The organism is Pedobacter jejuensis (genome assembly GCF_003725795.1).
Lineage (GTDB): Bacteria > Bacteroidota > Bacteroidia > Sphingobacteriales > Sphingobacteriaceae > Pedobacter > Pedobacter jejuensis.
Map to the genome: position 1 here is coordinate 1 of NZ_RBEE01000042.1, position 57,671 is coordinate 57,671.

Annotated in this window: 48 protein-coding genes (1 of these 48 running past the window's edge); 18 read left to right on the forward strand and 30 right to left on the reverse strand. The window is 34.9% G+C overall.

Annotated features, from left to right (window positions below; translation table 11 throughout):
- Positions 1-82: 82 nt before the first annotated feature.
- Positions 83-1,387 (reverse strand): DEAD/DEAH box helicase, encoded by a 1,305-nt coding sequence (locus D7004_RS14645; RefSeq protein WP_208646861.1) that lies wholly within the window; start codon positions 1,385-1,387, stop codon positions 83-85.
- Positions 1,388-1,435: 48 nt separating this feature from the next.
- Positions 1,436-1,654, reverse strand: a complete 219-nt coding sequence (locus D7004_RS14650; protein WP_123206593.1) for a hypothetical protein — start codon at positions 1,652-1,654, stop codon at positions 1,436-1,438.
- A 219-nt stretch (positions 1,655-1,873) separates the two neighbouring features.
- On the opposite strand from D7004_RS14650, the gene D7004_RS14655 reads away from it, so the two are divergent.
- Genes D7004_RS14655 through D7004_RS14665 form a run of 3 tightly spaced genes read left to right on the forward strand, consistent with a single transcriptional unit; the run spans position 1,874 to position 3,422 of the window.
- On the forward strand, positions 1,874-2,347 hold the full coding sequence (locus D7004_RS14655; protein ID WP_123206594.1) for a ribonuclease H-like YkuK family protein: 474 nt from the start codon (positions 1,874-1,876) through the stop codon (positions 2,345-2,347).
- A 48-nt stretch (positions 2,348-2,395) separates the two neighbouring features.
- Positions 2,396-2,923 carry a TlpA family protein disulfide reductase gene (locus tag D7004_RS14660; RefSeq protein ID WP_123206595.1) on the forward strand — a complete coding sequence of 176 codons (528 nt, stop codon included), beginning with the start codon at positions 2,396-2,398 and terminating at the stop codon, positions 2,921-2,923.
- 31 nt (positions 2,924-2,954) lie between these two features.
- The gene (locus D7004_RS14665; RefSeq protein WP_123206596.1) at positions 2,955-3,422 is read left to right on the forward strand and encodes an SRPBCC family protein; all 468 of its coding nucleotides are present in this window, start codon (positions 2,955-2,957) and stop codon (positions 3,420-3,422) included.
- Positions 3,423-3,428: 6 nt separating this feature from the next.
- On the opposite strand, the gene D7004_RS14670 is transcribed toward D7004_RS14665, so the two are convergent.
- The 5 genes from D7004_RS14670 to D7004_RS14690 form a co-directional block, all read right to left on the reverse strand.
- On the reverse strand, positions 3,429-4,004 hold the full coding sequence (locus D7004_RS14670; protein ID WP_123206597.1) for a DUF4468 domain-containing protein: 576 nt from the start codon (positions 4,002-4,004) through the stop codon (positions 3,429-3,431).
- 87 nt (positions 4,005-4,091) lie between these two features.
- The gene (locus D7004_RS14675) at positions 4,092-5,108 is read right to left on the reverse strand and encodes a porin (RefSeq protein WP_123206598.1); all 1,017 of its coding nucleotides are present in this window, start codon (positions 5,106-5,108) and stop codon (positions 4,092-4,094) included.
- A 40-nt stretch (positions 5,109-5,148) separates the two neighbouring features.
- Complete coding sequence (locus D7004_RS14680) at positions 5,149-6,552, reverse strand: ammonium transporter (protein WP_123206599.1); 1,404 nt, start codon at positions 6,550-6,552, stop codon at positions 5,149-5,151.
- A gap of 345 nt (positions 6,553-6,897) precedes the next feature.
- On the reverse strand, positions 6,898-7,845 hold the full coding sequence (locus tag D7004_RS14685) for a TIGR01212 family radical SAM protein (RefSeq protein WP_123206600.1): 948 nt from the start codon (positions 7,843-7,845) through the stop codon (positions 6,898-6,900).
- A 241-nt stretch (positions 7,846-8,086) separates the two neighbouring features.
- Positions 8,087-9,508 carry an APC family permease gene (locus tag D7004_RS14690; protein WP_123206601.1) on the reverse strand — a complete coding sequence of 474 codons (1,422 nt, stop codon included), beginning with the start codon at positions 9,506-9,508 and terminating at the stop codon, positions 8,087-8,089.
- Positions 9,509-9,771: 263 nt separating this feature from the next.
- Between D7004_RS14690 and D7004_RS14695 the strand changes: the two genes are divergently transcribed.
- The 4 genes from D7004_RS14695 (at position 9,772) to D7004_RS14710 (ending at position 15,662) form a co-directional block, all read left to right on the forward strand.
- Complete coding sequence (locus tag D7004_RS14695) at positions 9,772-12,018, forward strand: sodium-translocating pyrophosphatase (RefSeq protein WP_123206602.1); 2,247 nt, start codon at positions 9,772-9,774, stop codon at positions 12,016-12,018.
- A gap of 113 nt (positions 12,019-12,131) precedes the next feature.
- A complete protein-coding gene (locus tag D7004_RS14700) occupies positions 12,132-13,607 on the forward strand; it encodes an amino acid permease (protein ID WP_123206603.1) in 1,476 nt (491 codons plus the stop codon).
- An 84-nt stretch (positions 13,608-13,691) separates the two neighbouring features.
- A complete protein-coding gene (locus D7004_RS14705) occupies positions 13,692-15,023 on the forward strand; it encodes a porin (RefSeq protein WP_123206604.1) in 1,332 nt (443 codons plus the stop codon).
- A gap of 72 nt (positions 15,024-15,095) precedes the next feature.
- Positions 15,096-15,662 carry a MarC family protein gene (locus D7004_RS14710; RefSeq protein ID WP_123206942.1) on the forward strand — a complete coding sequence of 189 codons (567 nt, stop codon included), beginning with the start codon at positions 15,096-15,098 and terminating at the stop codon, positions 15,660-15,662.
- A 441-nt stretch (positions 15,663-16,103) separates the two neighbouring features.
- On the opposite strand, the gene D7004_RS14715 is transcribed toward D7004_RS14710, so the two are convergent.
- The 5 genes from D7004_RS14715 to D7004_RS14735 form a co-directional block, all read right to left on the reverse strand.
- Positions 16,104-17,270, reverse strand: coding sequence for an RsmB/NOP family class I SAM-dependent RNA methyltransferase (locus D7004_RS14715; RefSeq protein WP_123206605.1), 1,167 nt, complete (start codon positions 17,268-17,270; stop codon positions 16,104-16,106).
- Positions 17,271-17,288: 18 nt separating this feature from the next.
- Complete coding sequence (locus D7004_RS14720; RefSeq protein ID WP_244214350.1) at positions 17,289-18,548, reverse strand: ABC transporter substrate-binding protein; 1,260 nt, start codon at positions 18,546-18,548, stop codon at positions 17,289-17,291.
- A gap of 42 nt (positions 18,549-18,590) precedes the next feature.
- The gene (gene guaA, locus D7004_RS14725; protein WP_123206606.1) at positions 18,591-20,123 is read right to left on the reverse strand and encodes a glutamine-hydrolyzing GMP synthase; all 1,533 of its coding nucleotides are present in this window, start codon (positions 20,121-20,123) and stop codon (positions 18,591-18,593) included.
- Positions 20,124-20,185: 62 nt separating this feature from the next.
- Entirely contained in the window at positions 20,186-20,644 is a 459-nt protein-coding gene (locus tag D7004_RS14730) for a deoxycytidylate deaminase (protein WP_123206607.1), read from the reverse strand.
- 61 nt (positions 20,645-20,705) lie between these two features.
- Positions 20,706-22,313 (reverse strand): MFS transporter, encoded by a 1,608-nt coding sequence (locus D7004_RS14735; protein ID WP_123206608.1) that lies wholly within the window; start codon positions 22,311-22,313, stop codon positions 20,706-20,708.
- A gap of 151 nt (positions 22,314-22,464) precedes the next feature.
- Here D7004_RS14735 and D7004_RS14740 point away from each other — a divergent pair, with 151 nt between their 5' ends.
- The gene (locus D7004_RS14740) at positions 22,465-23,091 is read left to right on the forward strand and encodes a LysE family translocator (protein WP_123206609.1); all 627 of its coding nucleotides are present in this window, start codon (positions 22,465-22,467) and stop codon (positions 23,089-23,091) included.
- On the opposite strand, the gene D7004_RS14745 is transcribed toward D7004_RS14740, so the two are convergent.
- A complete protein-coding gene (locus D7004_RS14745) occupies positions 23,092-23,646 on the reverse strand; it encodes a hypothetical protein (protein WP_148042814.1) in 555 nt (184 codons plus the stop codon).
- 336 nt (positions 23,647-23,982) lie between these two features.
- A complete protein-coding gene (locus D7004_RS14750) occupies positions 23,983-25,884 on the reverse strand; it encodes a class II glutamine amidotransferase (protein ID WP_123206611.1) in 1,902 nt (633 codons plus the stop codon).
- 176 nt (positions 25,885-26,060) lie between these two features.
- Here D7004_RS14750 and D7004_RS14755 point away from each other — a divergent pair, with 176 nt between their 5' ends.
- Genes D7004_RS14755 through D7004_RS14770 form a run of 4 tightly spaced genes read left to right on the forward strand, consistent with a single transcriptional unit; the run spans position 26,061 to position 32,954 of the window.
- Positions 26,061-28,892 (forward strand): TonB-dependent receptor, encoded by a 2,832-nt coding sequence (locus D7004_RS14755; RefSeq protein ID WP_123206612.1) that lies wholly within the window; start codon positions 26,061-26,063, stop codon positions 28,890-28,892.
- 9 nt (positions 28,893-28,901) lie between these two features.
- Positions 28,902-30,218, forward strand: coding sequence for a DUF4876 domain-containing protein (locus tag D7004_RS14760; RefSeq protein ID WP_123206613.1), 1,317 nt, complete (start codon positions 28,902-28,904; stop codon positions 30,216-30,218).
- A gap of 41 nt (positions 30,219-30,259) precedes the next feature.
- Positions 30,260-31,810, forward strand: coding sequence for a DUF6850 family outer membrane beta-barrel protein (locus D7004_RS14765; protein ID WP_123206614.1), 1,551 nt, complete (start codon positions 30,260-30,262; stop codon positions 31,808-31,810).
- Between the two features lie 4 nt (positions 31,811-31,814).
- Positions 31,815-32,954 carry a cytochrome-c peroxidase gene (locus D7004_RS14770; RefSeq protein WP_123206615.1) on the forward strand — a complete coding sequence of 380 codons (1,140 nt, stop codon included), beginning with the start codon at positions 31,815-31,817 and terminating at the stop codon, positions 32,952-32,954.
- A 372-nt stretch (positions 32,955-33,326) separates the two neighbouring features.
- Here the strand turns inward: D7004_RS14770 and murI are convergent, their stop codons facing one another.
- The 14 genes from murI to ubiE form a co-directional block, all read right to left on the reverse strand.
- Positions 33,327-34,145, reverse strand: coding sequence for a glutamate racemase (gene murI / locus D7004_RS14775; protein ID WP_123206616.1), 819 nt, complete (start codon positions 34,143-34,145; stop codon positions 33,327-33,329).
- A 206-nt stretch (positions 34,146-34,351) separates the two neighbouring features.
- Positions 34,352-34,930, reverse strand: a complete 579-nt coding sequence (locus D7004_RS14780; RefSeq protein ID WP_123206617.1) for an OmpH family outer membrane protein — start codon at positions 34,928-34,930, stop codon at positions 34,352-34,354.
- A 57-nt stretch (positions 34,931-34,987) separates the two neighbouring features.
- The gene (locus D7004_RS14785; protein WP_123206618.1) at positions 34,988-35,518 is read right to left on the reverse strand and encodes an OmpH family outer membrane protein; all 531 of its coding nucleotides are present in this window, start codon (positions 35,516-35,518) and stop codon (positions 34,988-34,990) included.
- A gap of 163 nt (positions 35,519-35,681) precedes the next feature.
- Positions 35,682-38,228 (reverse strand): outer membrane protein assembly factor BamA, encoded by a 2,547-nt coding sequence (bamA, locus tag D7004_RS14790; protein WP_123206944.1) that lies wholly within the window; start codon positions 38,226-38,228, stop codon positions 35,682-35,684.
- A 152-nt stretch (positions 38,229-38,380) separates the two neighbouring features.
- The gene (locus tag D7004_RS14795) at positions 38,381-39,121 is read right to left on the reverse strand and encodes an isoprenyl transferase (protein ID WP_123206619.1); all 741 of its coding nucleotides are present in this window, start codon (positions 39,119-39,121) and stop codon (positions 38,381-38,383) included.
- A gap of 19 nt (positions 39,122-39,140) precedes the next feature.
- Positions 39,141-39,953 (reverse strand): type IX secretion system protein PorG, encoded by an 813-nt coding sequence (porG, locus tag D7004_RS14800; RefSeq protein ID WP_123206620.1) that lies wholly within the window; start codon positions 39,951-39,953, stop codon positions 39,141-39,143.
- Between the two features lie 2 nt (positions 39,954-39,955).
- Positions 39,956-40,837, reverse strand: a complete 882-nt coding sequence (locus tag D7004_RS14805; protein ID WP_123206621.1) for an NAD kinase — start codon at positions 40,835-40,837, stop codon at positions 39,956-39,958.
- Between the two features lie 7 nt (positions 40,838-40,844).
- Positions 40,845-41,507: a CBS domain-containing protein gene (locus D7004_RS14810; protein WP_123206622.1), complete on the reverse strand. Its 663-nt coding sequence runs from the start codon at positions 41,505-41,507 to the stop codon at positions 40,845-40,847.
- Positions 41,507-42,271, reverse strand: coding sequence for an alpha/beta fold hydrolase (locus D7004_RS14815; protein ID WP_123206623.1), 765 nt, complete (start codon positions 42,269-42,271; stop codon positions 41,507-41,509). Before D7004_RS14815 ends, D7004_RS14810 begins: the two co-directional genes overlap by 1 nt.
- 340 nt (positions 42,272-42,611) lie before the next feature.
- Positions 42,612-43,052, reverse strand: coding sequence for a GatB/YqeY domain-containing protein (locus tag D7004_RS14820; RefSeq protein ID WP_123206624.1), 441 nt, complete (start codon positions 43,050-43,052; stop codon positions 42,612-42,614).
- A 93-nt stretch (positions 43,053-43,145) separates the two neighbouring features.
- Entirely contained in the window at positions 43,146-43,904 is a 759-nt protein-coding gene (locus D7004_RS14825) for an SDR family NAD(P)-dependent oxidoreductase (protein ID WP_123206625.1), read from the reverse strand.
- Between the two features lie 78 nt (positions 43,905-43,982).
- Positions 43,983-44,729 carry a type IX secretion/gliding motility protein PorT/SprT gene (gene porT, locus D7004_RS14830; protein ID WP_123206626.1) on the reverse strand — a complete coding sequence of 249 codons (747 nt, stop codon included), beginning with the start codon at positions 44,727-44,729 and terminating at the stop codon, positions 43,983-43,985.
- 56 nt (positions 44,730-44,785) lie between these two features.
- A complete protein-coding gene (gene porT / locus D7004_RS14835) occupies positions 44,786-45,592 on the reverse strand; it encodes a type IX secretion/gliding motility protein PorT/SprT (protein ID WP_123206627.1) in 807 nt (268 codons plus the stop codon).
- On the reverse strand, positions 45,589-46,320 hold the full coding sequence (gene ubiE, locus D7004_RS14840) for a bifunctional demethylmenaquinone methyltransferase/2-methoxy-6-polyprenyl-1,4-benzoquinol methylase UbiE (RefSeq protein ID WP_208646862.1): 732 nt from the start codon (positions 46,318-46,320) through the stop codon (positions 45,589-45,591). Before ubiE ends, porT (D7004_RS14835) begins: the two co-directional genes overlap by 4 nt.
- 185 nt (positions 46,321-46,505) lie before the next feature.
- Between ubiE and yihA the strand changes: the two genes are divergently transcribed.
- The 4 genes from yihA to D7004_RS14860 all read left to right on the forward strand — a co-directional run bounded on the left by yihA (position 46,506) and on the right by D7004_RS14860 (position 52,739).
- Positions 46,506-47,126 (forward strand): ribosome biogenesis GTP-binding protein YihA/YsxC, encoded by a 621-nt coding sequence (yihA, locus tag D7004_RS14845; RefSeq protein ID WP_123206628.1) that lies wholly within the window; start codon positions 46,506-46,508, stop codon positions 47,124-47,126.
- Between the two features lie 35 nt (positions 47,127-47,161).
- Positions 47,162-48,019: a UbiA-like polyprenyltransferase gene (locus D7004_RS14850; protein WP_123206629.1), complete on the forward strand. Its 858-nt coding sequence runs from the start codon at positions 47,162-47,164 to the stop codon at positions 48,017-48,019.
- A 93-nt stretch (positions 48,020-48,112) separates the two neighbouring features.
- Positions 48,113-49,819, forward strand: coding sequence for a M3 family oligoendopeptidase (locus D7004_RS14855; RefSeq protein ID WP_123206630.1), 1,707 nt, complete (start codon positions 48,113-48,115; stop codon positions 49,817-49,819).
- A 493-nt stretch (positions 49,820-50,312) separates the two neighbouring features.
- Entirely contained in the window at positions 50,313-52,739 is a 2,427-nt protein-coding gene (locus D7004_RS14860) for an outer membrane beta-barrel protein (RefSeq protein ID WP_123206631.1), read from the forward strand.
- Between the two features lie 126 nt (positions 52,740-52,865).
- Here the strand turns inward: D7004_RS14860 and D7004_RS14865 are convergent, their stop codons facing one another.
- Positions 52,866-54,089, reverse strand: coding sequence for an MFS transporter (locus tag D7004_RS14865; RefSeq protein ID WP_123206632.1), 1,224 nt, complete (start codon positions 54,087-54,089; stop codon positions 52,866-52,868).
- 300 nt (positions 54,090-54,389) lie between these two features.
- Between D7004_RS14865 and D7004_RS14870 the strand changes: the two genes are divergently transcribed.
- Together D7004_RS14870 and D7004_RS14875 are read left to right on the forward strand one after the other, a co-directional pair.
- Positions 54,390-56,339, forward strand: a complete 1,950-nt coding sequence (locus tag D7004_RS14870) for an amino acid permease (RefSeq protein ID WP_123206633.1) — start codon at positions 54,390-54,392, stop codon at positions 56,337-56,339.
- Between the two features lie 6 nt (positions 56,340-56,345).
- Positions 56,346-56,927, forward strand: a complete 582-nt coding sequence (locus D7004_RS14875; RefSeq protein WP_123206634.1) for a transposase — start codon at positions 56,346-56,348, stop codon at positions 56,925-56,927.
- A 173-nt stretch (positions 56,928-57,100) separates the two neighbouring features.
- Here D7004_RS14875 and D7004_RS14880 read toward each other — a convergent pair whose 3' ends face one another.
- A protein-coding gene (locus D7004_RS14880) for a KUP/HAK/KT family potassium transporter (protein ID WP_123206635.1) crosses the window boundary here: on the reverse strand, positions 57,101-57,671 show its 3' portion. The gene runs 1,388 nt beyond the window's last position; only the last 571 of its 1,959 coding nucleotides appear in the window; the start codon falls outside the window, past its right edge; the stop codon is at positions 57,101-57,103.

Sequence of the window (57,671 nt, forward strand, 5' to 3'; positions counted from 1 at the left end):
CAATGAACCAATGAACCAATGAACCAATGAACCAATGAACCAATGAACCAATGAACCAATGAACCAATGAACCAATGAGTTCCTAACTAGCTACCTCAAGTTTCAATTTTTTCCCTTTTATTTTTTCTCCACTTAACGCTTTCAAAAGCTTTTCTACAACTTTTCTTTTAACAGCTACATAACTGGTTGTATCCTTAACTTCGATAAGCCCTAAATCTTCTTTTTGTAAACCACCTTTTTGCAAAAATAATCCAACAATATCAATTTTGTTAATTTTATCTTTTTTTCCATTTGCGATGTATAGAGTCACCCAATCACTTGCTTCAGGCAATTTATATTTATCGCCTAACTGCTCTAACTCAATATTTTCGGGAAGATATTTATAATGCTCTTCTTCTGTTAAAATCGCATACGCGGTACCTTTCGCGTTCATACGTGCGGTTCTTCCATTTCTATGAATGTACGCATCTTCGGTGTAAGGCAATTGATAATGTACGATATTTTCTACCTCCGGAATATCCAATCCACGGGCTGCTAAATCAGTAGTAATTAATATTTTATGACTACCATTTCTAAATTTCAAAAGTGCTTTTTCTCTATCGGCCTGCTCCATTCCCCCATGGAAAACATCATGTCCTAAACCATGCTCAAAAAGTAAATCGCTAATCCTATCTACAGTTTCTCGGTGATTACAAAAGACCAGGGTATTGGAGCCACCAATTTTACTCAACAATTTAAATAGTACTTCAAGTTTATCTGCTGCTGGAGCTATTACTTTCTTTAGCTTTAAATCTGGCTTTACCTGATTATCTTTTGAAAAATCTACTTCAGCAGGATTTTTTAGCTTTACAAAAGCAGGTATCTCCTCCATTTTCGTTGCCGAAGTTAAAATTCTTTGTTTGAGGGATAGAAGTGTACCGATAATATAGGACATATCCTGCTCAAAACCGAATTCAAGTGACTTATCGAACTCATCTAAAATCAAAGTTTCAATAAAGGATTCATCAAAATTGTGGCGTTCTAAATGATAGGCGATTCGACCAGGCGTACCGATTAAAACTGCTGGTGGATGCGCCAGGTTGTTTTTTTCAATTCGTACAGCATGACCACCGTAACAACAGTTTACTTTAAAAGGCGAACCCATTTGTTTAAAAACCTGCTCAATTTGTAATGCAAGTTCTCTAGACGGAACTAAAATTAGAGCCTGTACACCTTTAGAATCTGTTTTTAAACCAGATAATAAGGGAAGCAAGAATGCTAATGTTTTGCCTGAACCAGTTGGTGCAATTAATACAACATCTTTGCCTGCTTCAACAGCGTTTATAGATGCATTTTGCATCTCATTAAGTGCAGTTATATTTAATTTTTTAAGCGCATTTTCTTTCATCACGCTCAAAGGTAAGCATTTCTTGATGTAGCAAACTCAGTAAAATTATTAGCGTTTTAAAAATCGTTGTTTTAATCTTTTCAGTACCGAAAAATTAAGTTTCTTTTCTAATAACAATAACATTTTGCCTCTTTGCGATAAAGAATTCGTAACTTTCTCATTAACAGCATCCACTGAAGAAATAATTCGTTCTGTTAAATCATCAGCAAATTTGTTTGCTCTGCTTTGTTGCAACAACTGAAACTCTTGTATTAATTCTGCTTTCATAATTCAAGTGATTTGGTTAACTAATAAATAAATGTAACGCTTTAAAAACCCAATTTGTTGCAAAAAAAATGAAAAACAACTAACACTTTACACTTAACTTGTTGATAACTAAACTTTTGTTAGCAAATAAACAATTGCTTATTAACGTTAATTTAATTTGCAACACTTATTTTTATAAAAACCTGATTACCATTTGTTAAACTCAAAATACAACAATGTATGACATGGAAAAAATTTAGTGGCGAAGTTATCCAAACTTCCATCCTCGAAGAAATAGAACAAGCAATTATTAGAGAAACAGAAAAGGGTTATAAGCTAAAGGTCTGTATCGGTACAGACTCACAAGTTAAAGGCTTAATAACTGATTTTGCCACCGTAATTGTATTGCTCAGAGCGCATCATGGTGGTTTTATGTATATCCATCAAGAAAAATCATCACAACAAGTAAGCATTAAAGAACGCATGTTGATGGAAGTTCAAAAATCAATAGAAACTGCCTACTCCATTTGCGACCTATTGGATGTTTATGACGTTGCATTAGAAGTGCATGCAGATATTAATACCAATCCATCATTTAAATCTAACAAGGCACTAAATGATGCAATGGGTTATATTTTAAGCATGGGATTTATATTTAAAGCGAAACCAGAAGCCTTTGCAAGTTCTACCTGCGCAGATAAAATGGTTCATTAGGTTTGAATTCGGATTTTATTGGAGTATCTTTAAACATAATTTACCGAGATGAAAAAGATACTCCTCCCTATTTTTGCTTTGTTAATTACATTTTCTGCATTTGCCCAAACAGATGATAAAGACACTTATACAAAAATTGGAGATGATGCACCAAAATTTAGTTTTGAACTCGAAAAAGGAAAAACAGTAAAAATTGCAGATTATAAAGGCAAACTCATATTAATTAACTTATTTGCAACCTGGTGCCCGCCATGCAATATCGAGTTACCATTAGTTCAAAAAGATATTTGGGATAAGCATAAAGACAATAAAAACTTCGCATTTTTTGTATTTGGTCGTGAAGAAGGCTGGGATAAACTCATACTTTATAAAGCTAAAAAAGGGTTCACCTTCCCAATATTGCCCGATTTGAAAATGGAGGTCTTTAACAAATTCGCAAAACAATCCATCCCAAGAAATATTTTAATCGATGAAAGTGGCAAAATCATTTATCAATCTATGGGCTACGAGGAAAAGGAATTTCAATCGCTAGTGAAATTGATCAATGATAAATTAAATCAGAAAACAACAAAATAACATGTTTGGTGTTTGAATATAAAACTATAACTTGAAAACTTACAGATTAGAATTTTCGCAAAAAATCCCAGTTTCTTTAGATACCGCTTGGGATTTCTTTTCATCACCACTTAACCTTTCTGAAATCACACCAAAAGATATGACTTTTGATGTTACATCACCGATACAAAAAGACACAAAAATGTACACGGGGATGATTATTACTTACAAAGTTTCGCCTTTGCTGGGTATTAAATTAAACTGGATGACAGAAATAACGCATGTTAAAGATAAAGAGTATTTTATCGATGAGCAGCGATTTGGTCCTTTTGCATTTTGGCATCACAACCACCATTTCGAAGCTGTAGAAGGTGGAGTTTTAATGCATGATATCCTTCATTATGCAATTGGATGGGGCCCAATTGGCTCTATTGCTAATGCTGTTGTAGTAAACAATAAAATAAACAATATTTTTAATTTCAGATATAAAAAGGTAGAAGAGCTTTTTGGTAAACTATAACACTGATTACCACTTTTTAGTTGATACCGTATTTGCCTTAGTTTTTTGCTTATCAACTATATTTGTTGCTAATGCCTTTTTAAAGTTTTCAGCAAATTTCGCTGTTTTATTATAAGCGCTTTCTAAAATATCTTTCCATTCACCAGCATTAAGTTTGCCAGGAGTTTTTTCTAAAGCTGTTCCTACTTTGGTTGTAGCTACATAATTACCATAGCGATCTCTTTGGTAAGGAATATATTCAAAATCTGAAAGCCAATAACGGTATTTCTTGTCGCGGGCCTCAAAATTTAAAATGTAGTTAACTTCTCCGCTTGGATGACCAGCAACTAAAATGGTTTTATCGATTACCATTTTACCTTTTGCAGTAATTGAGCTATCCGTTGAGTTTTGCTTTACAATCGATTTTTTGTCAGCATTTAAAAAAGTATTTGCTCTCATCAATAAACTATCTTTTGGTGTAGTTTTAACATCTACAACCTCATAATAAATAAATTTACCGCTATCATCTAAAGGAAATTGCTTTTGCTGCGCTGAAACTTTAAAGGATATTATTGCTATAAATAAAATGAAGAGATATTTCATGGGTTAAATGCTTAAGCTAAAATTAAAGGTAACAAAAAGCCTCCGACTATAAGACGGAGGCTGATTAAATAATTTATATATCAATAGTTAAAAGGCGTAAACTGCTGCTAAAGAAAATTGCCCTGCATTTGGTGCAGCACCAGCGGTTTTATTAAAAAACGGTTTATCTCCATTGTGGTCTAACCTTACCTCAGGGATAAAGGTTAAACCTCCTGATTTAATGTTTGCTGTAAATGTAACGCCAGTATATGAAGTTCCCGGAGTTGCACCAACGTCTTTGTATTTGAAATACTCTCCCCTTAATCCTAAAGTTACTGCATCAGCAACAGCTATTTGAGGGTATAATGCAACACCAGCGTAACCACCAGCATCATCGGCCATATCGTAATTTGCAGCATTTAAACCCAGCTTAAATGCTTTTGAAATTTGGTACGAGGTTGTTAAATCTTCAATGGTTCCATAACCGTATGGGTCTGCACCAGATAAAACATTCAGATAAGCGGTCCAGCCTTCAACAGGTGAAACCATTAATTGGGCACCAATGCTTGAAACACCTCTTGTTGCGCTGTAAACGTTCCAATCATTAAACAAACCGGCCATTAAACTCACTTTATCTGAGAATTTATAGGTTGCTTTAATCCCCGCATTTTGGAAAGGCCCATTTGTAAATAAATAAGATGTAGAATAATTAAAATTTCCAACCGGAGATATTACTTCGTAACCAATAAATGTACCCATATAACCTGCAGTCATCGAAAACTTATCAGAGAAATCGTAGTTTACATATAAGTTTTGAATATGAAACGATGAGTTGTTATTAGCTGCATCAGGAATAGATTGTGTTTGACCGCGAGGACCAAAAGAAATCTCGCCAACAAATGATGCTTTTCCTGTTTTTTTCTTCAACACTAAATCTATCATACCTAATGAAACCGAATTATGGTCGGATGCGAAAGAAGTTGGAATATTAGGTCTTTTTGCAAAATCGTATTTGTAATAGGTATCAACCGACCCTGAAAATTCGAGCGGGGAGGTTGGCGCCTCTTGCGCCAGGGCACACGTAGTGCTTGCTATACTAAATATAGCAGATAAAAATTTCTTCATGTTTGAGCTTTGTTTGGGGTTTAGATATAAATATGCTTATTTAAAGTGCTTCTTGTACCGGACTATTCGATGCAACATAAGCTGCCTTTTCATTTACCAATAAAGTACCTTGAGAGTATTTTTCATTGTGTTGTGATGCATCCAATCCAATTTCTTCTTCTTCATCAGAAACTCTTATTGGGTTGATTAAATTTACCAATTTAAAGATGATAAATGATACAACAAAACTGAATATAATAACAATTACAGCACCCTTTAATTGAGTTACAAAAAACGCCGGATTGCCATAAAATAAACCATCAGCACCTGCTGCATTTACCGTTTTAGTAGCGAAAACACCTGTTAAAAGCATACCAACAATACCACCAACACCGTGACAAGGAAATACATCTAAAGTATCATCTAAGCTTGTTTTTTGTTTCCATGAAACAACTAAGTTAGATACAACAGCTGCTATTGCACCGATAAAGATACTAGAAGGAATACTCACAAAACCAGCACCTGGCGTAATGGCTACCAAGCCAACTACTGCACCAATACAAAAGCCTAAAACTGAAGGTTTTTTACCTCTGGCAACATCAAAAAACATCCACGATAAACCTGCCGCACCAGCTGCAGTATTGGTAGTTAAAAAGGCAGAAACTGCTAAACTATTTGCACCCAATGCAGAACCAGCGTTAAAGCCGAACCAGCCAAACCATAATAAACCTGTACCAATTAATACGTAAGGAATATTTGCAGGTGGAACTTCTTGATGTTCTAAGTGAGATTTTCTACGTTTTAAAACCAATGCGCCAGCCAATGCAGCCATACCAGCAGAAATGTGAACTACGGTACCACCAGCAAAATCTAACACACCCATTTTAAATAAGAAACCTTGTGGGTGCCATGTCCAATGTGCTAAAGGAGAATAAACGAATATTGCGAATAAAACAATAAATAGTATGTAAGATGTAAAACGAATACGTTCTGCAACTGCACCAACCACTAAGCCCGGGGTTATAATTGCAAACATTAGTTGAAACACAGCAAACAAAGATAGCGGAATAGTTAAGTCGGCTCCTCCTTGCAAATGCGGTGCGCCAGAATTTACACCTTTAAAAAACAAAAATGTTGATGGGTTACCAATAAATCCACCAATGGTATCACCAAAAGCTAAACTAAACCCTACAACAGTCCAAAGTACTGTTATAACTCCGGCTGCTACAACACTTTTAATCATTGTAGATAATACATTTTTACGATGAACCATTCCACCATAAAAAAATGCTAAACCTGGAGTCATTAAGAATACAAGTGCAGATGCGATTAATATAAAAGCGATGTCAGGACCACTATATTTACCTTCATCAAAATTTGGAAGCAGTGGAACAAATAGTGCCAGTATTGCAAATACCATTAGTATCACAAAAGGAGCATACTGTTTAACTAAAATTTTAGCCATAGTTTTAGAGATTATTTTGGTTTGGTTATTAAAATTGTTTGATTACCTGATTTATTTTGATAAAAATACAACATATTGTAACTTTTACACTATGAAATAGAATTATTTTAACGAAATCGACAGATTTTTATAAAACCAAGAAAATAAATTGGATTAAATTATAATTAATACAAAAAAAGACTAAAAAAAGTTGCTGTTTTTAAGAAAAACAAAATGATATATATTTATAGAATTATATAATTTTATCTAAAATTTGATTAAAATTATCCAAAAAATATATCAATAGATAAGAATTGCTAGAAATTTTAAGAAAATCAGCAGAATATTCAATGAAAATGTGTGTTTTTAGCTGAAATACATTGAACCCTGAATAACGCCACGTTTTTCAATTTCCTTATCAATATATGTTTGAATTGATGATTTATTTAAGCCCCAATTTGGTGCAATTAATAAATCCCAGTCTGAAATACCAAAAAGCCGCTGGATAACAATATCTGGACGAAGTAATGGGATTAATTCGCAAAGTAAATCTGTATATTCTTCTAATGTAAAGAGTTTAAAAGGTTCTTTTTTGTATTTAGCTCCCATAATAGAACCCTCTACAATGTGGAGGTGATGAAATTTAACGAACTTAATTTGTGGAAAACGATTAATTTCATGAATATATCCCAACATCATCTCTTTAGTTTCCCAAGGAAAACCAAAAATAGTGTGAACGCATAAGTCGAGTTTACTGTTTTCTAATAATTTTACGGCTTCAATAAATTCGCCATGACTACAGCCTCTATTAATTTGATTTAAAGTTTCATCATAGATAGATTCCATGCCCATTTCCAAATCCACATCATATCTATCGGTATAACTTTCAAGCAAAGCAACCTTTTCTGCGTCAATACAATCCGGTCTGGTTCCTACAGAAAAACCAACAACATCTTCAGGATTAACAGCAAGCGCCTCATCATACATCATTTTTAGATAATGCACCGGTGCATAGGTATTTGTGTTTGGCTGGAAGTAAACGATAAATTTATCAGCTTTATAGAAGTTTTTCCCACGTTCCATCCCTTTTTCCAACTGCTCGCGAATGGTAGGCATTTTACGGGAAATTTCTGGGGTGAAAGAATCTACGTTGCAATACGTACAACCTCCATAACCTTTACTACCATCGCGGTTTGGGCAGGTGAAACCTCCATCAACAATAGTTTTAAAAACCCTTTGCCCGTTGTATTTCTCACGCAAATGCGTTCCGTAATTTTTATATCCCTTAATACCTAAATCTACCTGTGTTCCCATTTGCTGCAAAAATACGAAAATAGCATCAAGTATTAAGTTTACGAACCTTTAAAAACATTTAGAATACAATTCAGCAAAATCATTTTTGATTTCTTATGTATACCTATTTTTATGACACCAAGCAAATTGATATCACTTCTGCACCTTTCTCCCAAAAAACGCAATCAATTAGCTACATAAAAAAAGGGATAGCAAGAACTTAATCTTACCATCCCCAAATCTTATTAATCCTTAAATCAACCTAATCCTGCTCTTCTTTGGGTTTTGTTAGATAATAAACTGGTATACCAACCAACATAATGGCCACACCCCATCCACAGGTATCGGGTTTTGTAATAAGTAATCCTATTGAAATTGCAGATGCAACTATGATATAAAATGCAGGTAGGATTGGATAACCGAAAGCTTTATACGGACGAACCGCATCCGGCATTTTTTTTCTCAAAATAAAAATCCCTAAAATGGTAAGGATGTAAAATATAAGTACAATGATAATCACAAAATCTAACAGCGCTCCATATTTACCAGTTAAGCAGAGTAAAGAAGCCCAAATGCCTTGCGCCCAAAGTGCCCATTCTGGCACATCGAATTTATTAAGGTAACTGGCCTTCTTAAAAAACAATCCGTCTTTAGCCATGGTATAGTAAACCCTTGCACCAGCCATAATCAATCCATTATTACAAGCAAATGTCGAAATCATAATCATTACCGCGATTATAATTGTTCCGGTATTACCAAATATATATTGAGCAGCTACTATTGCTACCCGATCTGACGGTGCATGTGCTATTTCGTCTAAAGGCACAACAGCTACGTACATTAAATTGGCTAATATGTAAATTATACTTACGATAAGTGTGCCCAAAAACAAACTTAAACCTACATTTCGTTCAGGATTTTTTATTTCGCCAGCGATGAATGTAACTCCATTCCAGGCATCACTACTAAATAATGAACCCACCATAGCAGCCACAATACCCGACATTAAAGCACCTCCACTAATGCCAACCCAAGAGTTGGTATCCATAACGAACATCTTCGAATCCCAGGCATTTGTCCAGTTGGCATTCCAAATTTCTGCTTTTGCAGCTAGAGCGAAACCAAATATAATAAGCCCAAAAAGTGATAATATTTTGATGATGGTTAGAAACGTTTGAAGCATTTTACCGTTTTTCACACCTTTACTATTAATGTATGTTAGCAATACAATGGTAAAAATAGAAACAAGTTGTGCTGCACTCAATTGAAACGAACCTGTTTGCCAAATAATATTTTTTTCGCTAAGTGGTTCATATAAATAAGCAGCGAATTTTGAAAAAGCCACTCCAACTGCTGCAATTGTACCTGTTTGAATTACAGCGAAGAAACTCCAACCATATAAAAAAGCAATTAATTTGTTATATGATTCTTTTAAATATACGTATTGACCGCCTGCTTTTGGATACATGGCACTTAGTTCGCCATAACTTACCGCAGCAATCATTGTAATAATTGATGTTAAAACCCATATTAAAATTAGCCAACCGGTAGAGCCAACGTAACGGGTCATTTCTGAGCTTACAATAAAAATACCTGAGCCAATCATCGATCCGACAACCAGCATTGTACCATCAAAAAGGCCAAGCGCTCGTTTGAACGTATGGTCTTGTGGTTCTTTCTCCATAATAAAGTTTAGTTTGGGCTAATTTATTTAAAAAAATCTATTTGAGGCCTATTGATAAGTATTATTTTAATTGTAAAACAAGATTTTATGCTCCATAACTATTTTTTTAAAAAGCTAATGAACAGTAGAATAATATTTTATTATATTGCTAAACTAATAACCAAAATTACAATTCAGTATTCTTAAACTTAAGTATTAACCACACTTAAAAAAGATATGAGCAAAGAATATTGAATCGAAACAAATCAAACCAAATATCAACTATGGATTTTTTACAAGACAATTTAATTTATTTTATTCCGGCTTTAGGCCTTGTTGGGATTATTGTGATGATGATTAAAAGCGCCTGGGTAAGCAAACAGGATGCTGGCGATAAAAACATGCAAGAACTTGCAGGTTACATCGCTGATGGTGCAATGGCATTTCTAAAGGCCGAATGGCGGGTTTTGAGCATTTTTGCTGTATTTACAGCCGCCTTATTGGCTTATTCAGGAACGATTACAGAAATTAGAGGCGTGCCCATGCACTCCAGCTGGATAATTTCGATATCATTTATTATTGGCGCCGTATTTTCTGCTACTGCAGGGTATATAGGTATGAGCGCCGCAACTAAAGCAAATGTTAGAACCACTCAAGCTGCTAGAACGAGCTTAAAACAGGCACTTAAAGTATCTTTTACTGGCGGTACGGTAATGGGTTTAGGTGTTGCCGGATTAGCAATTTTAGGTTTAGGTGGCTTATTTATTGTTTTTTTACAAATATTCCATGTCACAAATGTAGATAGCACCGAAATGAGAACCGCTATTGAAGTTTTAACAGGCTTTTCTTTAGGTGCAGAATCTATTGCTTTATTTGCTCGTGTTGGTGGTGGTATTTATACAAAGGCTGCAGATGTTGGTGCTGATTTAGTTGGAAAAGTGGAAGCCGGTATTCCTGAAGATGATGTTCGTAATCCGGCAACAATTGCTGATAATGTTGGCGACAACGTTGGTGATGTTGCAGGAATGGGTGCCGATTTATTCGGTTCGTACGTAGCAACCATATTAGCAACGATGGTTTTAGGACAAGAAATAACAGTTGTAGATAAATTCGGTGGAATGTCTCCTATCCTACTGCCAATGGTTATTTGTGGTTTAGGAATTATATTTTCTATCATCGGTACATGGTTTGTAACCATAAAAGATGAAAAATCAAGCGTACAAAATGCATTAAATTTAGGCAACTGGTCATCAATTATTATTACCGCTATAGCATCATATTTTATTGTAAAGTGGATGCTGCCTGAAACATTAAACCTTCGTGGTTACGAATTCTCCAGCATTAACGTATTTTATGCCATAATTGTCGGTTTAGTTGTAGGTACCATAATGAGTATTGTTACCGAATACTTTACAGCAATGGGCAAAGGTCCGGTTAATTCTATTATACAACAATCTTCTACCGGCCACGCTACAAATATTATTGCTGGCTTATCCGTAGGTATGAAATCTACAGTTATACCAATTTTAGTTTTGGCAGGAGGAATAATGGCTTCATATCATTTTGCCGGATTATATGGTGTAGCAATTGCTGCCGCCGGTATGATGGCGACAACAGCGATGCAATTGGCTATCGATGCTTTTGGTCCGATTGCTGATAATGCTGGAGGAATAGCTGAAATGAGCCAATTACCACCAGAAGTTCGTGAACGTACGGATAATTTGGATGCTGTAGGAAATACAACGGCTGCAACCGGAAAAGGCTTTGCTATTGGATCGGCGGCATTAACATCATTAGCTTTATTTGCAGCTTTTGTAGGTATCGCCGGAATCACAGCAATCGATATTTATAAAGCACCTGTTTTAGCAGGTTTATTTGTAGGCGGTATGATACCCTTTATTTTTTCAGCACTATGCATCCAAGCAGTTGGTAAAGCAGCAATGGATATGGTGCAGGAAGTTCGCAGGCAGTTTAGAGAGATTCCTGGTATTATGACTTACGAAGCAAAACCAGAATACGAAAAATGCGTTGCGATTTCTACAAAAGCATCTATAAGGGAAATGATGATGCCTGGAGCGATTGCATTAATTACACCCATCATCATTGGATTTACTTTTGGACCTGAAGTGTTAGGTGGATTACTAGCGGGAGTTACCGTAACTGGAGTGCTAATGGGAATTTTCCAAAGTAATGCAGGTGGTGCATGGGATAATGCAAAAAAATCTTTCGAACAAGGTGTAATGATTAATGGCGAAATGTTTTACAAAAAATCAGAACCACATAAAGCTTCGGTTACGGGCGATACTGTTGGAGATCCTTTTAAAGACACTTCCGGACCATCGATGAACATTTTAATTAAATTAATGTCGATTGTATCTTTAGTTATTGCTCCATATATAGCAGTTAAGGCTGTTGCTGGCGAACGTAAGCAAGAAGTTCGTAAGGAAATCAGAATTGAACAAAAAACGGATAGTTTAGGCAACGTTATTACTGATACTTTAATCAACAAGACAGATACATTAACACAATAGTTGTAAAAACACAGATATAATACATTAAAAGGGATTTTTAACCAAAATCCCTTTTAATTTTCCGTAATTTTTAATTACGTTTGGCACTGATTAATCTAAACAAAAACTATAATATGGGTTTATTTACTAAAAAACCAATGCATCTATTGCTCGAAGAAGCGGGCGATTCAGGCAAAGGCTTAAAGCGTACACTTAGTGCAGGAGCATTAGTTGCACTAGGTGTAGGAGCAATTATTGGAGCCGGACTATTTGTGCGAACTGCTGCTGCAGCAGCTCAAAACGCTGGACCATCAGTTACAATCGGATTTATAATAGCTGCAATAGGCTGCGCATTGGCCGGTTTGTGCTATGCAGAATTATCATCATCTATTCCAATTTCAGGTAGCGCATATACTTATACTTATGCAACCATGGGCGAATTAATGGCTTGGGTAATAGGTTGGGATTTAGTACTTGAATATGCAGTAGGTGCTGCGACTGTAGGTATAGCCTGGAGTGAATACCTAAACAAACTTTTAGTAGAAGTACTACATATTGCCCCCATACCCTATGAGTGGTGCCACTCTCCATTTCAATCTCATCCAGACGGAACTGTTAATGGAATAATGAACTTACCAGCATTATTTATTGTTGGGGTTTTAAGTTTACTGTTAATTAAAGGAACATCAGAATCTGCTTTCGTAAATGGCGTTATTGTAATTACGAAAGTTGCGATTGTAATATTAATTATTGTTTTAGGCTGGGGATTTATACACGAAGCAAATCATCATCCATATATTCCTGAAGCGACTACTTATGTAGACCACGCAGGCATAAGCCATAGTTTTGGTGGTTTCTGGGGCGTAATTGGCGCCGCCGGAACAGTATTCTTCGCATTTATTGGTTTTGATGCAGTAAGTACTGCAGCTCAGGAAACTAAAAACCCTAAAACTGCAATGCCTATTGGTATTTTGGGCTCATTAGCTGTTTGTACAATTCTTTACATTTTATTTGCACATGTACTTACAGGAATTGCTCCAGTAGAATTTTTTAGAACTAAAGGTGGTGAAGCATCAGTTGTTGCAGCAATTAGTGAATACATGACAGGTTATGGCTGGTTAGCTAAGTTAGTTACTGTTGCTATTTTGGCAGGTTTTTCTTCAGTAATTTTAGTAATGTTATTAGGTCAAAGCCGTGTTTTTTATTCGATGAGTAAAGATGGTTTATTGCCGAAAATGTTTAGCGATTTACATCCAAAATTTAAAACACCATACAAAGCAAACTTGGTAATTTTAGTTATTGTTGGTTTATTTGCTGCCTTTATACCAGGAGATGTTGTAGGTGATATGACCAGTATTGGTACCTTGTTTGCTTTTATGCTTGTATGTATTGCGGTAATTATTCTAAGAAAAACAGACCCAGATTTGCCTCGTCAATTTAGAACACCTTGGGTACCTTTAATTCCAATTTTAGGTGTTGCTGCCTGCGGACTAATGATTTTAGGTTTAGGATGGACCAATTGGTTAAGATTATTTGGTTGGTTAGCCTTAGGATTTATTATCTATTTTGGATACAGCAAAAAGAATTCTCATTTAAAAGATTCAAAATAATTTTCTTTATATTTTTAAAGCCCCGACAAAAAATCGGGGCTTTTTTATGCGTAATAAATTAACTTTGCGCAAATTCTATTATCAATGAACCTTTCTTTACCAACCATTAAACGAAGTTACATCGTAGCTATTTGTGGGTTATTGCTTATTTTTAATAATGCCTTAGCACAACGAACTATAAATGATGTGATGGATTCTACAACAGTAAATCACCTTTTAATCATTTCTAAAAAATATGGTTCACTATCATTTAGTGGATACTTACAACCACAATTTCAGGCTGCTCAAACCAATGGCACACAGGCAGAATATCAAGGCGGGAATTTTGGCGAGTTTACAAATAACCGCTTTAGATTGAGAAGAGGCCGATTAAGAGCTGATTATATGCTTTTAACTGATGATGGTGCACCTTCAACGTATTTTGTACTTCAATTTGATGGCACAGAACAAGGTGTTGCTGTTCGAGATTTTTGGGGCAGATATTATGAAAATGAATGGAAAATTTTAGCGGTCACTTTAGGTTTATCCGGCCGACCATTCGGAAACGAGTTACAACTTTCTTCATCCGTAAGGGAAGCTCCTGAACGTGGTAGAATGTCGCAAATTTTAATGAAAACGGAACGAGATTTAGGTGTAACATTCACTTTAAACCCCAGGTGGAAAGACGCGAAATTAAAGAACATCTCATTAGATTTTGGAATTTATAATGGGCAAGGATTAGCCGGTCCTGGAGAATTCGACAACAGCAAAGATTTTATTCTTAGATTAAGCCATAAAACTTATAAATTTTCAAAATTCTCGATTGCAGGAGGAATTAGCACTTTACAGGGAGGCTTAAACCATCGCTTACCAGTAAGTTATAAAATGGAAAAAGCCAACAACTTATGGTACATGGCTAAGGATTCATCTGCAAACACAATTAATAAAGTTGCACCAAGAAGATATTATGGAGCAGACATTCAACTGGCAACCAATACTGAAAGCTGGAGATCAGAATTAAGAGCAGAAGTAATTTCCGGATTGCAAACCGGAACATCCACAACATCTACAACGCCAGGTTCTTACCCGGTAGATAATAATTCGATAGCATTGCCATACTACACGAGACCTTTTAATGGAGCTTATTTCACATTCGTACAAACTTTAAACAGCACCAGCAATCAGCTAATTTTAAAGTACGATTGGTACGACCCAAATAACAAAGTTAAAGGAAAAAATATCTCAACAAATGCCGGCTTATCACCAGCTGATATTAGATTTGATACTTTCGGTTTTGGTTTTTTACATCACTTTAATATGCATTTTAAAGCAGTTTTGTACTATGATATAATTAGAAATGAGTCTACTCAAATTACGGATTACACAACGGATAGAAAAGATAATGTGCTAACGTTACGGACACAATTCTACTTTTAATATAGAGCTGATGAAGATTTAATTCAAATTGCACTACCTTTGTTAAAATTTACGCCTATGAAATTCGATTTTATGAAATTTAACCTGAGTGAGATTTTATCTACCACAATGGTTCTATTTGCGATTATTGATATTTTAGGCGCCATACCTGTTGTTATAGAATTGCGTAGAAAAGCAGGTCATATCGAATCAGGCAAGGCTTCTTTAGTAGCAGCAGGTTTAATGATTTTATTCCTGTTTTTAGGTGAATCACTTTTAAAAGTTATTGGTTTAGATGTAGAATCTTTCGCCATTGCCGGGTCTTTTGTAATATTTTTTATTGCTATGGAAATGGTTTTAGGTTTAACCATTTTTAAAGAAGAAGCACCTGAAACCGTATCTATTGTTCCTTTGGCATTTCCATTAATTGCAGGTGCCGGAACTATGACAACCTTACTTTCGTTAAAAACCGAATACCACACTCAGAACATTCTTGTTGGTATTTTATTAAATATACTGTTTGTGTACTTCGTTTTAAAAAACACAAACAGGCTCGAAAAACTTTTTGGAAAATCTGGCCTAAATATACTTCGTAAAGCTTTCGGCGTAATATTGTTGGCGATAGCCATCAAACTATTCAGAAACAATACCGGACTTTAAAAAACGTTTCTTTTGAAGTTTGAAATTAGCTATCCGTAACAATTTTCATTATATTTATCTAAACAATAAAGCGAATGAACAGCTTTGAACAATATACCCTGATAATTGGGGCAATTGCTGTTTTGATAGAAGCGGCAAAATATCTTAAGAAGAACTTGAAGCATTGGTTTGAGCATATTTAAACCACACTCACTCTACGCATACCTTTAGCGAGAAATACCTTAATCTTGTGTCTTTCACACTTTAATCTTGACATCCAAAAATTCTTTAATCCTGGGTCTCTTTTACACTTTAATCCTAAAATCAAACAATCCCTTAATCCTGGATCTCTTTTACACTTTAATCTTAAAATCAAACAATCCTTTAATCCTAGGTCTCTCTTACACTTTAATCCTAAAATCAAATAATTCCTTAATCCTGGGTCTTTAATCAAATAATCCTTTAATCCTGTGTCTTGATTAACCTTGCTACAAACATAGTATCTGCATTATTCTGGTAACCTTTTATAACCTCCATAGATTCTAAAGTTAAAGGTAATGTTTCTGTAATGTGCTTAATAACATCTTCATTTTCGGCAGAAAAAGCAGAGCAAGTAATGTATATCAATGGCTTGCCGGGTTTTAGATACTTCCCTACATTTTGTACAATAGCTTTTTGTATTGTTGCGAATTGACTAATCTTTCGTTCTTCAAAAAATGTTAACATTTCAGGCGTTCTGCCCCAAGTTCCTGAACCGGTGCAAGGTGCATCTAGAATAATTCCATCGAATGCGTAGTGGTGTAAAATTTGGTCGTTATTTTTTAATAAATCGAGTTCTTTTTTATGGTATTTTCTTATTCCTGCATGCTTAAAACGTTCATCTAAATTTAGCAATACGCTTTCACGTAAATCCGTTACTAATAATTCTACAACTGCCTCTAAACTATGCAACAACAAAGTTTTTCCACCTGATGCGGCACAACAATCCCACCATTTATCATACTTATTAGGCTTAAAATAACTTCCTGTATGTTGAGATGATAAATCCTGAACTTGGTAAGAACCATCTTCTAAAATCGTTTCAAGTTTTGTGCCGTTGGGTAGAGATAAAGCTGTTTCAGAAATTTGTTCGACAGCTATATTTTCATTTTGCAGCTTTGTTAGTATTGTAGAGATGTTTTCGGCAGGTACCCTGATAAATAAATTCGGTTGACTGAAGAAAGATTTATAGAATGCAGTTTTATCTACATCTGATGAAAGAAATGAATGAGGAGGATAAACATCTTCCAAATTAAAATCGGGATATTGTGATTTAACGAATTGCAATTTCTCCTCAAATGGGGCATGTATTTTAGCTACAAAATCGGGTAAATTCTTTTCTACAATTAAACTCAAAGTATCATGAGCAAGAAAATCAGCAATACTTAATCGTTGTTCATTACTAAGTTGCGGTAAAGCTTTTCCTAATCTAAAAAAACTGTATAAATGTCGAGTAACCCACCTCCTGTCGGATGAGCCCATTTGCTTATTTTGCTTGAAATATGTTGGCAGAAATCTGTGTAAAGGCAAATTTCCGTCGTAACTTTTTAGAGCCTGTTCAAATGCTCTAAGCTGATGTTCAACTCTCATTTGGTTAAATAATAAATTTTACTCAATAACATTTAAAGCAAAATTTCGATAGCGTAAAAGCATTAAACTTGTATTAACGTAACCATGTTGCTCATCAAACACAAATGTAAACGAATTATGAAGCCCTTTGTACTGCTCTTTGGTGAGATAACTTAAATAGTCCTCACCATAAGTGGCCAGAAGTTTACCAAAATAATAACCTTCATCAAATCCTTTAAATGCGTATTCACCTGGTTCAAAGCCGTATTTTTTTCTATATTTTTTAATAAAATTGATAACATTTATATTTTTGTAATCAACTTTGTAAGAAGAAGTTATAACTGTATTTAATGCTTGCAACTTATCTGTTGGATAATTTTGTTTAGACCAAATTGGATGTCCAAATAAATTTATAGCATAACCGCCTGTTGGCAAATTTTTGAGCTTGAATAACTTATCTATTGTCGGCGATACAAAAGCTCTGTCTGACGATGTTACAACAACAACATACTGCTTACCCTTTATCATTTTTGTTTCGAAAGTGAAAACCGATGCATACTCCTGAACAACAAATTTATTTGAACTTTGCGATTGGAAATAGTTTCTCAATGGCGAAGCGAATTGCTCGTCATCAGTCTTTTTTGGGTTAATAATTACGATGATAGTATTTGAAGGACTAAAATTCTTATCGATGTAGGAACCAATTTTTTTTGCATGTAAATCAATATTACTTACAATAGAAATTAGATTTGGGTTGTTAAAGTCTGATGGTCGAGAAGCAGCTAATGGTGAAACAACAGGCACATTATTCAGTTTTGAATAGTTGGTTATATATTTAATGCCGTTTGGAAACACAGGACCTACAACTAAATTGCTCTTTCTAAAACTATCATTATTATAAATATCGCCTATTCGCGAATTTTCATCCTGCGTATCAAAAACATTAAGTTTAAAGTTTAAACCAGAAGCAGCAACAGAATCTAAACCGAGTTTAAATCCCTGGTAAAAATCAATCGGCATGGCATATTTTTCAACATCTGCCTTGCTCATAAATTTTAAATTTGCTTCATTAAGTTTAAAAGGAACTAGAAGCGAAATATTTGCCTGAGAAAACCGCTTAATCGCCTTCTTTTCGATTGGCTTTTCTTTAACCTCTGGCTTTGGAGTTGATTTATTAGTTGTTACAATCTTAGGAGAACACGCTACCAAAACCAAACTAATATAAACTAAAATCCAATATTCCTTTTTTATAATCATCTTTTCGTTTCTAACCAAAAATGCTGGTAAATGTTTTTTCACCAGCATAAATCTATAGGATAAATTAATAAGCCAATGTGAATATTATTCCCACTCTATAGTTGCAGGTGGTTTCGAGCTAATATCGTAAACCACTCTGTTTATTCCTTTAACTTTATTTATTATTTCGTTTGATATTTTTGCTAAAACCGGATAAGGCAAATGGCACCAATCTGCAGTCATACCATCAACAGATTCTACTGCACGTAAGCAAATTACATTTTCGTAGGTACGTTCATCGCCCATAACTCCAACAGATTGAACTGGTAAAAATATTGCTCCGGCTTGCCAAACTTTATCATATAAGCCTGCGGCTTTTAATTCATTGATGTAAATAGAATCTGCATGTTGCAAAATTTCAACTTTCTCTGCTGTTACATCTCCTAGAATACGAATTGCCAAACCTGGTCCGGGGAACGGGTGGCGACCTAAAATAACATCATCAATGCCTAAAGCTTTACCTACTCTCCTCACCTCATCTTTAAATAAAGTTTTCAATGGTTCAACAACTTTCAATTTCATAAAATCTGGCAAACCGCCAACATTATGGTGAGATTTGATGGTTGCTGAAGGACCGTTAACCGAGATAGATTCGATAACATCTGGATAAATTGTACCCTGACCTAACCAGTTTACACCTGTAACTTCGTGGGCGGCATCATCAAATACTTCGATAAAAACACGACCAATAGCTTTTCTTTTCAATTCGGGATCTTTCAGGCCGGCAAGTTGACTTAAAAAGCGATCTTTTGCATCAATCCCTTTAATGTTTAAGCCCATGTGTTTGTATTGCTCCAATACTTGCTCGTATTCATCTTTACGTAAAAGCCCGTTATCAACAAAAATACAATGCAAATTTGTGCCAATAGCTTGGTGTAATAAAACAGCAGCTACGCTACTATCAACACCACCAGATAAACCTAAAACAACCTTATCATTGCCCAATGTTTCTTTCAATTCGGCAATTGTGGTATCAATAAATGCTGCAGAAGTCCAATCCTGATTGCAACCGCAGATATCTACCAAAAAGTTATGCAATAGCAATTTGCCATCGGTACTATGCGTTACTTCAGGGTGGAATTGAATGGCATAAGTATCAGAATTGCTAATATGGTATGCAGCAACCTTTACGCTTTCTGTGCTAGCAATTAATTCAGCACCTTCTGGCATTTGAGTTATGGTGTCGCCGTGGCTCATCCAAACCTGAGAATCAATATTTATACCCTTAAATAATTTATTTTCCTGATTTACGAAATTGAGATTTGCACGACCATATTCGCGAGTTGAAGAAGCCTGAACTTCGCCACCAGATTTTTGAGCAATGTATTGGGCACCGTAGCAAACGGCTAATAAAGGAAGTTTTAAGTGATAGTTGGATAAATCTACCTGAGGTGCATCATCCTGACGAACAGAATATGGACTACCAGAAAAGATAACTCCCTTTACATCATTGGTATTTATTTCAGGAAGATTATTGAATGGATATATTTCACAGTAAATATTTAGTTCGCGAACCCTACGGGCTATTAGTTGAGTAAATTGCGAACCAAAATCGACGATAATGATTTTTTCTTGCATCCGCAAAGATAGATAAAGAATGGGAATTGTTAAATTGTTTTATTGCTTAATTCTAATCATCCTTAAGATTCCATCAACTTCACTTCAACACCAAACTTTCTTAAAAAATCTACACCTTCATCGCTTGGTAAACCTTTGTAGGCAGCATAAGATTTTGAATAGTAAACGAGTTTAATTCCCGATGAGAGAATTAATCTTGCACATGCGATACAAGGAGATAACGTGGTGTACAAGGTGCATCCTTCTATCTTTGAACCATTTTTTGATGCATAAAGTATTGCGTTTTCTTCTGCATGCAGCGCTAAAGAGCAACTTCCTTTGCTATCGCGGGCGCAGCCTGTATCGGGCCACTCTTCATCACAATTGTGGGTTCCAGCTGGCGGACCATTGTAACCGATTGAAATGATTCGGGTATCTTTAGTTAAAACGGCACCAACATGAGCACGTACACAGTGAGAACGTGTGGCCAGTTCTGTAGCCAAATTCATGAAAATGCTATCGAAGCTTGGTTTATCAGTCATTTATTAATTAAAAAAGCCACAGAAAATAATTTCTGTGGCATTAAAATAAGTTTATTAAATTTTAGTGTCCGCCTTCAGCAGCAATACTTTCTACATCAATACCTTGCTTTTTCAATTCGCCACTTACTTTCCAAGCGAAAAATATTAAGTAAGCAAAACCAATCACAGGAATAATATATGAATTGTGAATTCCGGCACTATCAGCAAGTTCACCTTGAATTGGAGGAATAATTGAACCACCTAAAATCATCATAATTAAGAATGATGAGCCTTGGGCAGTGTATTTTCCTAAACCAGTAATGGCCAAAGAAAATATAGACGGCCACATAATTGAACAACATAAACCACCACTTACAAAAGCAAAAATAGCTACATGACCAGTTGTAAATAATCCAATTGTAATTGCTACTGCACCTAAAGTACCAAAAATTGCAAGCGTTTTAGCAGGCTTTTCTTGTCCGATGAAAACTGCAACAACCATTATAGCAATACAAACTGCATAAACATACAGGTTACCAACATCGGTACCGGTTGCATGGTTAACAATTAAAATTATACCAAAAGCAACGAAAGGAACAATAACCGTTAATACATTTTTAGTTATTTTAGTAAGGTTGAAGGCACTTACTGCTCCAGCCCAACGTCCAATCATCATACTACCCCAGTATAAAGATATGTATGGTTTAATTTCAGCATCTGCCAAACCACCAAAATCAGGAAGTTTTAATAATGCACCTAAATTACTTTGAATCGTAACCTCTGTACCTACGTACATGAAGATTGCCAGCATCCCTAATACCAATTGAGGATATTGCATTGCTCCCCAACTTGCTGAATTTTCCTTTTTAGCTAGATAGCCATAAAGCAAGGCACCTAAAATAATTGCGAACGATGAATAAACAAATATAGAACCGCTTATTCCGGTTAAATTAGCTAGCGGACCAGCAGCTGCAACCATTAAAAATCCGATTATCATTACAACTAATGGCCCAGTTGGTTTACTACTTGCTTCTATTTTTTCTGTGCTTGTTACATCTGGTAGTTTTGATACCGCAAAGAATATAGCAACCGCTACAAACAAGCCAGCAAGAATGTAATATAAATTATTGATGGATGAGATTTCTACCACTTTTGCTACGGCATCATTAGCGGTTCCAAAAAGTACAACACTAACAATTACTGGCCCCATTAAACCGCCAAAGTTATTAATACCACCAGCTAAGTTTAATCTATGTGCACCACTTTCGGGCTCACCCAATGCAACAACAAATGGATTTGCAGCGGTTTGTTGTAAGGAGAAACCCAATGCAATAACAAAAAATGCAAATAGAATAAATAGAAATGAACCTGAGTGAACTGCAGGAATCATTAACAATGCACCTGCGGCCGAAATGATTAATCCGACGATGATACCCTTTTTGTAACCGATTTTATTCAGAATATCAACCTTGGTAGCCTGAGAAGCAAAATACAAGATTAATGAACCGATGAAATAACCTCCATAAAAGGTAAAATCGATTAATTGAGATTCAAATTGTGTTAATTTGAAGTGCGTTTTACAAAAGGGAATGAAGATACCGTTTGAAGCGGCAACAAACCCCCAAAAAAAGAATACAGTTATAATCGTGTATAGCGCTGTACCATAATTTTTTGTTGTTTCTTTTGACATTTTATATGTGTTATGCTTTAAGTTTTTATGGGGTTAAACATAAATAAAATAAAATTAAAAACATCAATTTTATGCAACCCGTGCAACAAAAATAAAGTTGATATGTTTAGCTTTAAATCGCATATTCGCATATTCATAAATAACACAATGCATGTTTGAAGCCATATTGTTAGGTATAGGGGCAGGGATTATTTCATCGTTTTTAACAGGGCCGGTATTTTTTGCAATGATAAAAACCAGTATAGAGAAAGGCTTTAAAGCGGGTTTTTCTTTAGCGGTTGGTGTAATTATTAGTGATGTAATTTTAATCGCTTTAGTTCTTTTTGGCAGTCAGTTTTTCGACTATAAAGCAGATTTTGATAAATACGTAGGCGTAGTTGGCGGCATATTCTTACTCGCGGTTGGAATATATTATTTAGTATCTAAAATTACCGTTCATTATGATAGTTCAACCCTACAAAAGGTGAGTAAAAGAGGGTACGTAATCAAAGGATTTTTGATGTGCATCCTCACACCATCAACATTAATGTTTTGGATAATTGTAAGTGGAATAATTTCCGTTAAGCTTAATAATATGCTTAACGAAAAATTAGTCTGTTTTTTTATTGCTATGGCCACCCAATTAGCTATTGATGGGGGCAAAAGTTTCTATTCTAGTAAGTTACGATATAAAATTAAAGAAGATTCTTTAAGAAAATTAAACAAGATTGCAGGTGTTGTAATTATCATTTTTGCCATCTGGCTAATTGTAAAAACCTACTTTAAATTTTATGCCTAGTTACTTTACAACCTGATCTACATCGTAAATATCTACATAATCTAAAACCTTGCCACCAGAACAATTTTCCATATTCTGTAAGCGATAATAATTTCTGTCGCCCTTTTTAGCAAAAATTTGTGTTCCTGTTTTCTCACACGGTTTACCACCATTGTTATCTTTAATATAGGTAATAATTGTTCCCTCAAATGAAAGCTGATTGGCATCTAATCTTTTGATTTTTCCATCTAATCTTAAAAATTCGTTATTGGCATTGGTTTGTTCTCCTTTAATTGAAAACCAACCATCACTTTGTTTTTTAAGCTGAGCTGACCCTTGTTTTTCAAAACTTATCCACTGCAAGGAAATTGGGATAGTTTTAATTACATCAATTTTAAATTTAGGGATTTTGCTTTTGATATCATCCTTTACGCGTTTAAGGCTATCGCCAACTTGGTCAACCTTTGCTACTAAACTATCGCTCGTGTCATCAATTACAGAATCGACCTTCTTTTGGTTATTCTCTGAACATCCAAAACCTAAACAAATTACCAGTGCTATTAAAATCTTTTTCATATTCTTAAAATTTATGATTTCATTAACGTTTAGCGGCGCAAATGGTTTTTGCAACATATCGAAATCATTTCTGAAGTCTGCAAATTTATGGACAAAAAAATAGCCCGCATAAAATGCGAGCTACCTTCAAATACGGTATATGTTAAATCAATAACCAGATTTCTGTTAAACTTAATATTTTACTGTTTTATCGCCGTAATGCTTTTCCAACACGTCTTGCTGAATTTATTTCAGCATCTTTCCTGCAAAAAAGACCCTGAAATGAATTCAGGGTGACGTTAACTATTAAAAAAGCAGCTTTAATTGGGTGAAGGAAAATTAATAATCGAAATGGAATTAATATGCTCTTTGATTATTTCCTTCTTTCCAGTTAACAAAAGCTTTATTTACCACTTTGTTACCGCCTGGCGTAGGGTAATTTCCTGAGAAATACCAGTCGCCTTTATTTTTAGGACAAGCACTATGTAAATTTTCTAAACTTTGATAAATAACTTCAACCGCTGCAACTGTTCCTTTTGGAGTAATAATTTGAGCAATTTTAGCAGAAATTTCTTCGGGAGTAAATGGTTTGTAAATCTCTTTTACATGATTTACAATTTGCTCTTTAGGTAAAAACAATGAAGCCTTGCATTTAGAATAAACATCTTCAATTACCTGCCACATTCCTCTTTCGGTTAGGAGTTGTATCGCTGCATCAAATGCTACAAATTGCCCCATTCTACTCATATCAATACCATAACAATCCGGGTATCTGATTTGTGGTGCTGAAGAAACGATGATTATTTTTTTAGGATGTAAGCGATCTACAATCTTAATAATACTTTGTTTAAGTGTTGTACCACGAACAATAGAATCATCTAAAGCAACCAATGTATCCTGATGGTTTTTTATAATGCCATAGGTTGTATCATAAACATGAGCTACCATTTCGCCACGATCTGCATCCTGCGTAATAAAAGTACGAAGCTTTACATCCTTTACAGCTAGCTTTTCAACTCTAGGTGTCATCGATAGCAATTCATCGAGTTCTGTATCACTCAACTGTTCCTTCTTATTTACCAGTACATCTTTTTGATGGTTACGAACGTATTGATTTACGCCATCAACCATACCAAAAAAGGCTACTTCTGCCGTGTTCGGGATAAAAGAAAACACCGTATTTTTCAAATCGTAATCTACAGCTTTAAGCACCTGATTACAAAGTAAACGCCCCAATTGTTTACGTTCCTGATATATTTCTACATCACTTCCTTTAGAGAAATAAATTCTTTCGAAAGAACAAGAAAGCCTTTCAGTTGGTTCACGAAACTGTTCCATGCTAACTTCACCATTTTTCTTAATGATTAAAGCATGACCAGGATCTATTTCTTTAACGTCTTTATATTGAATGTTGAAAGCAGTTTGTAATGCAGGGCGTTCTGATGCAGCCACAACAATTTCATCATCATAATAGTAATATGCCGGGCGAATTCCTGCCGGATCTCTCATGATGAATGAATCACCGTTACCAACCATTCCACAAATAGAATATCCACCATCCCAGGTTTTGGCCGAGCGACGAAGAATATTTGCGATGTTTAAATTTTCAGCTATTTTTTGAGTTATGGCTACGTTGTCGTGTCCTTCTTTTTTATATTCATCAAAAAGCTCCTGATTTTCATCATCTAAGAAGTGACCAATTTTTTCAAGCACTGTAACAGTATCAGCTTTTTCTTTTGGATGCTGCCCCAATTCGTACAATTGTTCTAATAGCTCATCAACATTTGTCATGTTGAAGTTACCCGCAATAACAAAATTACGTGTCATCCAGTTATTTTGCCTTAAAAAAGGATGGCAATTTTCGATACTATTTTTACCATGTGTACCATAACGCAAATGGCCCATTAACACCTCGCCTATAAAGCTTACGTTGTTTTTGAGCCACTCTGTATCCTGCATTAATTCAGGTGTGTTTTCTTGTATATCTACAAATTTGTTTTGAACATATTCGAAGATATCTGCTACCGCATTGGATGCCATACTCCGATATCGGCTAATATACCTGCTACCAGGCTTCATATCCAACTTAATAGTTGCAATGCCGGCGCCATCCTGGCCTCGGTTATGCTGCTTTTCCATTAAAAGATATAGTTTATTAAGGCCGTAAAGTGCTGTTCCGTACTTTTGCTGGTAGTAAGATAGTGGTTTTAACAGGCGAATAAAAGCGATTCCGCATTCGTGTTTTATCTGATCACTCATTGTGTGGGTTTGAAGCCGCAAAGTTATCCTTTTAAACAATTACAACCTAAACAAAAATGTTTTCTTTTCTAATGATGAGGTTAAACTGACAGAGAAAATTTTTAGGTCTATCAATCTGATTCGACGTCGAAACAAATAGTAAAACTATTTATTATTTATAATTATTCTAAATAATTTTGAAAATTAAATTGAATTTTACACCTTTGGCGATTAATAAGAATCAATCTAAATTGAAGAAACTATACACATCAATATTTTTCGTTTTGTTGAGCTTGGCAAGCATTGCACAAGTAAAGAATGACATTACCGGTCGAGTTGTAGATCCCCAAAACAAACCTTTAGAGCTTGTAAATATTAAAGTTGTTGAGACCAATCAATATGCCATTACGGATAAGAATGGCGTATTTAGAATTAATGGCTCGGAAAGTAACAACAAACTTTCTTTTGAATTCTCATACATTGGTTTTCAAAAATTAAGTTTAACGGTTACCGTTAAGGCTGGTGAAAACAATTTAGGAAACATTAGCCTGAAAGTGCTCGACTTAAGTTTAGAAAACATTGAAATTAATGCCAAAAGAAACTACTCAGGTTCTACCAACTCATCGTTAATCATTACCAGAGATTTAATTGAACAGATACCGGCATTAAGTGTAAACGATTTACTGAACCAAATTCCTAATCGGAAAATTCAGCCGCCTTCTTTGCAAAGCGTTCAAAACTTAACCTTAAGATCAACCTTTGCGCCAACAACTAGTGGTAGAAGTAATTTTGAATTAAACAACTCCTTTGGCGTGGCAATTATTTTGGATGGCAATCCAATTAGCAATAATGCCAACATGCAAAGCCGAAATGTGGGCATTAGTGGAATGGGCGGTTCGGTAATTACTTCAGGAGCCAGTTATGGTTTAAGAGGAAGTGGAAATAAATCTTACAGCGGTGATTATGCTTTCGGTGGAACAGATTTGCGGCAAATACCAGCTGATAATATCGAAAGTATTGAAATCATCTCTGGCGTTGCTCCTGTAAAATATGGAGATTTAACTGATGGTGCCGTAATTATTGAACGCCAAGCGGGAGTTTCCGCTGCAAATATTCGGATGCAACTGAGGGATAATGCCACATCTTATAGCGCCAGTAAGGGATTAAAATTGAGCGATAAACTTGGTGCACTTAATTTGGGTGTAAACTATGTTAACTCGTTTGCAGATAATCGGGACAAATTAAAAGAATACCGACGGGTTAATGCAAATGCCATGTGGACCAACAGTTATGGCAAAAGCAAAGAGCTTAAAAACACATTCAGTTTCGATTATGGCAGAAACCTCGACGGAATTAAACAAGACCCCGATGACCCTAAAAGTACCAAAACAAGATTTGATAGTTGGAATTTAAGTGTAAGCAACCGAACTAGTTATCGATTTAGCAATAAGTTTTTTAAAAATATTGGTTTGAATTTAAATTATGCTGAGGGACATCAGGTAACTTATGATGAGCAGTTAGTAAACGAAGCTTACGTTTTATATTCTGATGCGGTACAGACCGGAATCACTAAAGGTAAATATGATTCGGGTGTGTACACGGCAATTTCCCAAATTGATGGTCGACCGATAAACTTTTCAGCCCGAATGGATTTAAATACAGAGTTTAATACGGGTAACCTGACTCACTATTTATCTTTTGGTGGCAACTATAATTACAGCGCAAACAAAGGTTTAGGACAAGTAGTAGATCCAAACGCACCTAGGAGTGGCGTTAGGGTAACATCAACAACATTTTCATCTAAAAATTCTGAAAGATATTATGATTTTAACCTAGCAAATGCAATTCAAGATGCTGGTTTTTATACCGAAGATATGTTTAAGGCAAAAGTGCTTAACCGGGATTTAAATGTCAGGGCGGGTTTGAGGCTTGATATTCAAAATGGATATGCCTCCTTTGCTCCAAGAACTAATATCAACTACGAATTAAACAAAAATGTTAAAATAGGATTAGCTTATGGATTGGCTTTCAAATCTCCGGGTTTGGCGCAGAGATATCCTGGCCCTACTTTTAGGGAAATCCCCTTACTAAATGCCTATAACGGAAATGTAAACGAAAGTGTTTATTTGCTCTACGTAAACAGGTATGAGCCTAATAATGAAAATCTCAAGGCATCAAAAAGTGAAACCATTGAATTTACTACTCAAATAAAATTAAAGGATTTTAACCTTTCACTTTCCGCGTATAACAAAACCAACAGCAATGGTATAAGTACAGTTCACGATTATCAGGCTTTAACCTTACCTACCTACGCAGCCACATTAACACCGGGGCAACCAGCTACATATACTCAAACAGGCTCAAGAATATATTCATTAGATTATTATAGGTTTGACAATGATTTAAGATCAGAGAACCAAGGTTTTGAAGTGGTTTTGAGCACTCCGGAAATTAAAGAAATTGCAACTTCATTTAACATTAGTGGCGGATTTTCAAGAACAGCGTACAAATCAACTTATCCAACTTTTAGAAATGCTGTTACTTCATTAACAACAAGTACCAACCCTAAATATGCAGTTACTGGCGTTTACGAGCCTAACAATAGAAAAGCATATTTCAGCACAAGTAGAATTACAGCATCTACCCACATCCCTAAAATAAGTTTAATTGTCCAATTTACTGCCGAATTTGATTTATTTAACAAGACAATTGAGGCAGCAAATCAAAACGTACCAATTGCTTACTACACGCTTGATAATAGTTATGTAGTGATAAATAATTTTGATAGAAATGATCCTTTAAATGGTCATTTATATCGTACGCCTGAAGAATTTAGCGTAAATAATTTGCCTAAGATTATATCAAACTACCATTTAAGTATTGCAAAAGAAATCAAAAAAAGATTTAGGTTTTCTTTCAATGTTTATAACGTATTTAATTATCAACCATATTACACCAGTTCTACCGGAACCTTAGTATTTCCTAATACCACTCCCACTTTCGGAGCAGAAATGTCATTAAAACTTTAATTATTTAAAATGAAAAAGTTTACACAATATGTGTTTTGCATCACAATACTTTTATCCTGCAAAAAAATTGGAACTCCAGAACTGCAGCCGATCAACCTGAAAATAAGCACCGTTTATGCATCAACCGAGTTGGGTAAGAAATTATCCTTAAGCAAAGTATTGATTAAAATACTTAATGTAAATACCAACGTAGAAAAGCAATTGATAACAGATGCTAATGGAAATGTTTCATTTCAAGGAATTTCTGCAGGTGTATATGATATTAGTGCAACCATTACCATTCCTGCAGCAACTTACAGCTCCGTAACGGGCGAAATTGTAGACAAAGATGTGATTTTTAATGCATCTGATAAAAACAAAACAATAGGCTTAACCAATAACGAACTTAATATTAAACTCGTTTCTGGAAACATTGGCAACTGGCTAATCAAACAAATTTATTATGCTGGCTCTAACACCACAACTGGTGCGGGCTATAGAGATCAGTTTATTGAAATTTATAACAATACTGATTCTGTTATGTATGCAGATAGCCTATACTTTGCAGAAATAATTGGTCGCCAAAGTTATACAAATACATCTTATTACACTTTACCAAATGGGCAAATGGACTGGAGTAAATCCTTAAATATGCCTTCGAATATAGATGCTAATAACAATTATGTTTACCCAAGGGCACTATTTATGTTGCCGGGAAAAGGTAAAGAACACCCTGTATTACCTGGAGCAAGTATTGTAATTGCACAAACTGCTATTAACCACAAATCACCTTTTACCGGAACGGACGGTAAAACTATAACAGTTCGAGATCCATCTCTAACTATTGACCTAAGTGGGGCTGATTTCGAAGCTTATTATGCTCCATTTTTACCGAGACCACTAACATCAGATATTGATAATCCATCGATACCAAACCTTAATGTTCTAGCTTACAATGGCACAGATATGTTATTTGATAATCCGGGTAGAACAGCTTTTATTATTTTTAAAAGAGATGGAACTGAAGTAAAAGACTATCCGAAATATAATTATCCTACAATTTCTACTCCATCCTCTACTTCAGATAAATTTTACCAAATACCGAATAGTGTAATTATTGATGCCGTAGAAATACAACCAAACACAGCATCGGATCGTGTTCCAAAAAAACTGGGCGCTTCTCTAGATGCCGGCTACACATTTGCTCCAAACGGACAATATAGTTCTCAATCTGTAATTAGAAAAACAGATAGAACTGAAAATGGAAGAAAAATTTTAAAAGATACCAATAACTCAACCGAAGACTTTGATTATTTCAGTCTTGCAAATCCAAGAGGATTTAAATAAAAATCAATAGTCAACTACTGCAATACTATTTAATCAATAAAATGAAGAAACTAAGTTTATTAATCATATTTCAATGCTTATGCCTTTTTTGCTATAGTCAAAGCAATAACGAAAATGCAAATCAAAGCTTATCAAACAAGGTTTTTAATGCAGATTCTGTTTCAAAAAACGCATTCGAATTTGCCAAGCTGAGCCCATTTAACATACGTAAACTTATACCCTTGCAGTACAGCAATATCAGCGTAGGCTTTAATTATGATAAAGGAGAATTAATGGAAGCACAAAACGCAGGAAAAATTAAAAACACTTACATAAAAACCGAAGGCAGCACACAATTGGGTTCAATTTTTTTATACGGACTCTTTAGTTATCACAAAACTTTTGAAGATAGCACCATGTACAATCATCAAACCAGAAATAATGTATCAACGCCATATTATTTTGGTTCGCCAATTAATGTAAGTTATGAACGGGCAGTATATAATCTATCTGCATTAGCAGAAAAAAATCTTCTTGATAAAAATCTCCCCATTGGTTTGGGTGCCGATTATCGAATTGGAAATCACTTCTCAACCAATGATCCAAGAGGTTCTGTATCAGATTTTCAATTTAATCTTATCGGAACATTAGGTTATACATTTTTTAACCGCTTAAAAATAGGCACCGCATATCGATATGGCTATGGTCAAGAGCGTTTCAGTGTAGATTATAAAAATAATAGCTATTCTCAAATTGTTTTGTTACCAGCTTATAATAATTACTTGATAAATGGTTATGGAGAAGCCTATATTAAAAATTTAGAACGAGATTACAACAATGATGAAATCAGAAATGGTTTCGATGCGTACATTAATTTTGAATCTGGAAATTTCGGAAATTTGTATTTTTTATATTCACACATCGCTGAAAACCAAAACTATTTGAGGTCGAATTCGTCTGGGCGATTTAATTTTAACCGATATCATCTGGATAAAAATTCATTCAATCTATTATGGTTAAAGAATTTCAGAAATAAAAAACTATCTATTAATCTTAATTATAACAATTCAAAAGGAAAGGATCTAAATTACATTTACCTGGCTAACAATTATCTATATAATACAGAACAAATTGGTTTACGAAATATTTTAACTATGCAAAAAAACGCAACTCGTTTTAACTATACGTTAGCTGTTAACAAAAGCGGAGAACAAAGAAAAGATGGATTAACGGGTAATGATGTAGAATACAATAAATTAGATCTCGTGGGGGGAATGGGATTTAATAAGACGTTTGCCAAAGAAAAAAACTGGGGTATAGATATAAATGCGATTTATTCACTACCTCTAAACAGCAGTATAAACGTTCCTGAAATAAATGTTGGCCAGTTTACACAGCGAGTAATTTATTATGATTACATGTTCAACACATCTACAAAAATTGGTGGCAATCTAAGTGCCGATTATAGCTTTCCTGCTTTTAATCAAATACAAGCTGGTATTAAAGTTGGATTAACCTATTTGGAACGCATAAAAATGCCAGATACCAATTATATTTATCTACCCGGCAAAGATCGCTTTTCTTCAAACATCAGCTTAAATCTATACTTTTAAATCAATGAATAAAGTTTTTGCCTCTCTTGTTTTAATCCTCGGCGGATTAATTTTCTTTTCCTTTCAATCAACAGAGTTTAGCAATGATGAAGAGTTAAGCATCGATAGCCTGCGTAAAGTTTACGCTAAACCCACAGCTGAGTGGCCTAAACCCAATGTGGATAAAGGAGCTGTTTTTACAGAACTTGGTGAACTGCCTCCATCACCATTAGACCTAAAAAATGATTCGATAAAAAAAGTTGTAGAGCTAGGCAAAATATTATTTTTCGATCCACGGTTGTCGGGTTCTAATCAAATTTCTTGTTCGAGTTGCCATGCGCCGGATTTACACTGGACAGACGGGCGACAAGTTTCTATCGGCCATGATCATTTAGCCAACATCCGCAATGCGCCAACTTTAGAAAATGTGTGGTTTTACAAAAAATTATTCTGGGATGGAAGAGCAAATAGTTTGGAAGAGCAAGGCGAAAGTCCGATTGCGGCACACAATGAAATGCATCAGGATATGAAAGTTTTAGGCAAGAAATTAAGTAAAATAAAAGGTTACAAACCTTATTTCATTGATGCATTTGGTTCGGCACAGGTTACAAATAAGAGAATTTTTGAAAGCTTGGCTACCTTTCAAAGAAGCATTGTAAGCAGAAGAACATCTTTCGATAGGTTTTTGGCAAAAGATAAGAAAGCACTTAGCGACCAGCAGCTAATGGGTTTGCATTTATTTAGAACAAAAGCCAGATGCATTAATTGCCACAACGGACCGCTATTTACAGATAATGAATTTCATAACGACGGATTAACCTATTATGGTAGGAAGTACGAAGATTTAGGTTTATACAACGTGACTAAAAAACCTGAAGATGTAGGTAAATTCAAAACCCCTGGCTTAAGAAATGTGATGAAAACTGCACCTTGGTTTCACAATGGTTTGTTTCCGGATATGGATGGCGTATTAAATATGTACAATGTTGGGATGCCAAATCAGCGTGTTAAACCTGAACAGGCAAACGACGCATTGCTTCCAAAAAATGATAAACTCTTGCGTGGTTTAAAATTAAGCAATGCTGAAAAAGATGCAGTTGTTTCTTTTCTTGATGCATTAAGTTCGCCTACTGTTTTAGTTCGTGTAGAGCAACTGCCAAAATAAATCAATGGAGGAATTTACTCTAAAAGGCCACTTTAATAACCTGAGTTCGATTCTTAAGCTTAATTTTTTGCTGTTTTATTGCTGTATTGCTTGTATAACACGTCTTGTTGAATTTATTTCAGCATCTTTCCTGCAAAAAAGGAGGCTATATCATAAATACGAAATGTCAATCCTGAGCCTGTCGAAGGAATCATAAAAACTACCTTTTGTGGCGTTTCGATGCTTCGACAAGCTCAGCACAGGCTTAGCTCAACGTAACAAGACTCAATGAAAATTGATTTATGATACATCCTCGACGCAAACTAAAAAAGCAGCATATTAATAATGTGAAGGAGAATTATTAATCGAACTCGAATTAATAACTATCGAAACCTACATTTTACTCGATTGCAATGCTTCTCCAAAAAATATTGATGCATGTTCATCAAAAGCTTCCGGGTCGCCGCTGGTGTAAAATGATTTAAGATTATTTTTACCCAATTGCTCCTCAATTTCTGGATGCCTTTGTAAGTAATCTACCAGGCTTGTTGCAACAATTTCGCCTTGCGTTAAAATATTGATATCACTTGGCAATACCGTTTTAAGCTTCGGTAATAATAATGGATAATGTGTGCAAGCCAATAAAACACAATCTATTTCTGCAGATTGAGCCAATAGTGCTTCGCAATATTCTTTCACAAAGAAATCGGCACCTGGCTGTAAATGTTCATTATTCTCGATAATCGGAACCCACATTGGGCAAGCTTGTTGATGAACTTCAATATCAGGAAAAAACTTGTTTATCTCTAAAAGGTATGATTTTGAATTAATGGTTCCTCTTGTGCCCATAACACCAACCTGTTTGCTTGAAGTGAAATTTCCAATCACCTCTGCCGTTGGTCTGATAACACCCAAAACCCTCCTATCAGGATATTTTAAAGGCAAATCCTTTTGTTGGATGGTTCTCAAGGCTTTTGCTGATGCTGTATTACAAGCCAAAATCACAAGTTTACAACCTTTGCTAAAAAGCCATTCAACGCATTCTAAAGTGTATCGATAAATGGTATCAAAAGAATGGTCGCCATAGGGCGAACGGGCATTATCGCCTAAATAAATATAATCGTAAGCTGGTAACTTTTCGGCGATAGAGCGAAACACGGTTAAACCGCCGTAACCAGAATCAAAAATACCTATTGGTGATTGTTGTTGCATTTTGGTAGAAATATTGAATTTATGAAGTCGATGATTAGCCGTCTTCCTGCACTTTTGTCATGAACTTAAAATAAAAAGAGCATGCATTAAAGATGCTGAAATAAATTCAGCATGACGAATTGAAAAACAAAAAAAAGCGGATTTAAGTTCAACTTAAATCCGCTTTCAAGAAAATCATTAAAGGTTAATTCCTTAAATAATTGAACTTATTTTTTAGGCGCTGGTGCTTTTGCTGCTGTTGCAGAAATACCCAATTTAGTTTTAACTGCTGCAGTGATATCATCTCCACCTTCCCAGAAAACTAAGTTATTACCACCTTGTCCGTTAGCGATATCAAAAACGTAAGCTAAACCTTTCTCTTTAGATATAGCAGAAATAGCTGTTGCTACTTTAGCTTGAATTGGTTGAAACAATTCACCTTGTTTAGTACCTAAATCTTGTTGTGCTTTAGTTCTTGCATCATTAATGCGTTTTTCTAAGTCCATCAATTCAGTTTCTGCTGTTTGTAATTCTTTATCAATGGTTTCTTTATTGGCTTCACTACGTGTTTTAGCTTTTGCTTGTGCAGTTGTAACTTTGGTTTGATATTCCTTCATCATTACATCTATTTCAGCTTGCTTAGATTTACTTAAGTTTTCTAAAGTAGTTTGTGCTGTTTTAGATTCTGGCAAGTTTGCAAATACATCTTCTGAATTTACATGACCAATCTTTTGCTGTGCATTTGCCATATTCGCTGTAAACAATAAGCCTGCTGCTACAACAAATACGTTAATTAACTTTCTCATTTTCTATTTAACTTTTATTTTTTTAATTGTTTTTCCTTATTTCGAGGGGCGAATATACTAATTTTTTACAGCACCCGGCTTGTATCCTAATTTTACGATCACATCATTACTAACATCGTAACTGCTGCTTGCATAAATCATCATTGTAGCTTCGCTGCTCTTATCAAAAATAAAATCTAGGAACTTTGATTTTGCTATTTGTTTAATTGCATCTGCAACTTTATCCTGAATGGGTTTAATAAGTTTTGCTCTGCTTTGAAAAAGATCGCCATCAGGGCCAAATTTTTGCCTTTGAAATTCCTTAGCCGCTTTTTCTTTTTCGATAATTTCATTTTCGCGACGTTTGCGCATATCATCCGTTAGCAAAACCTGGTCTGCCTGGTATGCTTTGTACATCCTGTCGATTTCGCTAAAATTTTGGTCAACTTGTTGTTGCCATTGTTTCGATGCTACTTCCAACTGGTTCAATGCCGATTTATACTCGGGCATTTGTTTAAGAATGTATTCTGTATCTACGTAAGCAAACTTTTGGGCAAAAGCGCCAAAAGTTGTGCAAAGTAAAAATGCAATAAAAAGATATTTTTTCATTTGTTTTCCTTTAAGATATTCAGTCTGCCTAAACCAATGTGTTTTTAGTTTAAGCAGATTTTCATTTGTGTGTTTTATGTGTAGTTGTAATAAGTTAAGCTTTCTTTAAACTCTGGTTATCAGATTTTATTGCATAATTAAATAATTTTTTAATCATAATCAATTAAAATCCACCTAATTGTTGTGCGATACTAAAGTGGAACTGTCCTTTATTAGCATCTGGTAGACTTGGAATAGAGTCAAACCCATATCCGTAATCAATACCTAACAAACCAAATATCGGTAAAAAGATTCTTGCACCTACACCAACTGAGCGGCGAATGTTAAATGGGTTAAAGTCACTAAATCTATCCCAAGTATTACCACCTTCAGCAAAAGCTAAAATAAACGCTGTAGCTTGCTGGCTTTTGATTACTGGGTAACGGGCCTCTAAAACATACTTCGTGTAGATTGGACTACCGGAAGTTTGTGCTTGAGATACATTCGCCCCAACAGGAATAACAGAATTGTTTGCATAACCACGCATTGCAATCAATTCAGAACCTTGTAAGAAATCAAATCCTTGCATACCATCACCACCAAGTTTAAACCTTTCGAAAGCTGATTGACCAACCGCAGCCGTGTATTGACCTAAGAAACCAAACTGTGCTTGTGCTTTAATTACAAACTGGCCAGCAACTCTTTGGTACCATTGCGAATCAAATTTCCACTTGTGGTATTCTGTAAATCTGTATTTTGTTTTATCAGATGCCGTTGCGTAATTAACGCCATTAAATAATGAATATGGTGGCGTAGCCTGAATTGTAAAACGAAGGAATGAACCTGATAGAGGGAAAATTGGTGAATCCCTTGAATCGCGACTAATCTCTTGTGATAAGTTGAAGTTATAGGATGTACCCGTCGTAAATTTAAAACCAGGGTAATTTTGAAGAATGTATTGCTGAAAACTTAATGAATGGGTTAATCGGAAATAATTATCCGGCCAGTTTAATACTCTACCCAAACTTACCGTTACACCATTCAAACGGATTTTGTAATAGTTAGGATTGCTTTCATCACCAATACCACTTGATTGTAATGAAGTGAATGCACTAACACCAAAGCTAACCGGTTTCTCGCCACCAAACCAAGGCTGAGAGAAAGAGAAACTGTATGATTGATAATATTTACCATTCGTTTGTCCACGCAAGCTTAATTTTTGCCCATCACCTTTTGGTAAAGGTTTGTACGCTTTAAGGTTAAATAGATTTCTTAAAGAAAAGTTATTAAAGGTTAGTCCTAATGTACCAATGATACGACCACCACCAAAACCACCCGATAGTTCAATCTGATCTGACGGTTTTTCTTCTACTGCATATTCAATATCTACTGTTCCATCTGCGGGATTAGGGCGAGGTGTTGGAACTGTTTTTTGTTCATCAAAATTACCTAAAGCACCAATTTCACGCACAGTACGAATTAAATCGCTTTTGTTAAATTTCTGTCCTGGTTTAGTACGAATCTCACGCAAAACAACTTTATCATTTGTAATGGTGTTACCTTTTAATGTAATACGATTGTTGGTGTACTGCGGTCCTTCATAAATGCGCATCTCTACATCAACCGTGTCATTGTAAATTTTCGTTTGAACCGGATCGATATTGAAAGTTAGATATCCGTTGTCAGTATATAAACTGTTGATGTCGCCACCGTTTTCGCCACCACCGTTAATTTTTTTATCTAATTTATCTTCACTAAAAATATCACCTTTTTGGATGGTCAAAACTTTGTTCAACACATCAGTGTTGTAAATCGCGTTACCAGCCCAGGTTATTTTACCGAAGTAATATTTTTTTCCTTCATAAATATCCATCTTGATATTTACTTTTTTACGGTTGTATTGAGAAATGCTGTCTTTTATAAGTTCTGCATCACGATAGCCTTTTTCGTGTAATTTGGCAATCATTTTAACTTTATTCTCTTCGTATTTTTCTTTACTGAATTTACCTGAACCCCAAAATCTCCACCATGCAAATTGCTTGGGGCTTTTTAAATACTTTCTAAGTTTTGCGGCTTTAAAATCTTTGTTCCCGGTAAAATCTATATGTTGAACTTTAACACGACTACCCTTATCTATATTGGCTTCTAGAACTACGCTGTTTTCAGAATTTGGATCTTTACGTGTTGTGTAGTTGATTTTAGTGAAGAAATATCCTTTATCTAATAAGTACTTTTTTACAATTGCCGAAGTGGTATTGTATAAGTTATCGTTTACGATTTTACCAGTCTTATCATTTAATTTTTCCTGAATAGCTGTTTTTTCTGATTTACGAACCCCTTTTAAATCGATTGAACTTAAGCGAGGACGCTCAACCACTTCAATTTCAAAGTAAACCGTATCCAAAACAAATTTTTCGATATTTAATTTAACATCATCAAACAAACCTTGTGCCCAGAGTGTTTTAATTGCATCAGAAGTAGCTTCACCAGGTAAAACAACTTTATCGCCTTTAGCTAATTTAGATAAGGTAATTAATACCTCTTTATCAAGGTATTCTGTTCCTGTAATTTTTGTACCACCAATAATAAATTCTTTTGGACTAAAATAATCGAGGTCTAAGCCACCAACCTTTAATGAAGGTGTTGCCGGTGCCTGACCTTGTGGACGAATTTGAGCAAAGGCCGGAGCGGCTAAAAGTAATAGGATTAAGACTTGAAATATTCTTTTCATTAAAATAATTTGTTCAGTAATGGCCACGAAGGTAACAATGTTTTACAAAGCAAATTTGCTTTATTTTACATACCAAAGAAGTGGTTACATTTATCGTATAAAAGTGCTGCTAAGTTAATTTAAACCCTTGTTAAAAAGTGTTAAAAGAAAAATTAGTTTAATTGTTCGCTAATTTTGCCAAAGCGGCGTTCGCGTTTTTGGTAATCAACAATGGCTTCAAAAAGGTTTTCTCTTCTGAAATCGGGCCACAAAACATCGGTGAAGTAAAATTCGGTATAAGCCATTTGCCAAAGCAAATAATTACTGATTCTATGCTCTCCACTGGTTCTAATCATCAACTCCGGATCGGGAATATTCACTGTTGTTAGCTCTGACGAAAAAAGATTTTCATCAATATCATTAATATCAATGGTATTGTTTTTTACTGCAACAGCGATTTTTTTTGCAGCATTAACAATTTCCCATTTCGAACTATAACTTAAAGCAAGTGTTAAGGTACATTTCTGGTTATGGGCGGTTTTATCCATCGCCTCTTTCAAATCGTTAATACATTCTTGCGGTAGCGATTCTATATTGCCAATGGCATTTAACTTAACATTATTTTTATTTAGTGTTTCAGTTTCTTTGTTGATGGTAGAAATAAGGATTTGCATTAAAGCATCCACTTCTTCTTTCGGGCGACTCCAGTTTTCAGTTGAAAAAGCATATAGCGTAAGGTATTCTATACCAACTTCTACACATCCCTCCACAATATCTTTCACAGAAAGTACACCATGTTCATGCCCGAAAACACGCATCTTACCCTGGCCTTTTGCCCAACGGCCATTCCCATCCATGATAACGGCAATGTGCTTTGGCAGGCGGCTATAGTCTATTTGTTCTTTAAATCCCATTAATTATGTCAAAATCAGCTTAAAACGAATAGCATTTTGAGGATACAAAGGTAAAAGATATGCCAACACTAACAAATAGATAAGTATCTCTTTTTCTAAAATCGCCTCTTTGGGTTCCTGCGATGCCAATATTACGTACCGATGGATCAGTTAAATTGATTTGATTTGGCGGATTGCCAACAATTACATAATTGTCCGGGTTGACTGGATAGACGCCACTAACATCATCAATATAATCTGTAAGTGCTGTTCTGTAGCCTATTTCAGTAAATATACTCCAAGTATCTTTATAATTATAGCGTAAACCACCACCGTAAGGTATCGTTAAAACTGTAGTTGGATATGGATTGTCTCGCTCTTCCGTTGCAAGCCTATCCAATCTGTATGCTGTTCCATTATATTTAGCGGTTGGTTTAAAATTTACGAAACCAACACCCGCAAATAAATAAGGTGTAAATCTTCGGTTGCCTCCATTAATTTGATAATCAAAAAAGTTAAAATCTAATAATGCGCTACCTTCATTTAAAGCAGTTTTAAAATTTATATTGCGATCTACAAATTGCTGATTACTGGAGTTGGCATCATTTGCCTGAATTTGCCCATAGGTATAATTTAACCGAACACCGATATGAGAAGTGAAATTTCTTTTTACAAAAACACCACCGTTAAATCCGCTGATTTGTAATGGATTATTTTGATTTAAATCGCCAATATAACCTGCTCCGCCTGCCGCAACGCCAATCTCCCAAGTTGCTGGAAAAGACTGTGCTTTACCGAGTTGAGCAATTGATAAGAAAAGGAGGATGATTAATGTTTGTTTGTTTAGCGCCATACTTAGTAGTTACGGGTATCTATGCCCCATAATAATTTATTCCTTAACGTGTTTAAATAAGTTTCATTGTTAAGACGAATAAGATTTACGCAAAAATCGGCTTTTTTGATGCTGATTTTTACCGAACGTTCTACGGTAACGGTTCTACTATCGCATGATACCAAAAATTTTGATTCTCTTGCTTCTACTTCGAAGGATAAAATATTATCATCGGGAATAATAACCGGACGAACATTCAGGTTGTGCGGTGCGATTGGTGTAATTACAACACTTTCAGAATCTGGGTAGATGATTGGTCCGCCGCAACTTAAAGAATACGCTGTTGAACCAGTCGGCGTTGCAATGATTAATCCATCAGCCCAATAAGAATTGATAAACTCTCCATTCATGGATGCGTGGATGATCATCATTGCAGAATTATCACGACGATGAATGGTAATATCGTTTAATGCAAAATTCTCTTCACCAAATAAATTGTTATCAGATTCTAATCTTAGAAGTGAACGTTCGTCCAAAGTATAATCACCATGAATTAAGGCTTTTAAAGCAGATTCTATTTCGCCCTTATTAATGCTGGCCAAAAATCCCAATCGGCCAAAGTTTATACCAATTACCGGAATGCCCGAATTTCTGATTAAAGATAGCGTATCTAATAATGTTCCATCGCCACCTAAGCTTAACAAAACATCTGCAGTTTGCTTTAATTCTTCGTGGTTATGAAAAATGATGGTGTGTGCCGGTATTTTTATTTTACCATGCAAAGAATTTTTAAATTTATGATGCAAGACTGGCTGTATGCCATGATTTTTTAGATGATCAAAAACTTCCTGAACGTAAGGTAAAACCGAATCGTTAAAGTCTCTACCATAAATTGCAATTCTCATAATAAAATTAAACGTTTAGATAGTTCATGAAAGAGTCGAATCGCTCCTGAGAACCATCATCAACCTGGGTGTTGTTATAAACTTCTTTAACCTGATAATCGTAGCGTTCGAAAGAAGCTACAAGCGAAGTAATTTCAGTTTTATTTACCTTCAGCGTAAGTTCTAAGCGGGTAGAATCTTCAAAAGAATTTACATACGATGAAAGAATTTGAGCGTTATCTGCTTCAACGATTTGCGCAATATGCGCCAATGAATTATCGCGGTTGCTGATTTCCAAGACAATAATTCCTCCCGGCTCACTAACGGCATACAATTCTGCTACACTATCGATTATATTATTGATGGAAATTAAACCAGCATAATTTTTTTGTTGATCCAAAACCGGAACAGCAGTTAGCTTTAAGGTGCTTAGTAACTTTACAACATCATAAGTATGTGCATTGTTAAAAACAAAAGCGTTAAGCAAATTAGCCGATACATCTTTTATTAAAACCTCATGATCGCGAATTTCTAATAAATCATCTTCTGCAAGTAAACCTAAAAACTGGGCATCATTTACCACAGGCATGTGCTTTAGCTTAAATTCGTTCATACGATCTAAAGCTTTTTGCACCGTGTCGTCCGTTTTTATTGGCGGTATTGCGTTTGATATGATTTCTTCGGCAAACATTATTTTAATAGTATCCTATCTAAAAATTTTTCTAAGTAAACATTAAATATTTGTGGATGCTCCATCATTGGTGCATGCCCACATTTATCAACCCAGTTTAATTCTGAGTTTGGTAATAACTGATGAAATTCTTCGGCAACTTCTGGTGGAGTTACTTTATCGTTTTTACCCCAAATTAAAGAAACCGGGATCGTGATTTTTGATACTTCTTTAGCCATGTTATGTCGGATTGCCGATTTCGCCATGGTTAATATTCTTATTACTCTTGATCTATCGTTAACGGTTTTAAAAACCTCATCAACAAGTTCGGGCGTTGCTGTTGCAGGATCGTAAAAGGTAAATTCTACTTTTTCTTTAATATAATCGTAACTTTCTCTACGAGGAAAAGAACCTCCAAAAGCATTTTCGTACAAACCTGAACTACCTGTAAGCACTAAAGCTTTAACAAATTCCTGGTGAGCCACAGTAAAAACTAAACCAACATGGCCGCCTAAAGAATTACCGATAAGCACTACCTGACCATAATTTTTATATTTTAAAAATCGATGAACGTAACGCGATAAAGCTTTTACACCCAAAGTTAATATAGGTAAATCATATATTGGCAAAATTGGTACGACAACACGATAACGATCTTTAAACTGCTCTATAACGAGTTCCCAATTACTCAATTCGCCCATTAAGCCGTGTAATAGTACCAGTGTTTCGCCCTGCCCGGTTTCGATGTATTTAAATCCGTCTTCTTCTATTACCTGGTATTTCATAAATTGTAAATGGTATATTGCTACTAAGTTAGTAGAGTAAAATTAATTTTTGGTATTTAAATGCCATTTTTATAAATAAAAACAGAAAAATGATGTCGGATTCGGGTAATGATTGTTAATCCTCCACGGTTTATAAGTCATTTTTTTATGTATCTATTTAAGTTGATAAAGCTATTTAATCATGTATTTACTTAGGTTAATGTTGAACATTAAGGCATTAAGAATGTTGAAAGTTGGATGAAAAATTAGTGTTTCAGCGCTGCTATTATTCCTAAGTCCTTCATCTTTGCTCCCTAGTCTTTGTTCTTTTATCTTTGCTCCTTAATCCTTATTCCCAATCCTATGCCAATTTCTCTTTAACTATTTCAGCAATTAATTTACCATCAGCTTTACCTGCAAGTGCTTTATTTGCCATGCCCATAACCTTTCCCATATCCTTAACTGATGTTGCGCCAGTTTGTTTGATTACATCGCTAACGATTTCTTCAACTTCTGCTCTGCCAAGTTGTTGTGGTAAAAACTTATTAATAACTTCAATCTCCTCTTCTTCAACTTTGTATAAATCTTCACGGTTTTGCTGTTTGTAAATATCAGCCGATTCGCGACGTTGTTTAATTAGTTTTTGAAGAATTTTTAATTCTGTTTCTTCATCAATTTCTTCTGTTGCACCTTTTTCTGTTTTAGCTAAAAGAATAGCAGCCTTGATAGCTCTCAATCCCCGCAATTGTGCATTGTTTTTTGCCAACATGGCTTTTTTAATTTCCTGATCTATTTGTATCATGGTTGTTTGGTTTGTTGGTTTTTTCGCTGTTTGGTTTGTTGGTTGTTTGTTAAGCTATTTACCTAAAAAACCAACCAACTAATATCTATACAACTAATTTCTATTTATAAGTGTTGCTGTTGCTTGAGCAGTTGGCATTATCAACATATCATTAATGTTAACATGGCTCGGTCTGCTAACCACATACCAAATTGCATCGGCAATATCATCAGCAATTAATGGTTCTAAACCGGCATATACATTTTTAGCCCGTTCAGCATCGCCTTTAAAACGCACAACAGAAAATTCTGTTTCTACCATACCCGGGTTAATTGCAGTTACTTTTATATTGTGTTGCAAAAGGTCTATACGCATGGATTTACTCAATGCATCAACGGCGTGTTTGGTAGCACAATATACGTTCCCGTTAGGGTAAACTTCCTGACCAGCAATCGACCCGATATTAATAATGTGACCTGCTTTATTTGAAATCATCCAATTGGATACAATTTTGGTAACATACAGCAAACCTTTAACATTTGTATCAATCATGGTATCCCAATCATCTGTATTGCCTTTATCAATTGGGTCTAATCCCTGACTTAAACCTGCATTGTTTATCAAAACATCTACATTTTTCCAGTCAGATGAAAGTGCTTCTAATACCTCACTTAAACTTTCCTTCTCCCGAACATCAGCAATTACCTGTTTAATTGTAATGGCGTATTTATCTTCTAAATGATGTGAAATTTTTGCCAACCGTTCCGTTCTTCGGGCTACCAAAACTAAGTTGTAACCATTTTGAGCAAAGATATGTGCACAAGCCTCACCAATACCAGAAGTTGCACCTGTAATTAAAGCAATTTTAGCCATTTTGATAAATCTTTTTCCAGACACGTTTTATACGTATCGATAATGGCAACAAAGGTAAGTTTTTTTGGATTTTTTATACTATTGAAGAATTAAACTTACTGTGAGATGTCGCAACTTCAATTTATCAATTGGAGTAGAAAACGGATTATTTTCGCGTATTAAAATATTATTTATTGTAGATGAATATTTAATTTCTGTTGATGCCTTGAAGTATTCAAAATAAAAATCAAACCCTATGGCAGATTCATAAGACAAATAACTCCTTTTATTCTTCAAAAATTTATTAATGGGCAATTCCCCTTCATCGAAGTTTTTCTTCTTTGATGCTAAATCTATTGAATACTTTGCTCCACCAAGCCAATATGCTCTAAAATTGTTTAACCTGTTAGATTTTATTTTTATCCCCAAAGGAAATTCAAACATACTAGCTTGAACTTTTTTTTCGATAATATTTGCAATATTATCATTTAATGTTTTGTCATATTCATATCTCAAAATCCTATCACTAAGTATAAATGTCGGGCTCAATCTTAAATCAAAATTATCCGTCAAGCGTTTGTTTACTAATCCTCCTATCCCAAAGCCAGTGGTCGGTATAGATGATATTGATTTTAAATTTGATGTTACTTGAGTGTTATTGTTTAATATGTCAAAAAATGGATCCTTCCAATTATCTCTTTTTAATATCTTATATTCTGAAGTAATAACTTGTAAAATGTAGCCACCAGAAAGATTAGTTTCATCTGTACCACCACCCCAATTTTGAGAAAATGAAGTTAAATTGCTAATCAAAACAAATAGAACAATAAATAAAATTTTTGACATAAAAATCCCTTATAAATAAATAAATTAGGGATGAGAAATAAAGAGGATGAAATTGATTACTCAAAAAACAAGCTGAATGTAAAATGACGCAACTTAGTTTTATCTATTGGATTTGCAAAAACGGTATTGTCATGCTGTAAAATATCGCTCATAGAGTAAGAGATTTTTATCTCGGGCGACATTTTAAAATATTCAAAATATAGGTCAAAACCAATTCCTGTTTCATAAGAGAGGTAATTCCGTTTGTTTTTCAGCAACTTATTAATTGGGGTTTCCCCTTCATCAAAAGTTTTCTTTTTGGATGCTATATCCATCGAATACTTTGCACCACCAAGCCAATACGCCCTGAAATTGTTTAATCTATTGGACTTTATTTTTAAACCCAATGGTATTTCGAACATAGTAGCCTGAACTTTTTTATCAATTGAGGTTTGATAAGTTGGTGGCGTAATTGATGTTCCCACATCTGGAGTGGGTTCTGGAGCTGCTGCGTATTCGTAGCGAATAATTCTATCACTAAAAATCAATGATGGCGTAGCACGGATATCAAAGTTTTCGGATATTCTTCTATTTACAACAAAACCCAAACCGAAACCAGCCGAGGGTGGGCTAGAAATTGCATTTAATTGTTGTGTTATTTGTCTTCCACCATCATTTATGTAAGTAATGCTGTTTCCATCAGCAGTTTCATAAGCAACGCGACGCCAATTTGCATTTTTTAAAATTTTGTATTCAGTAGAAATGTATTGAAAGCTGAAACCAAAGTGAAAGTCTTCATCATCTACACCGCCACCCCAGTTTTGAGAGAAAGCAGTTGTTGTTAGGGCAATTAAGGAGAAGATGATGCTTAACTTTTTTATCATTTAGAACCGGTGTATATCGAACTTATTCCAAACGTTAAAGTTTTTTGTTTGGTACTTTTGAATCCAACTTTTTCCATTAGTGTTGTAAAATCGTGTCCATCAGGAAAAGCAGCAACAGATTCTGGTAAATACGAATATGCTCTTGCATCTTTAGAAAACAACTTTCCAAAAAATGGAGTAATCTGTTTAAAGTAGAAATTATACAGTTGCTTAACCGGAAAAACTCTTGGCTTCGAAAATTCTAAAACGACCAGTTTACCACCTGGTTTCAAAACCCTAAACATATCACTTAAACCTTGCTCTAAATGCTCGAAATTACGAACACCATAAGCTACAGTTATGGCATCAAAAGTATCGTTTGCAAAATTTAATCCTTCCGAATCGCCCAATTGAACAGAAAATGTTTCAGTTAAACTACGATCTTTAATTTTCTTCTTGGCAACATCTAGCATACCTTCAGAAATATCTACCCCAACAACTTTTTCGGGATGCAATTTCTTAATCGCCTCAAAAGCGAAATCTCCAGTTCCTGTTGCAACATCGAGCATGATTCGTGGATGAAGCGAAACCAATTCTTTAATTGCCTTTTTACGCCATAAAACATCAATCCCTAAAGAGAGAAAATGATTTAAAAAATCGTAAGTGCCAGAAATGTTATTAAACATTGTCGCAACCTGCTCCTTTTTGGTTGCATCGTCAATTTTATATGGGGTGATGTTCTGATTCATGATATGAAGCAAAGATAAAGAAAAAGTCGGGAGTGTTTAGTTAGCGGTCCGATGAGTTTGTTGCAAATCCTCACCCTAAAGTAAAAATCTAAGTTTGATGTAATTTTCATGTAGATATATAAATGTACTTATACACTATTGACTTCGGTCTTCGGACTTCCGACTCAAAAACCTACCTTTGCATTATGATTATCAAAACGGCAACATTTGTTTGCAGCAACACCCAGATTTCGGCTTTACCAGCACCAACCATGCCCGAATACGCATTTATTGGTCGCTCTAACGTTGGCAAATCTTCGTTAATAAATATGTTGGTTAACCATCATGGCTTGGCCAAAACATCTCAGAGGCCTGGAAAAACGCAGTTAATAAACCACTTTTTAATTAATGAATCGTGGTATATTGTAGATTTACCTGGTTATGGCTATGCAAAAGTTTCTAAAACAAGCAGAGAAAAATGGGAAAAATTTATTCGTGCTTACATTACCAAAAGAGAAAGTTTACAATGCGTTTTTGTTTTAATAGATAGCCGTTTAACGCCACAACAAATTGATATAGAATTTTGTTATTGGCTTGGAGAAATCCAGATTCCTTTTGCGCTACTTTTTACCAAAGCTGATAAACAAGGCATGAACGAATCGCTCAAAAACGTTGCTGCTTTTAAGAAAAAGCTTAGTGATTTTTTTGAAGAAATTCCTACAACCATAGTAACCTCTGCCGAAAAATATACGGGTAAAGAAGAGGTTTTAGATTTTATTTACGAAGTGAATAAGGATTTTGTAAAGCCGATTATCAGCAAATCTTAACAGTCTGTAGATGATTAATTTTCGTACCTACTAATATGAAAAAATACTTTTCACTCGTATTATTCGCACACTCTATTTTTGCTTTGCCTTTCGCTATGATTGGTTTTTTTCTGGGTGTAACCACAACAGACAGCCCTTTTAGATGGGAAAAATTAATTTTGGTTTTACTCTGCATGGTTTTCGCCAGAAATTCGGCAATGGCTTTTAACCGTTATTTAGATAGAAATATAGATGCTAAAAATCCTCGTACCAAAATGCGTGATATTCCGGCTGGAAAAGTTTCTGCAAATGAAGCATTGATTTTCGTTATCGCAAATTGTGTTTTCTTTATCGCATCTACTTTTTTCATAAATAACCTTTGCTTCTACTTATCGCCAATTGCACTATTTGTTGTATTATTTTACAGTTACACTAAAAGATTTACAGCACTTTGCCACTTGGTTTTAGGCTTGGGTTTGTCGCTCGCTCCTATTGGTGCATACATCGCTGTAACCGGACATTTTGCATTGGTACCAGTCCTTTATTCTTTCGCGGTATTGTTTTGGGTTAGTGGTTTTGATATCATTTATGCGTTGCAAGATGAAGATTTCGACCGTGAAGAAAATTTACATTCCATTCCGTCGGCTTTGGGGATTAAAAATGCTTTAAACGTATCGGTGATTTTGCACATTCTTTCTGCAGCTTGCGTTATCATACCAGTATTTTTCACCGAATTTAGCTGGGTTTATTATGTTGGAATCGTATTTTTCTGTTCAATGCTGATTTACCAACACCTACTTGTAAAACCAAATGATATTAGTAAAGTAAACAGGGCATTTCAAACTTTAAATGGATACGCTTCGGTTGTATTTGCCGTTTGCTTTTTAATTGATGCTTACATCAGAAATAAATGATAGAATGAGTGAGTTTTGAATGAGAGAACGTTGGCATTATGTTTTAAAATATTTACTAAATCATTCATTATCTAATTCAATAATAATTAAACTATGATCATAAATAAAAAACCAAGAACATACATACCAAACGATTTAAGCATTACTTGGGAAAGCTTAGAACCGCTATTTACAGAATTACAAAATCGTGAAATTACTAGTGCTGACGAATTAGAAAAGTGGCTTAAAGATCGTTCGGAATTAGAAGCAGCTTTGGAAGAAGATTTTGCATGGCGATACATAAAAATGAGTTGTGATACGGCCAATGAAGAATTGGTTAAAAGCTTTCAATATTTTGCGACCGAAATCGATCCGAAAATATCTCCTTTATCTAACGAGCTGAATAAAAAATTTGTTGAAAGCCCTTTTATGGATGATTTAGACAAAGAAAAATATTTTGTTTACAGCCGATCAATTAAGAAAGCATTAGAGCTTTATCGCGAAGAGAATATTCAACTTTTTACCGAATTGCAGGTTAAGCAACAGAAATATCAAGGCATCACCGGTGCCATGAGTGCAGAAATAAATGGTCAGGAATATACATTAGAGCAAGCTTCTGTTTTTATTAAAGATTTAAACCGTGAAGTAAGAGAAAATGCCTGGAAAACCATTCAACAACGCCGATTGGTAGACAAAGATGATTTGAATATTTTATTTGATGAGTTGATAAAGTTGCGTAACCAGGTCGCATTAAATGCCGGCTTTGAAAATTACCGCGATTACATGTTCCAGGCTTTGGGTCGTTTTGATTATACCCCTCAAGATTGCTATGATTTTGCTAATGCGATTGAAAAAGAGATTGTACCCATATTAAGAGAACAAGCGGAAAAGCGAAAAGAATTATTAGCCTTACCAGAATTAAAACCTTGGGATTTAGAAGTAAGTGTAACTGGTAAACCTGCTTTAAAACCTTTTAATAGCGGCGAAGAATTAATTGATAAAAGCGTTGCTTGTTTTAATGCCATTGACGAGAAGTTAGGTGAGAAATTAGCAACCATGAAGGCTAACAATCTTTTCGATGTAGAAAGCAGAAAAGGTAAAGCACCAGGTGGTTATAATTATCCTTTAGCAGAAACAGGCGCACCTTTTATTTTTATGAATTCTGCCAATTCACTTCGTGATTTAACCACAATGGTTCACGAAGGAGGGCATGCCATCCATACTTTCTTAACGGCAAATTTAGAATTAAACGATTTTAAACATTGCCCATCTGAAGTTGCTGAACTGGCTTCCATGAGCATGGAATTAATTTCTATGGATGCTTGGGATGTTTATTTCGATAACGCCGAAGATTTAAACCGTGCTAAGAAAGAACAGCTTGCCGATGTTTTAAAAACATTGCCTTGGGTTGCAGTTATCGATCAGTTTCAACACTGGATTTACACCAACCCTAATCACACTGCAGCAGATAGAGAAGAAACATTTAAACAAATTTATACCCGTTTTGGTGCGGGTTTTGCCGATTGGACAGATTTAGAAAAAGAGTTTGGCAATGTATGGCAGAAACAGTTGCATTTATTCGAAGTTCCATTTTATTACATCGAATATGCTATTGCGCAATTGGGTGCCATTGCCGTGTGGAAAAATTACAAAGAAAATCCCGCAAAAGCATTAGACCAATACCTAGCCGCTCTTGCATTGGGATACACTAAACCAATGAATGAGATTTACGAAACTGCAGGAATCAAATTCGATTTCAGTGCAGAATATGTAAAAGAGTTAGCTGATTTTGTAAAAGAAGAGTTGGAGAAGTTGGGATAGATTAGGGTTTAGGGTTTAGGGTTTAGGGTTTAGGGTTTAGGGTTTAGGGTTTAGGGGCAATTCTATAAACACTAATTTGTTTTAAACTAAAAAAGTCGCAGCATAACGTTGCGACTTTTTTGCTTTTATCTGATAATCATTAAAAGATTTACTCAAAAAAATCTGCGGAGATCTGCGAAATCTGCATGAGAAAAATTTTACGTCACCCTGAATTTATTTCAATGTCCTTTTCAAGAAAGATGCTGAAATAAATTAGCAAGACGTGTTGGATAAGCAATACGGCAATAAAACAGCAAAATAATCTGCGGAGATCAGCGAAATCTATATCAAAGGCATTTATCATGGTGAATATTCTAATAACAGCATTTTGTAAAATTTTATTAATTAAGTTAAACATTGTTAAAAAGCTCCATTTGATACACCTAATCATTTAGTTTAGTACTGTTATTCTTTCAGATAAGGAAAACACTATTCATTAAGCTATTAAATTAACATGAAATTAAGCTCTACGTTTTTCATATTGCTATCTCTTTTTATTCTATCACAAGCGAAAGCTCAAATTACAAATGGTAAAATTTCAGGTCTATTGGTTGATGAAAAAGGGAAACCAATTTCAGCAACAATAGTGGTGAAGAATTTGGGCGATACGACATTTGTAAAAAAAATTTCAACAGATAACAAAGGAAAATTTAGCTTTAACGATTTAACACTCGGTAGCTATTCAATTGCTATAACCGCAGTTGGGTTTAAAACCATCGATGAAAAAGTAGAAATTACAACCAATCAATTTTCTATCAATAAAATTTATAAAATTGCACCTGAATCAAATGACTTAGGCAGTATAAATATCTCAGGGAAAAAACCTTTAATCGAAAGATATAGCGATAAAACGGTGATGAACGTTGAAAATAGTATCGTCGCTACAGGAAATACCGCCCTTGAAGTTCTAGCAAAAATGCCCGGAGTTTCAGTAAACCAGGATGGAATTATCACTGTAAGGGGGAAATCGGGTGTTAATGTTTTAATCGATGGAAAATCGACCTTTCTTTCCAGTGAACAATTGGCTACAAGGCTAAAATCTTTGAATAGTAATGAGCTGAAATCCATCGAATTGATTACTAATCCATCAGCCAAATATGATGCTGAGGGAAACGCCGGGATAATCAATATTAAACTGAAAAAGAACACTGGTTTTGGTACAAATGGAAATATTGATTTGGGGTTTGGCTATGGAAAAAATCCAAAAAGTGATGCAGGGATTTCTATCAATCATAGAGATAAAAGCTTTAATATTTTTGGAAATTTCGCCAACAATAACAATAAATATCAGGAGGATTTAAACATCAATAGAATTACTAATGATGGTGTCTCCGATACTTATTTCCACCAGTACAATACGCAAATCTGCTCATTACACAATAATAACTACAAATTCGGTTTGGATTATTTCCTAAACGAAAGAAACACTATCGGTTTTTTAACGACAGGCTATTTTAATAACGGACATGACAGTTCGAATGGCACAACGGATATCGGCACAAGCTTTACAAAAATTGATTCATCCATTTTAGCTGATAATCCAGCAACAAGCATATATCGAAATCAAGCTTATAACCTTAATTACAAATCTATTATTGATACGCTTGGTCAGGAATTTTCTGTTGATTTGGATTATGCAAAATACCGCAGTGAAGAATATACCGTTTACAATAATCATTTTTCTGATGCGAGCGGTTATCAATATAAATCGCCTTTAATTTTTAGGAATTTAACGCCTTCACTTATTAAAATAAATGCAGTTAAAATTGATTATTCTCTTCCCCTAAATACTAAAACTAAATTCGATTTTGGGTTAAAAAGTAGCTGGGTTAGTACCGATAATGATTTTAGGTTTGAAAATCTGGTTGCTTCGCAATGGCAAAAAGATTTAACAAGAAGCAATCGTTTCATATATGATGAAAACATTAATGCTGCTTATGCTAATTTTAAACACGAATTCAAATCAACGAGCATTGAAGTTGGCTTAAGAACAGAACAAACCAACTCAAAAGGTAATTCTGTAAACGAGCAAAAAGTTGTTAAAAGAAGCTACTTCGATTTCTTCCCTAGCCTTTCTGTTAATCAAACTTTATCAGAAAATAATCAGTTAGGGTTTTCGTACAGCAGGCGAATAGACCGACCAGATTACAAATCCCTCAATCCATTCGTTTATTTTGTTGATTTGTACACATTTCTTCAGGGAAATCCGTTCCTTAATCCACAATACACCAATGCTTTCCAACTTTCTTATAATTACAAAAAGGAACTCAACATTTCCCTGGGATACAGCATTACAAACAATCTGATTCTAGATGTGCTGCTACCTGATGATGCGAACAAAACCCTTTATCAAACTGTACAAAATCTGGATAAACAATTCTCTTACGATTTAACAATCGGCTACCCAACAACCATAACCAAATTCTGGAGTATGGACAATACGGTTACGAGCACGTATAATCAAATAAAATCGGCGAATTTAGGCGGAATAGATTATGACAGGAAAAAAGTAAATTTCACGTTGAACAGTAGTCATAACTTCACAATTACACCATCAACCACCGCCGAACTTTCTGGAGAGTTTGTATCTGCTCAAATTTATGGCACTTACGCCATCAAACCTTATTATGGAATTGATTTTGGTGTAAAAAAATCGTTCCTTGATAAAAAATTAAATCTGAAGTTTGCTATAAATGATATTTTAAACAGTAGAAAAGCCAGAATCAGCAGTGCTTTATCTACCTTAAATTACAACCTCACCCAAAAACAAGAAAGTAGAATTTTTAGGCTTAGCTTAAATTGCAGTTTCGGCAGCAACGCTATTAAAGCTACAAGGGAAAGAAAAACAAGTGTTACTGATGAAGAAGGAAGAATAAAATAAGGTAATAGATAACTGTTTACAAAATTCCACGAACATTCGCGAAATCTGTGGGAGAAAAGATTAGAGATGTCAAAATAAAATATTACTCAGACTTTGCGGATTGACGCAGATAACATAGGTAATTTTTTATGCACCAACCTCATCTTTCTTCCTCGTTTTCATAATCAAAAACATCACCAATACTGAAAGCATTATCATTACCAAATAGCTAAAACTTAAATTTCTTTCATCTTTTGCCGGAAACAAATTCACAATTCCATAACTTAAAAAAGAAACAATTACATACGTAATTCCACCAGTTAACCCTCCTGCAATCCCGGCATTATTTGGAAATTTACTTAGGCAATAGGTAAAGTAGTTGTTAAAGGTAAAGCCTGCTCCAATATGAATAATGAATGCAAAAAATATAAGCGACCAGATGTTTGAAATAAAATTAATGCTTATTATCATTAAGATTACAAACACCACCTGCAATAGTGAATTTATAAGCAACCGTTTAAAAAAAGGTTTATTTATTGTTGCCTTACCAATAAAACCACCAACCATCCATGCAAACCCTAAAATTAACGAACTATAACCTGCTATAACTGGTGAAAAATTTAATTCGTGTTCAATAATAAACGGACCAGTCATGTTGTAAACCATAACCATACAATAGGCTAAGCCCAACATAACTATACCTAGAGTAAAGCTTGTTGTTTTAATCATGTTGATGTACACTTTCAAAATGGTTTTAAGTTGAAAATTACTGAAGTTTTTGAGGGTTTCGCCACTATAAATAAACTCTAGAAGTGCAAAAATAAGCGCAAAACCTGCTAGAAAGTAAAAATTAGATTCCCATCCAAAAGCAGATTGAAGATAACCACCAATAAACGGGGCTATAATTGGTCCGGTTGACCAAATGATTGAAAATAAACTTAAATAATGCTTTAGCTTGTCGCCCGAAAATAAATCCACAAAATAAGCACGTTTGGCAACTACAATTGCCCCAACTGTTAGGCCATGAATTACCCTCATTACATAAATCAAATAAATATTATGGGTTATTGCTATCACGATGCTGGCTAAAGCAAAAATCACCAATGAAACTAATCCAATTTTATATCTGCCGAAGCTATCTAATATGCTGCCTATAAAAAGTTGAGAGATGCCATAACTTATTAAAAAGATACTTAATGTAAGCTGAACCTGAACGCTACTTACCTGCATTGCTCCGGCCATGGTTGGTAACGAGGGAATGTATATATCTGTAGCAAAGCCTGATAAAGGAATAAGGGCAAAGGCAAGTAAAGTAGAAATTCGTTGATTTTCTTCCTTTATATATTTAACATGGATTGCTTTGGTGAGCATTGTAATTAATTTTAAATGATTTATGATTTGGCGTAAATCGAGGGCGAAATTAACCAATCAAACATCCAAATTTGTTAATGGAATCACATAATACTAAATCCGAAATCAACTGTAATTTTAAAATTGACTAAAGCTTTAGCAGTATTCTTTAGATAAATAAATGTTACCGACCGCAATAAAAAATATAGATTTCTTCAAAATTCTCCGGATGAAATATTGATATAAAGAAATTTATACCTTGCTTTAAACGTTTTTAACTGATATTTTTTTAAGTTTGAGGAATACAACAAACCAAAACAGATGTTCGAAAAGCTATTCAGAAAGAAATCTATTTCCAAGATACTACAAGATGCAGCAAAAGGCTATGGCGACCACGAAAATTCTTTACATAAAACACTTGGCGTTCGCGATTTAACGGCTTTTGGCATCGCGGCAATTATTGGTGCCGGTATTTTTAGTACAATTGGTAAAGCCAGTGCAGATGGTGGTCCGGCAGTAATTTTTCTGTTTATTTTCACAGCCGTTGCATGTAGTTTTGCCGCTTTCGCCTATGCAGAATTTGCCTCGATGGTACCGGTTTCGGGAAGTGCTTATACCTATTCTTATGTAGCTTTTGGTGAATTAGTGGCCTGGATTATTGGCTGGTCGCTCATTATGGAGTATGCGATTGGTAATATTACAGTAGCCATTTCCTGGTCTGATTATTTTACAGGGTTACTCTCTTCTATTCGAATACCGGCGCTAGGAATTGATGGAATTAACATTCCTGCATGGGCTACAATGGATTACCTTACCGCCTTTAACGGACATAAAAATGCTGAAGCGCTTGTTGCTGCAGGTAAAAACATTGGCGGACTAGATGCCGCAACTACGATTGCAAATAATGCCTGGATTACAGCGCCTAAAATCGGAAATTTCCATCTCGTGGCAGACTTACCTGCTCTCGGAATTATCATTTTTATTACCGCTTTAGTTTACCGCGGCATGAAGGAAAGCCGAAATGCAAGTAATGCTATGGTTGTTGTAAAACTTGCTGTAATCCTTTTGGTTTTAGCAGTAGGTGTATTCTATATAGACACAAAAAACTGGAATCCTTTTGCACCTAATGGTGTTTCAGGTATTTTAAAAGGAGTTTCTGCAGTATTTTTCGCTTATATTGGTTTCGATGCAATTTCTACTACAGCCGAAGAATGTAAAGATCCTCAAAAAGATTTACCACGTGGAATGATGTGGGCAATTATAATTTGCACTATTTTGTATGTTGCAATTGCTCTGGTTTTAACCGGAATTGTAAAGTCAGATACTTTAGCCGTTGGCGACCCTTTGGCTTTTGTTTTCGACCAGATAGATTTAAAATTGATGAGTGGAATTATCGCTGTCAGCGCTGTATTTGCAATGGCGAGCGTACTTTTGGTTTTCCAAATGGGGCAGCCACGCATCTGGATGAGCATGAGTCGTGATGGCTTATTACCTAAGTCGTTTTCTAAAATTCATCCAAAGTATAAAACGCCATCTTTTGCTACAATAGTTGTTGGTTTTGTGGTAGCCGTACCATCTTTGTTTATGAATCTAACCATCGTAACTGATTTATGTTCCATTGGTACCTTATTTGCCTTTGTACTGGTTTGTGCAGGTGTTTTAGTTCTACAAAATAGACCAGATGTACAGCGTGGAAAATTTAAAATTCCTTACGCAAACAGTAAGTATATTATTCCGGTCTTATTTATAGCTGCTATTGCTTTTGCATTTTTGCAGTACAACTCAGAAACAAAAGCCTTCTTATTTAATACCCCAAAAACCATTCAAACGGTAACATTTGTAACTTCGTTAAACAACGATGAACTGAAAATAGTAAAGAAGGAAATCATTAAGAATGCTGCTCCTCAAATAAATTTAACTGATAAAGTTGACGCGGAATCTTTTCTAAGTAATTTACCAGCAGATAAATACGAGCAATTTATAACCAACTCGCAAATCCCTGTAGAGAAGAAATATGAAAGTGGTTGGGGCTTGTTTAAACATAAAATACCAATGTGGACTTTCCTGATAATATGTGTATTTATTACTTATTTCAGCATCACCAAAAATTTATCTCTTATTCCTATTTTAGGCTTAATCAGCTGTTTATACATGATGTGTGAATTAGGCATTTCCAACTGGATTGGTTTTAGCATTTGGCTGGTAATTGGTTTGGTTGTATATTTTGCATATGGGTTTAAACATAGTAAATTAGGATTAGCAGAGCATTAGCAAAATTTGGCCTACAATCCACTTATACATCATAGGCGTTCTATCCGATTAAAAGGTTATGACTACTCTAAAAGTGGAGCATATTTTATTACAATATGTTGTGAAGATAGAATCCACCGGTTTGGAAGAGTTGTTAATCATGAAATGGTTTTGAATCCATTTGGTGTTATAGCATACAAACAATGGATAAAATTATCAGAAAGATTTTCGAACTTCGAATTGGATGTGTTTCAAATCATGCCTAATCATTTTCATGGAATCATCGTATTGAAAGATGTTATTCAGCCTGTTGAGGAAACTGCGGTCGGGGCAACCCTTGCGGTTGCCCAAAATGATGAAGATGATAAAGAAAATCTTATGAGGGCAACCGCAAGGGTTGCCCCCACCATTGCTGACATAGTCGGCGCCTATAAATCTATTGTATCAAATGAATGCTTAAAAATATGTAAAGCACAAAACAAATCAATGGGGAAACTTTGGCAGCGAAATTATTATGAACACGTTATTAAAGATGAAAGGGCTTATAATAATATTTCAAACTATATTATCAACAATCCCATAAAATGGAATGAAGACAAGTTTTATTAAAAGCAGCCCTCAACTTAAACTTTCTTCTTAACGAAAGCCATTATAGTTATTAAAATTAATCCTAAACCTGAAGCAATAATATACTTATCTTCATTCGGCCAGTGCAAAACCTTCGCCGCAGGGCCAATTAAAAAAAGGCAAATCGCTAATACTAGTAGAACTTTTCTCATCGACTAAACAGGCAATCTGTGCAACTCAATATCATCAGGTGTTACAAAAATTAACGGAACTTTTTCTACATCAACATAACTGCTATCTAAGCCAAAACTTCGCTCTTCTGATAAACTTAGCTTTTTAAGAATGAAATAGTAATCCATTATCTGGCGTTCGTAAAAACTCAGTTTTGTGAATTTTGATAAGTGCTTTTCTAACAACACGAACCTAAAATCGCCGGCAATTTTATGCTTATTTAACGAAGTATATTGACTGGTAATATCAATCTCACCATTTTTAACCAGCTCTTCTACAACCTTACGATACAACAAGTTTACCCGCTGTTCTACCCTAAAACCTAACCTGAAATCTATACGTATCAATTTTCCAGGAATTAGAAATTCTACTTTGTAATCTAAGGTATATGGCTCATCCATAACATCAACGTGAACCAGCCAATAAACATCAGCACGTTTAGGTTCCTTTTGAATAATGGAATAAATAATTTTCGATTCTATTTCCGTTTTAAAATTGGCGCTTGTTAAATAAACCAATTGCGATGAATATTTTGGTACTGATTCATCACCACTT

What these genes read in the sequence shown, in the direction of transcription:
- D7004_RS14645 (WP_208646861.1), bottom strand. Translation starts at nt 1,387, where the DNA reads ATGAAAGAAAATGCGCTTAAAAAATTAAATATAACTGCACTTAATGAG.
- D7004_RS14650 (WP_123206593.1), bottom strand. Translation starts at nt 1,654, where the DNA reads ATGAAAGCAGAATTAATACAAGAGTTTCAGTTGTTGCAACAAAGCAGA.
- D7004_RS14655 (WP_123206594.1), top strand. Translation starts at nt 1,874, where the DNA reads ATGACATGGAAAAAATTTAGTGGCGAAGTTATCCAAACTTCCATCCTC.
- D7004_RS14660 (WP_123206595.1), top strand. Translation starts at nt 2,396, where the DNA reads ATGAAAAAGATACTCCTCCCTATTTTTGCTTTGTTAATTACATTTTCT.
- D7004_RS14670 (WP_123206597.1), bottom strand. Translation starts at nt 4,004, where the DNA reads ATGAAATATCTCTTCATTTTATTTATAGCAATAATATCCTTTAAAGTT.
- D7004_RS14675 (WP_123206598.1), bottom strand. Translation starts at nt 5,108, where the DNA reads ATGAAGAAATTTTTATCTGCTATATTTAGTATAGCAAGCACTACGTGT.
- D7004_RS14680 (WP_123206599.1), bottom strand. Translation starts at nt 6,552, where the DNA reads ATGGCTAAAATTTTAGTTAAACAGTATGCTCCTTTTGTGATACTAATG.
- D7004_RS14685 (WP_123206600.1), bottom strand. Translation starts at nt 7,845, where the DNA reads ATGGGAACACAGGTAGATTTAGGTATTAAGGGATATAAAAATTACGGA.
- D7004_RS14690 (WP_123206601.1), bottom strand. Translation starts at nt 9,508, where the DNA reads ATGGAGAAAGAACCACAAGACCATACGTTCAAACGAGCGCTTGGCCTT.
- D7004_RS14695 (WP_123206602.1), top strand. Translation starts at nt 9,772, where the DNA reads ATGGATTTTTTACAAGACAATTTAATTTATTTTATTCCGGCTTTAGGC.
- D7004_RS14700 (WP_123206603.1), top strand. Translation starts at nt 12,132, where the DNA reads ATGGGTTTATTTACTAAAAAACCAATGCATCTATTGCTCGAAGAAGCG.
- D7004_RS14705 (WP_123206604.1), top strand. Translation starts at nt 13,692, where the DNA reads ATGAACCTTTCTTTACCAACCATTAAACGAAGTTACATCGTAGCTATT.
- D7004_RS14710 (WP_123206942.1), top strand. Translation starts at nt 15,096, where the DNA reads ATGAAATTTAACCTGAGTGAGATTTTATCTACCACAATGGTTCTATTT.
- D7004_RS14715 (WP_123206605.1), bottom strand. Translation starts at nt 17,270, where the DNA reads ATGAGAGTTGAACATCAGCTTAGAGCATTTGAACAGGCTCTAAAAAGT.
- guaA (WP_123206606.1), bottom strand. Translation starts at nt 20,123, where the DNA reads ATGCAAGAAAAAATCATTATCGTCGATTTTGGTTCGCAATTTACTCAA.
- D7004_RS14730 (WP_123206607.1), bottom strand. Translation starts at nt 20,644, where the DNA reads ATGACTGATAAACCAAGCTTCGATAGCATTTTCATGAATTTGGCTACA.
- D7004_RS14735 (WP_123206608.1), bottom strand. Translation starts at nt 22,313, where the DNA reads ATGTCAAAAGAAACAACAAAAAATTATGGTACAGCGCTATACACGATT.
- D7004_RS14740 (WP_123206609.1), top strand. Translation starts at nt 22,465, where the DNA reads ATGTTTGAAGCCATATTGTTAGGTATAGGGGCAGGGATTATTTCATCG.
- D7004_RS14745 (WP_148042814.1), bottom strand. Translation starts at nt 23,646, where the DNA reads ATGAAAAAGATTTTAATAGCACTGGTAATTTGTTTAGGTTTTGGATGT.
- D7004_RS14750 (WP_123206611.1), bottom strand. Translation starts at nt 25,884, where the DNA reads ATGAGTGATCAGATAAAACACGAATGCGGAATCGCTTTTATTCGCCTG.
- D7004_RS14760 (WP_123206613.1), top strand. Translation starts at nt 28,902, where the DNA reads ATGAAAAAGTTTACACAATATGTGTTTTGCATCACAATACTTTTATCC.
- D7004_RS14765 (WP_123206614.1), top strand. Translation starts at nt 30,260, where the DNA reads ATGAAGAAACTAAGTTTATTAATCATATTTCAATGCTTATGCCTTTTT.
- D7004_RS14770 (WP_123206615.1), top strand. Translation starts at nt 31,815, where the DNA reads ATGAATAAAGTTTTTGCCTCTCTTGTTTTAATCCTCGGCGGATTAATT.
- murI (WP_123206616.1), bottom strand. Translation starts at nt 34,145, where the DNA reads ATGCAACAACAATCACCAATAGGTATTTTTGATTCTGGTTACGGCGGT.
- D7004_RS14780 (WP_123206617.1), bottom strand. Translation starts at nt 34,930, where the DNA reads ATGAGAAAGTTAATTAACGTATTTGTTGTAGCAGCAGGCTTATTGTTT.
- D7004_RS14785 (WP_123206618.1), bottom strand. Translation starts at nt 35,518, where the DNA reads ATGAAAAAATATCTTTTTATTGCATTTTTACTTTGCACAACTTTTGGC.
- bamA (WP_123206944.1), bottom strand. Translation starts at nt 38,228, where the DNA reads ATGAAAAGAATATTTCAAGTCTTAATCCTATTACTTTTAGCCGCTCCG.
- D7004_RS14795 (WP_123206619.1), bottom strand. Translation starts at nt 39,121, where the DNA reads ATGGGATTTAAAGAACAAATAGACTATAGCCGCCTGCCAAAGCACATT.
- porG (WP_123206620.1), bottom strand. Translation starts at nt 39,953, where the DNA reads ATGGCGCTAAACAAACAAACATTAATCATCCTCCTTTTCTTATCAATT.
- D7004_RS14805 (WP_123206621.1), bottom strand. Translation starts at nt 40,837, where the DNA reads ATGAGAATTGCAATTTATGGTAGAGACTTTAACGATTCGGTTTTACCT.
- D7004_RS14810 (WP_123206622.1), bottom strand. Translation starts at nt 41,507, where the DNA reads ATGTTTGCCGAAGAAATCATATCAAACGCAATACCGCCAATAAAAACG.
- D7004_RS14815 (WP_123206623.1), bottom strand. Translation starts at nt 42,271, where the DNA reads ATGAAATACCAGGTAATAGAAGAAGACGGATTTAAATACATCGAAACC.
- D7004_RS14820 (WP_123206624.1), bottom strand. Translation starts at nt 43,052, where the DNA reads ATGATACAAATAGATCAGGAAATTAAAAAAGCCATGTTGGCAAAAAAC.
- D7004_RS14825 (WP_123206625.1), bottom strand. Translation starts at nt 43,904, where the DNA reads ATGGCTAAAATTGCTTTAATTACAGGTGCAACTTCTGGTATTGGTGAG.
- porT (WP_123206626.1), bottom strand. Translation starts at nt 44,729, where the DNA reads ATGTCAAAAATTTTATTTATTGTTCTATTTGTTTTGATTAGCAATTTA.
- porT (WP_123206627.1), bottom strand. Translation starts at nt 45,592, where the DNA reads ATGATAAAAAAGTTAAGCATCATCTTCTCCTTAATTGCCCTAACAACA.
- ubiE (WP_208646862.1), bottom strand. Translation starts at nt 46,320, where the DNA reads ATGAATCAGAACATCACCCCATATAAAATTGACGATGCAACCAAAAAG.
- yihA (WP_123206628.1), top strand. Translation starts at nt 46,506, where the DNA reads ATGATTATCAAAACGGCAACATTTGTTTGCAGCAACACCCAGATTTCG.
- D7004_RS14850 (WP_123206629.1), top strand. Translation starts at nt 47,162, where the DNA reads ATGAAAAAATACTTTTCACTCGTATTATTCGCACACTCTATTTTTGCT.
- D7004_RS14855 (WP_123206630.1), top strand. Translation starts at nt 48,113, where the DNA reads ATGATCATAAATAAAAAACCAAGAACATACATACCAAACGATTTAAGC.
- D7004_RS14860 (WP_123206631.1), top strand. Translation starts at nt 50,313, where the DNA reads ATGAAATTAAGCTCTACGTTTTTCATATTGCTATCTCTTTTTATTCTA.
- D7004_RS14865 (WP_123206632.1), bottom strand. Translation starts at nt 54,089, where the DNA reads ATGCTCACCAAAGCAATCCATGTTAAATATATAAAGGAAGAAAATCAA.
- D7004_RS14870 (WP_123206633.1), top strand. Translation starts at nt 54,390, where the DNA reads ATGTTCGAAAAGCTATTCAGAAAGAAATCTATTTCCAAGATACTACAA.